42 protein-coding genes, 3 pseudogenes and 4 riboswitches are annotated in these 42,731 nt (G+C 69.1%); of the genes and pseudogenes, 29 read left to right on the top strand and 16 right to left on the bottom strand.

Annotated elements, in window-relative coordinates; all coding sequences use genetic code 11:
• Window positions 1-153: 153 nt before the first annotated feature.
• Window positions 154-786, bottom strand: coding sequence for a TetR/AcrR family transcriptional regulator (locus BJF79_RS41400; protein WP_075905637.1), 633 nt, complete (start codon window positions 784-786; stop codon window positions 154-156).
• A 163-nt stretch (window positions 787-949) separates the two neighbouring features.
• Here BJF79_RS41400 and BJF79_RS41395 point away from each other — a divergent pair, with 163 nt between their 5' ends.
• Entirely contained in the window at window positions 950-2,512 is a 1,563-nt protein-coding gene (locus BJF79_RS41395) for an MFS transporter (RefSeq protein ID WP_075905635.1), read from the top strand.
• 296 nt (window positions 2,513-2,808) lie between these two features.
• On the opposite strand, the pseudogene BJF79_RS64140 reads toward BJF79_RS41395, so the two are convergent.
• From BJF79_RS64140 to BJF79_RS41370, 5 genes and pseudogenes are all read right to left on the bottom strand, one after another.
• Window positions 2,809-3,161: pseudogene (locus tag BJF79_RS64140) on the bottom strand (helix-turn-helix domain-containing protein); the annotation flags it as partial.
• Between the two features lie 45 nt (window positions 3,162-3,206).
• The gene (locus BJF79_RS41385; RefSeq protein WP_075905633.1) at window positions 3,207-3,647 is read right to left on the bottom strand and encodes a transposase; all 441 of its coding nucleotides are present in this window, start codon (window positions 3,645-3,647) and stop codon (window positions 3,207-3,209) included.
• Window positions 3,605-4,168, bottom strand: a complete 564-nt coding sequence (locus tag BJF79_RS41380; RefSeq protein WP_262403358.1) for a transposase domain-containing protein — start codon at window positions 4,166-4,168, stop codon at window positions 3,605-3,607. The genes BJF79_RS41385 and BJF79_RS41380 overlap by 43 nt, the downstream gene beginning before the upstream one ends.
• 628 nt (window positions 4,169-4,796) lie before the next feature.
• Window positions 4,797-5,147, bottom strand: a complete 351-nt coding sequence (locus BJF79_RS41375; RefSeq protein ID WP_075905649.1) for a DUF6632 domain-containing protein — start codon at window positions 5,145-5,147, stop codon at window positions 4,797-4,799.
• A 34-nt stretch (window positions 5,148-5,181) separates the two neighbouring features.
• A complete protein-coding gene (locus BJF79_RS41370) occupies window positions 5,182-5,607 on the bottom strand; it encodes a carboxymuconolactone decarboxylase family protein (protein WP_083734628.1) in 426 nt (141 codons plus the stop codon).
• A 309-nt stretch (window positions 5,608-5,916) separates the two neighbouring features.
• A riboswitch (cyclic di-AMP (ydaO/yuaA leader) is annotated at window positions 5,917-6,054 on the top strand.
• Window positions 6,055-6,106: 52 nt separating this feature from the next.
• Between BJF79_RS41370 and BJF79_RS66115 the strand changes: the two genes are divergently transcribed.
• Window positions 6,107-6,565 (top strand): C40 family peptidase, encoded by a 459-nt coding sequence (locus tag BJF79_RS66115; RefSeq protein WP_316043547.1) that lies wholly within the window; start codon window positions 6,107-6,109, stop codon window positions 6,563-6,565.
• A gap of 37 nt (window positions 6,566-6,602) precedes the next feature.
• Here the strand turns inward: BJF79_RS66115 and BJF79_RS41360 are convergent, their stop codons facing one another.
• Complete coding sequence (locus tag BJF79_RS41360) at window positions 6,603-7,862, bottom strand: NAD(P)/FAD-dependent oxidoreductase (RefSeq protein WP_262403356.1); 1,260 nt, start codon at window positions 7,860-7,862, stop codon at window positions 6,603-6,605.
• Between the two features lie 172 nt (window positions 7,863-8,034).
• On the opposite strand from BJF79_RS41360, the gene BJF79_RS41355 reads away from it, so the two are divergent.
• The 20 genes and pseudogenes from BJF79_RS41355 to BJF79_RS41265 all read left to right on the top strand — a co-directional run bounded on the left by BJF79_RS41355 (window position 8,035) and on the right by BJF79_RS41265 (window position 29,991).
• Window positions 8,035-8,241: a heavy-metal-associated domain-containing protein gene (locus tag BJF79_RS41355; RefSeq protein WP_075905625.1), complete on the top strand. Its 207-nt coding sequence runs from the start codon at window positions 8,035-8,037 to the stop codon at window positions 8,239-8,241.
• Window position 8,242: 1 nt separating this feature from the next.
• On the top strand, window positions 8,243-9,184 hold the full coding sequence (locus BJF79_RS41350) for a hypothetical protein (protein WP_075905623.1): 942 nt from the start codon (window positions 8,243-8,245) through the stop codon (window positions 9,182-9,184).
• A 31-nt stretch (window positions 9,185-9,215) separates the two neighbouring features.
• Window positions 9,216-11,538: pseudogene (locus tag BJF79_RS41345) on the top strand (heavy metal translocating P-type ATPase).
• A 716-nt stretch (window positions 11,539-12,254) separates the two neighbouring features.
• The gene (locus BJF79_RS41340) at window positions 12,255-12,854 is read left to right on the top strand and encodes a DUF305 domain-containing protein (protein ID WP_075905621.1); all 600 of its coding nucleotides are present in this window, start codon (window positions 12,255-12,257) and stop codon (window positions 12,852-12,854) included.
• A gap of 250 nt (window positions 12,855-13,104) precedes the next feature.
• Window positions 13,105-13,434 (top strand): hypothetical protein, encoded by a 330-nt coding sequence (locus BJF79_RS54635; RefSeq protein WP_143220848.1) that lies wholly within the window; start codon window positions 13,105-13,107, stop codon window positions 13,432-13,434.
• Window positions 13,435-13,657: 223 nt separating this feature from the next.
• Entirely contained in the window at window positions 13,658-14,707 is a 1,050-nt protein-coding gene (locus tag BJF79_RS41330; protein ID WP_262403355.1) for a PLP-dependent cysteine synthase family protein, read from the top strand.
• Window positions 14,704-16,026 (top strand): MFS transporter, encoded by a 1,323-nt coding sequence (locus BJF79_RS41325; protein ID WP_075905615.1) that lies wholly within the window; start codon window positions 14,704-14,706, stop codon window positions 16,024-16,026. Before BJF79_RS41330 ends, BJF79_RS41325 begins: the two co-directional genes overlap by 4 nt.
• Before the next feature lie 111 nt (window positions 16,027-16,137).
• Window positions 16,138-16,935 carry a cytochrome c biogenesis CcdA family protein gene (locus BJF79_RS41320; protein WP_075905613.1) on the top strand — a complete coding sequence of 266 codons (798 nt, stop codon included), beginning with the start codon at window positions 16,138-16,140 and terminating at the stop codon, window positions 16,933-16,935.
• 130 nt (window positions 16,936-17,065) lie between these two features.
• Window positions 17,066-17,413 (top strand): NADH-quinone oxidoreductase subunit A, encoded by a 348-nt coding sequence (locus BJF79_RS41315; RefSeq protein ID WP_075905611.1) that lies wholly within the window; start codon window positions 17,066-17,068, stop codon window positions 17,411-17,413.
• A complete protein-coding gene (locus tag BJF79_RS41310) occupies window positions 17,404-18,717 on the top strand; it encodes a hypothetical protein (RefSeq protein WP_075905609.1) in 1,314 nt (437 codons plus the stop codon). The genes BJF79_RS41315 and BJF79_RS41310 overlap by 10 nt, the downstream gene beginning before the upstream one ends.
• A complete protein-coding gene (locus BJF79_RS41305) occupies window positions 18,710-19,612 on the top strand; it encodes a complex I subunit 1 family protein (RefSeq protein WP_075905607.1) in 903 nt (300 codons plus the stop codon). Before BJF79_RS41310 ends, BJF79_RS41305 begins: the two co-directional genes overlap by 8 nt.
• Before the next feature lie 13 nt (window positions 19,613-19,625).
• Window positions 19,626-20,165 (top strand): NADH-quinone oxidoreductase subunit J, encoded by a 540-nt coding sequence (locus BJF79_RS41300; RefSeq protein ID WP_075905647.1) that lies wholly within the window; start codon window positions 19,626-19,628, stop codon window positions 20,163-20,165.
• Window positions 20,162-20,467 carry an NADH-quinone oxidoreductase subunit NuoK gene (nuoK, locus tag BJF79_RS41295; RefSeq protein WP_075905605.1) on the top strand — a complete coding sequence of 102 codons (306 nt, stop codon included), beginning with the start codon at window positions 20,162-20,164 and terminating at the stop codon, window positions 20,465-20,467. The genes BJF79_RS41300 and nuoK overlap by 4 nt, the downstream gene beginning before the upstream one ends.
• Window positions 20,464-21,594, top strand: a pseudogene (locus BJF79_RS66110) (proton-conducting transporter membrane subunit); the annotation flags it as partial. The gene nuoK and the pseudogene BJF79_RS66110, both read left to right, overlap by 4 nt.
• Before the next feature lie 365 nt (window positions 21,595-21,959).
• Window positions 21,960-22,337, top strand: a complete 378-nt coding sequence (locus BJF79_RS64125; protein ID WP_262403354.1) for a hypothetical protein — start codon at window positions 21,960-21,962, stop codon at window positions 22,335-22,337.
• A 14-nt stretch (window positions 22,338-22,351) separates the two neighbouring features.
• Window positions 22,352-23,833, top strand: coding sequence for a NuoM family protein (locus BJF79_RS41285; protein WP_262403353.1), 1,482 nt, complete (start codon window positions 22,352-22,354; stop codon window positions 23,831-23,833).
• Complete coding sequence (locus BJF79_RS41280) at window positions 23,830-25,215, top strand: NADH-quinone oxidoreductase subunit N (protein WP_262403352.1); 1,386 nt, start codon at window positions 23,830-23,832, stop codon at window positions 25,213-25,215. The genes BJF79_RS41285 and BJF79_RS41280 overlap by 4 nt, the downstream gene beginning before the upstream one ends.
• A 443-nt stretch (window positions 25,216-25,658) precedes the next feature.
• A riboswitch (cyclic di-AMP (ydaO/yuaA leader) is annotated at window positions 25,659-25,809 on the top strand.
• A gap of 52 nt (window positions 25,810-25,861) precedes the next feature.
• Window positions 25,862-26,665 carry a CHAP domain-containing protein gene (locus BJF79_RS41275; protein WP_075905601.1) on the top strand — a complete coding sequence of 268 codons (804 nt, stop codon included), beginning with the start codon at window positions 25,862-25,864 and terminating at the stop codon, window positions 26,663-26,665.
• Window positions 26,666-27,045: 380 nt separating this feature from the next.
• Entirely contained in the window at window positions 27,046-28,680 is a 1,635-nt protein-coding gene (locus tag BJF79_RS41270; protein ID WP_075905599.1) for a VanW family protein, read from the top strand.
• Window positions 28,681-28,801: 121 nt separating this feature from the next.
• Window positions 28,802-28,950: riboswitch (cyclic di-AMP (ydaO/yuaA leader) on the top strand.
• Window positions 28,951-28,953: 3 nt separating this feature from the next.
• On the top strand, window positions 28,954-29,991 hold the full coding sequence (locus tag BJF79_RS41265) for a C40 family peptidase (RefSeq protein WP_083734625.1): 1,038 nt from the start codon (window positions 28,954-28,956) through the stop codon (window positions 29,989-29,991).
• Window positions 29,992-30,141: 150 nt separating this feature from the next.
• Here BJF79_RS41265 and BJF79_RS41260 read toward each other — a convergent pair whose 3' ends face one another.
• From BJF79_RS41260 to BJF79_RS41245, 4 genes are all read right to left on the bottom strand, one after another.
• A complete protein-coding gene (locus BJF79_RS41260; RefSeq protein ID WP_075905597.1) occupies window positions 30,142-31,092 on the bottom strand; it encodes a M56 family metallopeptidase in 951 nt (316 codons plus the stop codon).
• Entirely contained in the window at window positions 31,089-31,463 is a 375-nt protein-coding gene (locus tag BJF79_RS41255) for a BlaI/MecI/CopY family transcriptional regulator (protein WP_075905595.1), read from the bottom strand. Before BJF79_RS41255 ends, BJF79_RS41260 begins: the two co-directional genes overlap by 4 nt.
• Window positions 31,464-31,545: 82 nt before the next feature.
• Window positions 31,546-32,232 carry a class I SAM-dependent methyltransferase gene (locus BJF79_RS41250; RefSeq protein WP_075905593.1) on the bottom strand — a complete coding sequence of 229 codons (687 nt, stop codon included), beginning with the start codon at window positions 32,230-32,232 and terminating at the stop codon, window positions 31,546-31,548.
• Window positions 32,233-32,321: 89 nt separating this feature from the next.
• Window positions 32,322-32,915 (bottom strand): hypothetical protein, encoded by a 594-nt coding sequence (locus BJF79_RS41245; RefSeq protein WP_075905591.1) that lies wholly within the window; start codon window positions 32,913-32,915, stop codon window positions 32,322-32,324.
• 426 nt (window positions 32,916-33,341) lie between these two features.
• Between BJF79_RS41245 and BJF79_RS54630 the strand changes: the two genes are divergently transcribed.
• The 4 genes from BJF79_RS54630 (at window position 33,342) to BJF79_RS41235 (ending at window position 35,523) form a co-directional block, all read left to right on the top strand.
• Window positions 33,342-33,929: a multicopper oxidase domain-containing protein gene (locus BJF79_RS54630; protein ID WP_316043546.1), complete on the top strand. Its 588-nt coding sequence runs from the start codon at window positions 33,342-33,344 to the stop codon at window positions 33,927-33,929.
• Entirely contained in the window at window positions 33,926-33,994 is a 69-nt protein-coding gene (locus BJF79_RS64120) for a hypothetical protein (protein WP_262403357.1), read from the top strand. Before BJF79_RS54630 ends, BJF79_RS64120 begins: the two co-directional genes overlap by 4 nt.
• Window positions 33,995-34,154: 160 nt before the next feature.
• On the top strand, window positions 34,155-34,901 hold the full coding sequence (locus BJF79_RS41240; RefSeq protein WP_143220847.1) for a F510_1955 family glycosylhydrolase: 747 nt from the start codon (window positions 34,155-34,157) through the stop codon (window positions 34,899-34,901).
• 199 nt (window positions 34,902-35,100) lie between these two features.
• On the top strand, window positions 35,101-35,523 hold the full coding sequence (locus tag BJF79_RS41235) for a hypothetical protein (protein ID WP_143220846.1): 423 nt from the start codon (window positions 35,101-35,103) through the stop codon (window positions 35,521-35,523).
• 76 nt (window positions 35,524-35,599) lie between these two features.
• Here the strand turns inward: BJF79_RS41235 and BJF79_RS41230 are convergent, their stop codons facing one another.
• Window positions 35,600-36,238: a TetR/AcrR family transcriptional regulator gene (locus tag BJF79_RS41230; protein ID WP_075905585.1), complete on the bottom strand. Its 639-nt coding sequence runs from the start codon at window positions 36,236-36,238 to the stop codon at window positions 35,600-35,602.
• Between the two features lie 91 nt (window positions 36,239-36,329).
• On the opposite strand from BJF79_RS41230, the gene BJF79_RS41225 reads away from it, so the two are divergent.
• Window positions 36,330-37,871 carry an MFS transporter gene (locus BJF79_RS41225; protein ID WP_075905583.1) on the top strand — a complete coding sequence of 514 codons (1,542 nt, stop codon included), beginning with the start codon at window positions 36,330-36,332 and terminating at the stop codon, window positions 37,869-37,871.
• Window positions 37,872-37,985: 114 nt separating this feature from the next.
• Here the strand turns inward: BJF79_RS41225 and BJF79_RS41220 are convergent, their stop codons facing one another.
• A complete protein-coding gene (locus BJF79_RS41220; protein WP_075905581.1) occupies window positions 37,986-38,756 on the bottom strand; it encodes an alpha/beta fold hydrolase in 771 nt (256 codons plus the stop codon).
• Between the two features lie 108 nt (window positions 38,757-38,864).
• On the opposite strand from BJF79_RS41220, the gene BJF79_RS41215 reads away from it, so the two are divergent.
• Both BJF79_RS41215 and BJF79_RS41210 read left to right on the top strand, forming a co-directional pair.
• Window positions 38,865-39,248 carry a BlaI/MecI/CopY family transcriptional regulator gene (locus BJF79_RS41215; protein WP_158079449.1) on the top strand — a complete coding sequence of 128 codons (384 nt, stop codon included), beginning with the start codon at window positions 38,865-38,867 and terminating at the stop codon, window positions 39,246-39,248.
• Window positions 39,245-40,039, top strand: coding sequence for a M56 family metallopeptidase (locus BJF79_RS41210; RefSeq protein ID WP_075905579.1), 795 nt, complete (start codon window positions 39,245-39,247; stop codon window positions 40,037-40,039). Before BJF79_RS41215 ends, BJF79_RS41210 begins: the two co-directional genes overlap by 4 nt.
• A 57-nt stretch (window positions 40,040-40,096) precedes the next feature.
• On the opposite strand, the gene BJF79_RS41205 is transcribed toward BJF79_RS41210, so the two are convergent.
• From BJF79_RS41205 to BJF79_RS41195, 3 genes are all read right to left on the bottom strand, one after another.
• A complete protein-coding gene (locus BJF79_RS41205) occupies window positions 40,097-40,876 on the bottom strand; it encodes a peptidoglycan recognition family protein (protein ID WP_143220845.1) in 780 nt (259 codons plus the stop codon).
• A gap of 382 nt (window positions 40,877-41,258) precedes the next feature.
• Window positions 41,259-41,407, bottom strand: a riboswitch (cyclic di-AMP (ydaO/yuaA leader).
• 204 nt (window positions 41,408-41,611) lie between these two features.
• Window positions 41,612-42,136 carry a carboxymuconolactone decarboxylase family protein gene (locus BJF79_RS41200; RefSeq protein ID WP_075905639.1) on the bottom strand — a complete coding sequence of 175 codons (525 nt, stop codon included), beginning with the start codon at window positions 42,134-42,136 and terminating at the stop codon, window positions 41,612-41,614.
• A 58-nt stretch (window positions 42,137-42,194) separates the two neighbouring features.
• A partial coding sequence (locus BJF79_RS41195; RefSeq protein ID WP_143220844.1) for an MFS transporter occupies window positions 42,195-42,731 on the bottom strand: 537 nt, incomplete at its 5' end.

The raw sequence follows: 42,731 nt of genomic DNA, 5'->3' as shown, positions 1-42,731 counted from the left end.
TGGATCGGCAGCAAGCAGCGTAGATCTGCCCGCAGATCACCCATGAAGAAGCTGTCCGGAAAACGCGTGGCCCCTCACTATGGACGTGTTGCGCGAGCTTCCCGGCCGACGCTCATGGTCCCGTCCGGACGGCAGACCTGTCGGGGGTACGCATCAGGCCTTCGGTGCGGCGAATGCGGACTGCAGGGTCGTGACTATGACGCGGGCCGCGTCATCGCTCTCGAGCCGGCCGGCGGTGACCTCTTCGGCCGCAGCGTTCATCGTCAGGTGGGTGACCGCCAGGAGCCAGGCAACGGACAGATCGGCGCGAAAGACGCCTTCGCGCTGGCCGCGCTCGACCAGGCCCCGCATCCGAGCTTCGGCCTTCTCGTGCATCTCCCGGATCCGGACCGGCTGCAGGACGCGCTGAGCGACGACGAGCACGGCGCGGAGACGCTCAAGGAGCATCCAACTCGAGGTGATCAGAGCCTCGAACGCCTCGGCGGGATCCCCGTCGAGGGGGACGTCGGCCAAGACTGCCTCGGCCTGTTCGAGGCTGTCGGCGAGCGTAGCGTCAACGAGTTCGGCACGCGTCTTGAAGTGCCCGTAGAGGGTCATCCGACCGACGCCCGCTTGGGCCGCGATGTCGGCGACGGAGGCGTCGGGGTTCGCTCGGAGCGCGGTCGGAGCCGCCGCGAGGATCTTCGCCCGATTGCGCTGGGCATCCGCGCGCTGGTTGGCCGCGCGCGGAGTCGCCGTCGGAGCCCGGCGCGTACCCCGTGTCCCCTGCGCCTTCCTGTTCGGCATCGTCCACCTCACAACTCGTATGGGAATGTATGAGATAGTGTAGCCGTTTCAATCCGTACACCATTGATTGAGTTACGGTGCCGTCGTCCGCACTGGGCGATGCCGACAGAGGAAGGAGCGGCTGGACCATGAGACCGACACGCGCGAGAACCGGGGGCGCACCATGACTGGCACGAGCACCCCGGCCCTTAAGACGGGGGCGAAGCAGTGGTGGGGCCTGGCGGTCCTCGTGATCCCCTCGACCCTGCTGTTCATGATGCTCACGATCTTGTTCCTGGCCGCGCCGAACATGGCTGCCGACCTGAACCCGACGAGTGCCCAACTGCTGTGGATCCTCGACATCTACGGCTTCGTGATGGCAGGCTTCCTGGTCGCGATGGGGGTCCTCGGCGACAGGATCGGCAAGCGACTCCTCATGGTGATCGGCGCAGTCCTGTTCGGGCTGGTATCGGTCGCCGCCTCCTTGACCACCGTCCCCGAGCTGATGATCGCCTGGCGCGCCGTCCTCGGCGTGGGGGGAGCCATGATGCTCCCGTCCACATTGGGCCTGATATTCGTGCTGTTCGCCGACCCCAAGGCCCGCGGGGTCGCGATCGGCGTGTGGGCGGGAGGGATCTCCGCCGGCGTCGCCCTCGGCCCGCTGCTGTCCGGCCTGCTGCTGGAGGTGTTCGGCTGGCAGGCCACCTTCCTGGTCGCCGTCCCGGTGATGGCCCTGGTCGCCATCGGCGCGCCGCTGCTTCTTCCCGAGCACAAGGACCCGAATGCGAAGATCGAGATGTTCAGCGCGGTGCTCCTCGTCGCCGCGCTGCTCGCGATCATCTACGGCGTCAAGCGATTCGCCACCCAGGAGCCCATCGGCCCATCGATCGGCCTGCTGGTCGCCGGGGCACTGGTCGGGCTGTGGTTCGTGCTCCGCCAGCTGCGCGCGCAGCAGCCACTGCTGGACGTGCGCCTGTTCGCCAACCGCACCGTCAGCGGAGCACTCGCAGTGTTCCTCCTGTCGGCTGCTGCGCTGGGCGGGGTGTACTCGCTGTTCACCCAGTACCTGCAGCAGGTGCAAGGACTTTCGCCGATGCAGGCCGGGCTATCGATCCTGCCCGCCGCGGCAGTCCTCATCGTCGTGTCGACCCTCTCTCCGGCGCTCGCCCGGAGGTTCCGGCCGGGCAACGTGATCGCAGTCGGCCTGCTTACCCAGGTCGTCGGCTACATCCTGTTCACCCAGCTCGACGCCGGCACCGGTTTGGCGTTGGTGATCGCGAGTTTCGTGGTCACCTATCCGGGGGTCGCGCCGGCCATGGCACTGACCACGGACCTGGTGGTGAGCTCGGTGCCGCCGACGAAGGCAGGTGGTGCCTCTGGGCTCGCGACGACTGTCAACGATCTGGGCATCTCGCTCGGCGTCGCGGTTATCGGCAGCGTCGGGATCGCCGCCTACCGCGGCCAGATCGCGGAATCCCTGCCCGATGGGTTGCCTGCGGAGGCAGCGGCTTCTGCAGAGACCGGCATCGAAGGAGCCCTCGCCGTGGCCACCGAGTTGCCCGAGGCGATCGGCGGTGCCCTGACGACTGCAGCGCAGCAGGCCTTCACGAGCGGGCTCAATGCCGCTGCGTTCGCTTCAGCGGTCATCGCCGCCGTCGCCGCGGTTACCGCTGCGACCCGGCTGCGCCACATCAGGCCCACCGCCCAGGCGCAGGAGGAGCGGGAGAGCACAGTCCAGGAGTCGTGAAGATGAGTCACGTCCGCGCCCGACCGGATCGTCGGGCGCGGACGTGGTGACGTCCACCGAGGTCGCATGGCACCTCAGCGAGCCCAAGCGACGTCGGGCGGCAGTGTCTCCAATCACCAGCGCGGTATCACCAGAAGGCATCGATGCAGCGGTTCTCGGTCTTGGACGATCCGCCGAGGGCCGGTCGCATCCGGTCACGTCCATTGGAGTGGTCACTAGGGCACCATGGCTCTCGCCGGGCACCGCTGGTGCTTGGTGAAGAGACTCGGCGGGACCGAGGTGACGGCCTGGACGGGCCGCGCGATCTCCCGTACGCCCACCTGCTGAGCACGCAACAGCGCGATCTCTTCTCGCTCCGCGAACGACAGATAACGGCCCGACACCGTCGGGGCAAGACAGGGTCCCACCCCGCCAGCCTGGCGAAACCAGCGTGTCCCCACCGCCTGCGACACGCCGATCTCGACCGCGGCATCCTCCGACCTCGCCCCCGTGCGATGGCCCGCCAGAACCGAACACGGTCCTCACGCCACGCGACAGTCGGCCGCCCCGGCGAGGGAATCTCCCCGCGATACAAACGGACAGCCTCCTGGATGGTGAAACTGCAACGGTCCGGGTCGGTCCCGGGGCGGGACTGCGCGGCATCCACCATGGCGGTCCGCAGCAGCTGGTAGAGCGTGAGCAGCGCCCACATCTCCTACTGGAGACCGGCGGGATCGCCGGACCTCAGCACGCGACCGCGCAGGATCGTGTGCCGGAGCGCGTAGTAGGCCGACTCGTGTTCCCATCGTTGGTGATACAACGCGACCAGCGCAGCGGCGGGATGACGGCGGGCATCGGTCAGCGTGGTGACCAGCCGGTAAGAGGCGTCGAAGACCGTACCGTCCGCGCAGGTCACCGTGATGTTCGCGTCCACGATCCGCACTCGGACCGATCCGATCACCGACAGGTAGGAGCCATCGCCCGGACGCGAGAGGACCGGGACACGGCGGTTGCTGCGCAGACGGCCCAGCACCTGGGCACCGGTGTCGGCCGCCGCGGCCAGGAAGTCGTTGCCGTCGAACCCCTTGTCCCACAGCACCGGCATGTCCGGGGTCAAAAGATGCAGGAGCCGCTGCGCGTATGCGGTCTCGCCCACGGCCGTGGGCCGAACACCGCGCCGACCAGGGCACGGGTGCCCGTCTCCACCAGGGTCATAACCCCCAGCTGGGGGTAGCCGCCATGCGCCGGCCGGTCGAGCCAGACCCGATTCTGGTCGGTATCGGGGGCCTTCAGCGAGCTGCACCCATCGAAGGAGACCGTTCGGTAGCGGCCGAACCGCACCCCAGGCGTCACCGGCCGCGCCAGCGGTCCCGACACCACCTCGAACAGTGCCCGCACCGGCGCGTCGCCCACCCGGCGGCGCAGGTCGCGCAGCGCCTTCGCGGTCGGTCCGACAGCGGACCGCCCGGCCAGGGACGCGGTCATTTTGCCCCACACCAGCCGATAGCCGACCTCCGGGAACATGCACATCGCGAGCACGAAATAGACCCCGACCCGCAGGGGAAGCTTCCGGAGACGGCGCTGCACCCGCACCCGGCCCGTTTCCGCCAGCACCGCGTCCACCAGCTCGAACGGCACGACCTGCGTAAGCTCTCCCAGATGCCCGGGCCCGAACACCCCCGCGGCCACCCGCACCACCCGGGAAATGACAGACTGACCCCGCAACGGGACTCCACTCTTCAGATGATCTTCGCCGACATCTGATCTACCGGAGTCCCGTTGCCCGTCTCAGCCGTTTGACAAGAGCCGAATCCCCTTAACTACCTGGCCTTGGGGGAACCCCCGGCGTCGCGGAGGAGGAGATTGACCTCGCCCATCAGAACCGCTCTCCGAGTCTCCTGACCATACTCGCGAGATTCGCAGAGAGCGTGCCCCGGATGACGTCCGCCACATGCTGTAGGCCCTGCACCGACGCACGTTGGCAAGCAGAAAGCGTGGCGGCGTGATCTATCTTGTGATCGGCCTGGTCTCGTCGGCGGTCCTGCTCGGCCGCATGGCGAGCCCCGCTCTCGATCGGCTCCGGCGCCACGCCGGGCATTCGGGGATCGCCATCGCCTGCTGGGGCGCGGCTCTGACCGGCACCTTCATCGCCGATATCGGCAAGCGGCGGGCCCGCGCCGCGTCGTCCAGGCCGCCGCCGCGGTCTTCCTCACGGCCGCCGTTGCCACTCCCCTCCTGGCCGCCGCCGCGACGATCGCCGAACTGTCCGAGATCTGCTGAGGCCGACCGCCTTACACCGGCGTGCTCATGGAGAGGGCGATCGGCGGGGACTGAGCACGGCAAGGACCACGGCCACGATCACCAGCGCGGGGACGTCGCCGACCAGATGGCCCCATTCACTGAGGTCCATCGCGGCGTGCACAGCCATGACGGCGGCGTGGGCGAGGCTGGACCACACGGTGAACCAGATCAGAGACAGATGGTCGAGCGGGTCGCGCGCGGCTCGGATCAGGAAGATCCCGAGCACGGTGTAGATCACCGCGATCATCTGCTCGTACTCGGGCTGCTCAGGTCCCCAGCGAAAACCGGCCTGCCATAGGTTGATCAGTGGGTACACCCCGACGGCAAAGCCGATCCCCACCACGAGCAGGGCCATCCGAAGGCGGCGTTCCTGGATGCTCCGCACGGCGTCAGCAGTCCTCTGGTTTGAGGCTGGCGACGAGGTTGAAGGCGCCGGTGAGCAGGTTGAGGGTAACCAGGCCGACGATCTCGGCGATGACCCGTTCACTCCAGCCCTGTGCGCGCAGCGCGGTGACGTCTGCATCGGTGAGGGACGCCGGTTCGGTCAGAGTGCGGACCGCGAAGGCCACCAGCGCCGCCTCCCGGGTGTCGGTCGCGGTGCCCTGCCGAGCAAAGTCGATGTCGGTGTCGGTCAGTCCCGCCGCACGACCGGCTTCGGTGTGGGCGGCCAGGCACAGGCCGCAACCGATCCGGCCCTGTACCGCCAAGGAGGTCTTCTCGCTCAGCCGGCGGGGGATCTTGACGCGTCTCATCGCCCGGGACAAATCAAGGTAGCCCTGCAGAAGCGCAAGCGAATGCGCCATGGTGGCGACCATGTCGCCGACCGAGCCATGACGGCCGACGATGTCTTCGAGGATGTCGCGGGACTTGCCAGGGCCTCGTGAGGGGCGAGTGCGGACAGGTTCGGCATGGAGTCCTCTCGTGACTTGGAGGTTGACCTCATTGTCGCTACCCCCCGGGGGTATTCAAGTCCAACTTACGCCGAGGACGTCTTCACGGCAAGTCATGCACCTCCAGGGGTCCCTGAGACTGGGGGCATTTGTTGCAATTGGCTACTTGGGTAGCGAATGAGGCCAACTCTCCTACGCTCCGCAGGAGAGATTGCTCGCCGTCCCCGCCGGGCCGCGATGGCCACGCCGAATCCTGCGGACCCGCGAGGTTCGGGGAACCGGGAACCATCTTCTCCACTGGGGTGAATCCGCTTGCCCCGAGTGGTAGGGCGAACCCGGCAGCTCACCCTGTAGGCGGCACAGGCTGGGCTTGGCCCGAGCGCCCGCACCGGCGCGGGACCCGCACCGAACGCGGACCCCGGAGGTGCCTCGGCGAAGCGATGGGCGTGGTCAGGGCGGCCCTGAGCCAGCGCGGCGTTCCGTGCTCGTGGGGCGACAGCAACGCCTCTGGACCGTCCTATGGAACCGCGCAGGGCGCCAACATCAAGGGTTCGACTGCTCTGGGCTGACGCTGTACGCCTACGCCCAGGTCGGCACCAGCCTCCCCCACTACACCGGCGCCCAGTACAACGATGGAACCCGCGTCTCCCGGAGCCAGCTCGGCAGACCGACGCCTACGCGAACTATGATCAGGGCTGCTCCCACCCTCCCCGGCACCACCCGGATCAGGCTGCCCTCAGCTCCACCGACCTGCTACGACAGGCCGAAGGTGAAGGTCTCCCACCTCCACTCAAATCACAGCGCCTCACGGCGCACGCCGTTAACCTGGACAGACCCTCCGTGGACGCAACCCTGTGTTTGCGAAGGAGCCGGTCGGGCGTAGGTGCGATTCAGAAGATGGTGGCCGGATCGCCTCGGCCTCAGATTGCAGGGATGCCGACGGCCGGAGCACCTGGCGGGGCGCTCCGGCCTAGTGGCAAGGTGTGGGTCAGGCCGCGGTTGCAGTGGCCAGCGGTTGACGTGCGGCGATGGCGCGGCGCAGTCTGATGAGTTCCTTGGGCCAGTTGACCGCGACGGCGCGACGAGCTTCCCGCCTCGTCCGAAGCCGACGGAGAACTTCTCCTCTTCAACGGAACCTGAGATCGCCACCATCTCGTCGGCGGTTCTGGGAAGGCCGGCCCACTGGATGCGGGTGCCGTGCACGCGTGTGCCCAGGGAATGCACCTCGGTGAACGGCTCGGCGTCCTGCGGGCCGCGGAGGAGGTTGCGGGCGGCGACGGCGCCTGCTCGTTGGCGTTGGCCCAGTGCTCGATGCGCACGTACTCGTCGTCGAAGACGCCGTGCGGCCAGCGGGCGACGTCTCCCGCCGCCACGATGTTCGCGTGCCCTCGAGCGAAGAGCGCGGAATCGGTGAGCACGCCGTCGTCGAGATGCAGCCCGCTGCCGTCCAGCCATTCCGTGTTGGGGAGGACGCCCAAGCCGACGATGACCAGGTCGGCCGGGAGGGAACGTCCGTCGCTCAGCCGGACGGCGCTCACGTGGCCGTCCCCCTTGAGCGACTCCACGCGCACCCCGGAGACGAGTTCGACCCCGTTCCGCGTGTGGTGTTCGGCGAGCCACTCGCCGACGGTCTCGCCGAGCGGACCGGCCATGGGCGCCGGAGCCGCGTCGATCAAGACGACTTCGATTCCCAGCGCACGGAGCGTCGAACTGACCTCGCCGCCGATGATGCCGCCGCCGATGACGGCGACGCGCCGCGGACCTTCTCGCAGCGCCTTGCGCAGGTTCATCGCGTCGTCGAAGGTGCGGAGCAGGTGGACTCCGGTGAGGGACATGTCTGAGTCGTCGAGCCGACGCGGGCGAGCTCCGGTCGTGATCACCAATCCGTCGTAAGGGACCTGCGCGCCGTCGTCGAGTGTGATGGCCTGACGTGCGGTGTCCAGCCCCACGGCGTTCCGGCCGATCAGCCAGCGTGCGTCCAGCTGATCGCTGCCGGGTAGCGCGACGTCGTCGTCGCCGGTCAGGAGGCTCTTGGACAGGGGTGGGCGGTTGTAGGGGAGATGGGGCTCGGCGCCGACCAAGGTGAGGTCCCCTGTGTACCCCTCGTCCCGGAGCGTCTGCGCGGCGCGTAGGCCGGCCAGCGATGCGCCGACCACCACGAGCCGATCGAGCTTCCTCATGTCATGCCTCCGTGCACGTTGTGATTGGACGATGGCATACCTTACCCCCGAGGGGTATAAGTGCAAGACACTCTCGGAGAGATACGGCTAGGGGGTAGGGGTTGCGGTCTCCTGGTCCGCGTGGCAGCATGAACGCCGAATCAATACCCCCCCGGGGTACGAGGAGGAGAAGATGAGCACCGCTACTTACACCGTCACCGGCATGACCTGCGGCGGCTGCGCCGGCACCGTCAAGCAGGAGGTGGAACGGGTCGCCGGGGTGACCGCCGTGGACGTGGATCTGACCGGCGCCAAGGTGACCGTGACCAGCGACGCCCCCATCGACGAGGCCCAGATCCGGGCCGCCGTCGAGGAGGCCGGATACGAGCTGAAGGCATGAGATGAACACAGCGAGCAAGCTGGGCGCGTACGCGCTGGGCCTTGCCGCCGTGTTCGGTGGCGCGGTGGGCGTCGGCGACATCGCCGGCCCCGCCGTCGCCACCGTCCAGGCGGAGAAGGCGCACGGGGGTGGGCACGGCACGGCCGACACCAAGGAGCCGGTCGTCCCCGGTGGTCTCCAGGTCTCCCAGGGCGGGTACACGCTGGTGCCGGAGGCGACGGTGGTCGAACCCGGTGAAGAGACCGACTTCCGCTTCACCGTGAACGGCCCGGACGGCAAGCCAGTGACGCGATACCAGCCGCTGCACGGCAAGGAGCTGCACCTGATCGTGGCGCGGCGGGACCTGTCGGGCTTCCAGCATCTGCACCCGACGCAGGCCGGCGGGGGCGTCTGGACGATCCCGCTGACGCTGCCGGACGCGGGGACGTACCGCTTCTTCACCGACGTCCAGCCGGAAGGAGCCAAAGAACAGTTGACGCTGGGCACCGACGTCACCGCTCCCGGGGACTTCCGGCCGCTCGCCCTGCCGAAGTCCGAGCCGGTCGCGACGGTCGACGGCTACGAAGTCGAACTGAACGGCACCCTGACCCCCGGCACCACCAGCAAGCTGGTCCTGACGGTGCGGAAGGACGGGAAGCCGGTCACCGATCTGGAGCCGTACCTCGAGGCGTACGGCCATCTGGTCGCACTGCGCGACCGTGACCTGGCCTACCTGCACGTCCACCCGGACGGGGAACCGGGCGACGGGAAGACCCGCCCCGGCCCCGAGATCACCTTCTACGCCGAGGTGCCCAGCTCCGGCGCGTATCGCCTCTACCTGGACTTCCAGCATGACGGCGAGGTCCGTACCGCGGAATTCACCGCACGGGCCGGCGACGCCGACCGGCCGGCCGAACGACCCGCCGAGACCGACGACGGTCACGGCGACCACGAGCACGGCTGACATCCCGCATGACGGTCACGAAGGAGGAGCGATGACTTCCGGCAATGCACCCGAACGGGTCGAGCTGGCGATCGGCGGGATGACGTGCGCCTCGTGCGCCGCTCGTATCGAGAAGCGGCTCAACAAGATGGAGGGCGTGACCGCGACGGTCAACTACGCCACCGAGAAGGCGCGGGTGGAGTACCCCGAGGGCGTCAGCGTCGACGAACTGGTCGCGCAGGTGGAGAAGGCCGGTTACACGGCGGAGCCACCCCGGTCGGCCGAGCCCGAGACCGGGGAGGGGGCTGAAGGCTCCGGTCGGACCGAGGACGACGGGCTGCGGTCGTTGCGCCAGCGCCTGTTCACCGCGGTGGTGCTGGCGGTGCCGGTGATCGCGATGGCGATGGTCCCGGCGCTGCAGTTCGAGTACTGGCAGTGGCTGTCGCTGACGCTCGCCGCGCCGGTCGTGGTGTACGCGGGGTGGCCGTTCCACCGGGCCGCGTGGACGAACCTGCGGCACGGCGCGACGACGATGGACACGCTCGTCTCGGTCGGGACGCTCGCCGCGTTCGGCTGGTCGCTGTGGGCGCTGTTCTTCGGGACGGCCGGCGAACCGGGAATGAAGCACGGATTCGAGTTCTCGATGACGCGCTCGGACGGCTCGATGAACATCTACCTGGAGGCGGCGGCGGGCGTCATCGCGTTCGTCCTCGCGGGCCGGTATTTCGAGGCGCGGTCCAAGCGGCGGGCGGGTGCGGCGCTGCGGGCGCTGCTGGAGCTCGGCGCGAAGGAGGTGTCGGTCGTCCGGGACGGCCGCGAGGAGCGCATCGGCGTCGACCAGCTCGTGGCGGACGACGTGTTCGTCGTCCGCCCCGGTGAGAAGATCGCCACCGACGGCGTCATCGTGGAGGGCTCGTCGGCGGTGGACGCGTCGCTGCTGACCGGGGAGTCGGTGCCGGTGGAGGTCGCACCGGGCGACACGGTCACCGGCGCCACCGTCAACGCCGGCGGTCGTCTCCTGGTCCGTGCCACGCGGGTCGGTTCCGACACCAAGCTGGCCCAAATGGCTCGCCTCGTCGAAGACGCCCAGAACGGCAAGGCCCAGGTACAGCGGCTCGCCGACCGGATCTCCGGCATCTTCGTCCCGATCGTGATCGTGATCGCGATCGCCACTCTCGGCTTCTGGATCGGATCCGGCGTCGGCCTGGCAGCCGCGTTCACCGCCGCGGTCGCCGTGCTGATCATCGCCTGCCCGTGCGCATTGGGCCTGGCCACCCCGACCGCTCTCATGGTCGGAACGGGACGCGGCGCCCAGTTCGGCATCCTGATCAAGGGTCCGGAGGTCCTGGAGTCCACCCGCCGGATCGACACCGTCGTCCTCGACAAGACCGGCACCGTCACCACGGGGAAGATGGCACTGGTCGACGTGGTCACCGCCGACGGCGCCGATGCCGAGCAGGTGCTCCGGCTCGCGGGCGCTGGAGAACGCCTCCGAGCACCCGATCGCCCAGGCCATCGCCGCCGGCGCCGCCGAGCGCGTCGGCGAACTCGGCACCGTCGAGGACTTCGCGAACGTCGAGGGGCTGGGCGTCCAGGGCATGGTGGACGGACACGGGGTGCTCGTCGGCCGCCCTCGGCTCCTGGCCGAGTGGTCGCAGCACCTGACGCCCGAGCTGGAGCGGGCGATGACCGACGCCCAGGCACGCGGCCACACCTCGGTCGCGGTCGGCATCGACGGGAGCGCGCAGGCAGTGATCACGGTCGCCGACCAGATCAAGCCGACCTCCGGCGAGGCGATCGAACGGCTTCGCGCACTGGGACTGCGCCCCGTCCTGCTCACCGGCGACAACGAGGCCGTCGCCCGTACGGTCGCCGACACGGTCGGGATCGACGAGGTCATCGCCGAGGTCCTGCCCGCCGACAAGGTCGACGTGGTCAGGAAGCTGCAGGACGAAGGCCGGACGGTGGCGATGGTCGGGGACGGCGTCAACGACGCCGCCGCGCTCGCCCAGGCCGACCTGGGCCTGGCCATGGGCACCGGCACCGACGCCGCCATCGAGGCGTCCGATCTGACGCTGGTCAGTGGAGATCTGCGGGCCGCGGCCGACGCAATCCGGCTGTCCCGCCGTACGCTCCGCACGATCAAGGGCAACCTGTTCTGGGCGTTCGCCTACAACGTCGCCGCCCTCCCGCTGGCGGCCGCCGGGCTGCTGAACCCGATGATCGCCGGCGGGGCGATGGCCTTCTCGTCCGTCTTCGTCGTCAGCAACAGCCTCCGCCTCCGCGGCTTCAAGCCTCTGAAGGGCGAGGGCACCGACGTCGCCGGTACAAGGGAGTCTCGGAGTTCTCGGGAGGTGCAGGCTGCCACACCGTGATCTTTGCTTCGAGGGGAGCCGTCAGGGACGGCTAACGGGCCCGGCGTCCTATCCCGACGCCGGGTCCGTTGCGTGCGACAGGGCGAGCCGGACGTCCTCGCCGCGATGGTGTCGGGTCGATCACGCACTGTTGCCTTTATGCTTGTCCGAGGAAGTCCGCAAGCCCAACGGAAGGCGGATGCTGTTCCGCTCGGGCTGCGGTCGGCGGTGAAGGGCAGGTGGGAAGGCTGACCCGGCGATCGGAAGCGCTTCGGCGCGCGAGCGGTGCCAAGCCGTGGTTCGTGCTGCTGCTGCTCTCCTGCGTGCTCGCCATGCACGGCGTTCAAGCCTCCCCGAGTCCGGTCGAGACGCACGGTATCCCGCTGAGCGTGACGGACGTCCAACGACACCACTCGGAGACGAAGACGTCCGCAGGGCACCATTCGTCGACCGGTGACCAACAGGACGACCATCGTCAGGACCACCCCGGCGGCAGATGTGTCTCGCGATGCTGACGATGCTCGTCCTCGCATGGGCGTTGCTCGTTCTTCGGCGACGCATGCGCAGCGTCTTGGCCGCGCGGCCGCTGATCCGGCCGTCCATCGTGCCGGTCGGACGGCCGCCGCCGGGGCCGTCCCTGTACGGATTGAGGGTGTTGAGGCTGTGACAGACCGAAGGCGCGGACTGCGCCCCAGGTCCTCGAATCACAGAACTCGATACGAAAGGTTCACCGAACCATGAAGCGCGTACTCGCACTCGTCGCCGTGCCGGCCCTGGCGGTGTCTCTAGCCGCCTGTGGTGGGGGCGGCGACGACTCCGGCGGCTCGATGCCGGGTCACTCGATGTCCACCAGTTCGTCCCCGTCCGCTGGAGGCGCCCAGGCGCAGCCGCATAACCAGCAGGACGTCATGTTCGCGCAGATGATGATCCCGCATCACCAGCAGGCGGTCGAGATGGCGGACCTCGCCGCGACCCGTGCCTCGTCCCCCGAGGTCAAGGCGTTGGCCGCAGAGATCAAGAAGGCCCAGGGTCCCGAGATCGCGCAGTTGACCGGCTGGCTGAAGACATGGGGCGTCTCGGCTCCTTCCCCCGGTATGGACCACGGGGGCATGGACGGCATGATGAGCGAGCAGGACATGCAGGAGCTCGAGCAGGCGCAGGGCGAGGCCTTCGATCGGGCGTTCCTCACGATGATGATCGAACATCACGAGGGCGCCGTCGAGATGGCCAAGACCGAGCAGGCGTCCGGGCAGTTCCCTCCGGCCAAGGAGATGGCCGGCAGCATCGTCACGTCGCAGTCGGCTGAGATCGCCAAGATGCGAGAACTGCTGAACTAGGACGTCGGGACGACATGAACGGGCGGAGCCTGCGGGCTCCGCCCGTTCCATCGTTCCTGGCCTCCTCAACTCACAGCGGGGTTGTGCACCAAAGGCCCTGCTCCGTATCACTGGGGAATCAATCAGACACGAAGAGTGATGTAGGGTCTCCGATGTGCCTTCGCAGCGTTCATCCCGACGGCGAGCCTTCCTGGCCGCCTTGGGGGGAGCGCTGGCTGTGGTCGGTTTGGGATACTTCCTCCTCTGTCCCTTGGACGACGTCGGGCACAGCGGTGTGTCGCATGCCGCTCATCATGAGCATTCCGGCGAACGGCAGTGCGTCCTGGAGGAGACCGCCGCCCGGTTCGGCGCCCCGGGAACGCCGGAGCACGGTCACTCGGGATGCCTGCACGCCGCCACGCAGGTCGACCGGGCATCCCAGGCCGAAGTGCAGCAGAAGATCGGGCCTGTGATGGAGGTCCTGCATCACGGCGTCCGCGATGGCGTGCCGGTACGAATCGGCGATCGTCCGAACCTTGCCCTGGCCGGACCGCCTGATCGTGGCGGCGGCCTCAGCTCACTCGGCATCCTGCGCATGTAGGCGGCCCGGCATGCGCCGGTGCCGTTTCTCGCCGTAGGCCCCTGGGAGCTCTGCGTCCTGCGAAAGCGCATCGGCCCATGCCCGCATGGCCGTAAATCCATGAGGATCGTGCGCTTGGGGGAACAAGATGAAGGCCGTAGGTCTTCGCGGTACCGAGGAAATCGTCGAGAATTCTGGAGATCGCAGGTCGCGGGCCGGGGCGGCGTGCAGGTCTCCGCTCGGGTTGGTCGGCAACACGCCCGTGCTGTGGGTGCCGGACCTGCTGTCCCGAAGCGGGGCCGGGTTCTGGGCCAAGCTGGAGGGCTGCAATCCCGGGGGGATCAAGGACAGGACGGCGCTCTTCATGGTCGAGCGCGCCAGATCGAGGGGCGAGCTGGCGTCCGGCGCGCCGATCATCGAGTCGACCAGCGGGACACTCGGCCTGGGCCTCGCCCTGGCCGGGCTGATCCATCGTCACCCGGTCACCTTGGTGACCGACCCGGGGATGGAGCCGCTCATGCGGCGCCTGCTGGCCGCGCACGGTGCGCGTGTCGACATGGTCCACGAGCCGCACCTGGAAGGCGGGTGGCAGGAGGCGCGCCGTCGACGGGTGCGGGAGCTCGTGGCCGCCCGGCCCGGTGCGTTCTGCCCGGACCAGTACAACAACCCCGATAATGTCGACGCCTACGAAGGGCTGGCGCTCGAGCTCGCAGCGCAACTGCGGGACGTCGATGTGCTGGTCTGCAGCGTGGGCACCGGCGGCCACAGTGCAGGAGTCTCCCGAGTGCTGCGTCGGTTCTTCCCCGAGTTGCGGCTGGTGGGCGTCGACACGATCGGCTCCACGATCTTCGGGCAGCCCGCGCGGGCGCGGCTGATGCGAGGGCTGGGCAGCAGCATCCACCCTCGCAACGTCGACTACGCGGCCTTCGACGAGGTGCATTGGGTAGCGCCCGGGGAGGCGGTGTGGGCGTGCCGCCGGCTCGCCGCCGAGCGGTACGCCACGGGCGGCTGGAGCGTGGGTGCCGTCGCGCTCGCGGCGTCGTGGATCGCGCGCACCCGTAGTGCGGACGCCGGGATCGTCGCGGTCTTCCCGGACGGACCGCAGCGGTACTTCGACACCGTCTACAACGATGCGTACTGCGCGGAGCACGGGCTCCTCGGCGTGGTGCCGGCCGAAGAGCCGGACGAGCTCTCCGACCCGGCCGAGCGGGAGGTCGTTCGCTGGACGCGGTGCGCCACGGTGGTCGACCCGCTGAACGGCGATGTCCATGGCGGAAAGGAGAACCGCAGGTGATCGGGACCGCCGCGCAGGCGCATTCGTTCAGCAGACCGATCCGGCTGCTGCTGATCAACCAGCTGACGATCAACATCGGCTTCTACATGCTGATGCCGTATCTGGCCAACCATCTGGCCGGGGACATCGGCCTCGCGATGTGGGTCGTCGGCCTCATCCTGGGTGTGCGGAACCTCAGTCAACAGGGCATGTTCCTCGTAGGCGGCAGCCTGGCCGACCGGATCGGATACAAGCCGATGATCCTGGCGGGGCTCGCCCTGCGGACCGTCGGATTCGCCATGCTGGGGCTGGCCGGCAGCCTGCCCTGGCTCATCGTCGCCTCGGCGCTCACCGGCCTGGCGGGTGCCCTGTTCAATCCAGCCGTGCGCGCGTATCTGGCCCAGGAGGCGGGAGAGCGCAAGGTCGAGGCGTTCGCGGTGTTCAACGTCTTCTACCAGCTCGGCATCCTCATCGGACCGCTGATCGGACTGCTGCTCGGCGGGGTGGCGTTCCGGCTCACCTGCCTGGTCGCGGCCGCGGTCTTCGCCGTGCTCGGCTTCGCTCAAGCGCGTTGCCTGCCGTCTCGGCGCGGGAGCCGGACGGACGCGGACGGCGGTCTGCTGCGGGATTGGCGGCAGGCCTTCGCCAACCGGGTCTTCCTGCTGTTCTCGCTGGCGATGATCGGCTCGTACGTCCTGAACTTCCAGGTCTACCTGGGGTTGCCGATCGAGATGCGCCGCCTCACCGGGGGAGAACTGGGCGTCACGCTGATGTTCGCCCTGTCCGGCGCGATGGCGATCGCCGGGCAGCTTCGCGTCACGGCGTGGGCGAAGGCCCGCTGGGAGCCCGCGCAGGCGATCGTCCGGGGCTTGCTCCTCATGGGCCTGTCGTTCGTGCCGATCGCCCTGTGCGCCGGAGTCGTGCCCCTCTCGAGCGGGAACGGAACCGTTCTCGACCATCTCGTGGTGATGTTCCCGCTTCTGCTGACGACGGCGCTGCTCACGCTCGCCACGATGATCGTCTACCCGTTCGAGATGGCCACCGTCGCGTCCCTTGGCGACACGCGCATGGTGGGTACCTATTACGGTCTCTACAACACCCTGTCCGGAATCGGGATCACGGTGGGCAACCTGCTGTCGGGCGCCGCGATCGACGCAGGCCGCCGCGTCGGTCTGCCAGGCCTCCCTTGGTGGTCGCTCGCGGCCGTCGGACTCGGTTGCGCGATGTGCGTCCGGCTTCTCGCGCGTTCCAGCAGGTGGACGGACGATCCAGGAGTACACCCGGCGGCGGATCGACGCCGGGCGCTCAGCGGCGCGGAACGCGTGCAAGGCAGGTCGTGAAGCGCCGAACGCGACCGAGGAGCCCAACGGAGGGCCGGGCCCGCCGCACCGCCGCGCGGGTCCGGCTGTAGCCTCTCTTCTACTAAGCAACTTAGTAGAATGGAGCTGGGTATGGACGGGATCGGCGGAATCGTCGCGGACGGGCCGCTCCTCGTCGCGGCGCTCGTGGCCGCCGCGGCGGGAGTCGTGTCCTTCCTCTCTCCCTGCTGCCTGCCGCTCGTGCCCGGCTACCTTTCGTACGTCACCGGGATGGCGGGTGCGGACGCACAGCGCGCCGTCGATGAGACCGGGACGTCCGGCGGCCGCCGTCGCCGGTCTTCGGGACGAGTGCGCACGGTCGTGGGAACGGCTCTGTTCGCCCTCGGATTCTCCGCGGTGTTCGCGGCCTACGGGGCCCTGTTCGGCGGCCTCGGCGCGGTGCTGGTCACCTATCAGTCGGTGCTCACCCGGGTGCTGGGCGCGTTGGTGATCACCCTCGGCCTGGCGTTCATGGGCGTCCTCGACCGAATTCCGCTGCTGGCCCGTTCGGTGCGCCCCTCCTGGCGGCCGCGGGCCGGCCTGGCGGGCGCGCCGCTGCTCGGCGTGGTGTTCGGCCTCGGGTGGACTCCCTGCATCGGCCCGACGCTCGCGGCGGTGCTCAGCCTCTCGGCCACCACAGGGACCGCCGGTCGCGGTGCGATCCTGTCGCTGGTGTACGGCCTGGGGTTGGGCGTCCCGTTCTTGCTGGCGGCTCTCGGTGTCTCGTGGGTGATGCGGGCGTTCGACGTGGCCCGCACGCGTGCTCGTGCGCTCACCACGGCCGGCGGTGCCATGCTCGTTGTCGTCGGTGTTCTGCAGGTCACCGGCGTGTGGGGTCGCCTCATCGCCCTCATGCAGGGATGGGTCCAGGATTACGCCGTTCCGCTGTGACGGGCACGTCCTGCAACTGCCTACTAGCCATCATAGTAGGTAGGGGTGAGTAGTCCTCCGTTGGTTGGGTAGTCGCCACGATGCAAGATCTCCTACCCCGCGTAGGGCGAAGTCGAATCAAAGGCCTGGAATGCAGACTTACCTGGCGGTACTCGCTCTCCTGGGGGCGCTGGGAGCGGCGGTCGCGGCCGTCTACGCGTTGTCGGTGGTCTTGGCGCCGCCGGGCATCGTCGGCACAGGTCCGTTCCTGTCCGGGATGCGGCCTCAGGAACACGCACTGTCCCGCTACCACGTGCGTTGGTACGTGGTGACGATGGTCTTCCTGGCCTTCGACATGGAGATGGTCTTCATGTACCCGTGGGCCGTGATCGTCGCCTCTGTCGGGGCCAAGGCCGTCGTGGAGATGTTCCTGTTCCTCGGTCTCCTCGTGGTCGGCGTCGTCTACGCATGGCGCGAGGGGGCGTTCCGGTGGACCTGAGGGCCCGGCTCCTCGGCTTCGCGACCGCGCGACCGCGTGCATTCGTCATCACGTCGCCCGGTGCGACGCGGACCCGGCTGCTGGTCGAGGACGGCCTGCGGCGGCGCGGCGGCCGGACGGTCACGGCTCCTGCGGCGGCGACCATACTGATCCTTTGCGGCACTCCCGGCGAGGAGCTGGCGTCGGCGGTGGACGTGACATGGGCCGATGTGCCCGGACCGAGGGCCTTCATCCGGCTGGACGAGACGGTGTCGGCGGAGGAGGTCGCCACGGCGCTGGACCGGGCGGTTCGAGAACTGGCCGACACCGCGGTCCAGTGGGCTGATGCCGCCGCCCGCCGGGCTTGGACCCCGGAGGACGACCAAGATGCCGAGCACGAACAAGATGACGAAGCCGACCACGAGGGTGGCCACGAAGCCTCTCCGCCCCACGACGAGCACGAGGAGCACCAGGAGCACGGCGGACATGAGGAGCATGGCGGGCATGCGGGTCATGGGGGCGGACACGACGGTCATGAGCACCACATGGGGGCGCCGATGGGGCTGCCCATGGCCGGACGGGCGGACGACCGCGACGGGCTGAAGCTCGACGTCCTGCATGTTCCGCTCGGTCCGGCTCTCCATGACTGGCCCGCGGGCCTCGTTCTCCACCTGACGCTGCAGGGCGACGTCGTCCAAGCGGTGAGAGTCGGTGTGGCGGACGGCGGGGAGAGCAGGTCGTCCTTCTGGGACGAGCCGTGGTTGCGGGCCACCGCGGGGCAGCGGGTGTCGGTGGGAGAGGCCGAACGGCGCCGAGCCGCCGCACATCTCGACAGCGTCGGGCGGCTGCTCGCGGTGGCCGGTTGGACGAACGCCGCCGAGCGGGCCCGGGTGCTGCGCGACGACGCCGTCGCCGACGCGTCCGGGGACCGACTGGCGGTGCGGTTCGCCGGGTTCTCGCGCCGTATCCGGAGGTCGTGGATACTGTGCTGGATGCTCCGCGACGTTGGCGTCATCGGGCGGGCGGCGGTAGATCGGCATGGGTTGAGCGGTCCATCCGCTCGTCATCTCGGAGACGTGTTCGCTCGTCTGCGGGGATGGCTGGACGAGGCCGGTGCGGCGATCGGGCGGATCGGCGACCGTGAGCAGCTGGACGGGAGTGACGGGCCGCGTGGGCCGATCGAGCGGCGTCCGTCCGCGGCGATGCTGAACCTCCTGCCAGTGTTACTGGAGGGAGCCGAACTCTCGGCGGCACGGCTGATCGTCGCGAGCCTGGATCCCGACCTGGCGCAGCCCGCCGTGCCTGCGGAGGTGGCAGGTGGGTGAGGCGACGCCCGTCTGGGCCGTTGTGGCGGTTCCGTTGCTGCTGGCCGGGCTGACCTACTCGGCCGCCGCCATGGATTCGGTTTTCCGCACGGGAGACGGCCTGGAGGCGCCGCTGCGCGAGGGCGTCCGGCTCCTCGGGCAGCAGCGGCGGAGACCGTTCGCGCCCGACATCCTGCTGGTTCGGATCGGCGTGGTCGGCCTTCCGGCGGCGGCGCTTCTGGCGGCGACGGTGATCCCGCTCGGCGCGACGAGCGTCTGGGACCTGCCGGTGAGCATCGTGTGGTTCAACGCGATGGAGGTCTTTGCGTGGGCCTCGCTGTGGCTCACCGGATGGGGTGTCAACTCGGCGTTCCCGCTGATCGGGGGCTACCGCTTCCTGGCCCAGGGGCTGGCGTACGAGCTGCCGCACATGTTCGTCCTGGCCACGGTCGCGCTGGGGGCGGGGTCGCTCGACTTCGGGGACGTGGCCGCCGCCCAGGACGGGTTGTGGTTCGTGGTCTGGATGCCGGTCGCGTTCGCGGTCTATCTCCTGTCGGCGCTCGCGATGGCCTTCTGGGGGCCGATGGGTCACCCGCTGGGGATCGACATCGCGGGTGGAGTCCCGGCGGAGCTGTCGGGTCCGGACAGGTTGCTTTTCCACACCGGCCGCCTCGCCCTTCTGGCGGTCGCCGCGGCGGCGGCCGTGCCGCTGTTCCTCGGCGGCGGCGCGGGGCCGTGGCTCCCCGGCTGGGCATGGTCACTGATCAAGACGGTCGCGGTGCTGGCCCTGCTGGTCTGGATGCGGGGTCGGCTGCCGGCGATCAGGATGGACCGCTTTATGGCGGCGGCCTGGATGATCTTGATTCCGGCCACGCTGCTGCAGGCGCTGGCCGTCGGGATCTTGATCGTGACCTGAGGAGGTGAGCGAGATGCAGACCATCGTGTCCTGGATCCTGGCCGTGGGCGCGGTCGGGTTCGGGGTGGCCGTCTTCGTCGTGGACTCGATGGCTCGGGCCACGTTCGCGCTGCTCGCCTCGTTCCTGTGCGTCGGGGGAGAGTTGCTGCTGCTCGACCTCGACTATCTCGGCGTGCTGATCGTACTCATGATGATCATGGAAATGCTGATCATGGCGGTCTTCATGATCATGTACATGATGAACCCCGGCGGGCTCATGCCGATGGTGATGGTGCACAACCAGCGCGGCGCCCTCGCCATCTCGATCGCGACGTTCGCGGCGATGGCGGCCGGCGTCTTCCTCGTCCGGTGGCCGGACCGGCGCGGGATGCCGCCGCCGGACCCGACCTTCTCGCTGGGCGAGGCGATCATGGAGTCGAAAATGCTGGTGATGATGGTGATCGGGATCGCCATCCTCGCCACGATGATCTCCGCGGTCGTGCTGGCGACCGACCGGGGTCGCTACGACCGTCCGTCCGCCGCGCCCACCGAGCGCGACGGCGGCGCGCCATGAACCTCGAGTCCTTCCTCCTGCTCGCCGCCGCGCTGTTCTCGGTGGGCCTGTACGGCGCGCTGTCCCAGCAGTCGATCGTCATGCTCATGATGGGACTCGAGCTGATGATCAACGCGGTCCTGGTCGCGGGCGCCGCGTTCTGGTTCTACGTCGCCCCGGGAACGGCGGACGGGCAGGTCCTGGTCCTCGTGGCCGTGACGGTGATGGCGCTCGAAATGGCGATGGGCTTCGCCGTGCTGACCGCCCTGTTCCGTGCTCGCGACGTGGACGTCACCGACAGCGCCGAGGACCTCAGGGGATGAACGCCGTCGGCTGGCTCCTACCGGTGGCCCCGATCGCGACCGGTGCGTCCCTGCTGGCCGGACGGTACGCGGTCGGGCGTCGGCTGGACCGTCCGGCTCCGATGATCGCCGTGGGCGCCATGCTCGCCACCCTGGGGCTCGCCGTCGCGGCGGCGTTCGCCCGGCCGTCGGCGCGGTTCCCGCTCTTCGACCGGCTGCCCGGAGGCCTGGCGGTGGACGGGCTGTCCGCGGTCCTCGTCGTCACCGTCGCGGCGGTGAGCCTCGCCGTCGTCACGTTCGCCGCGAGCGAGTCCGCGCCGGACGAGTCGCGGGCGCGCTTCTTCGGGCAGCTGCTGGTCTTCACCGGGGCCATGCTCGTGACGGTCACCGCGACCGACCTCGCCGTCCTGCTGATGGCGTGGGAGGTCATGGGCGCGATGTCGTACGCGCTCATCGGCTTCTGGTGGTGCGATCCCGGACGGGTCGGTTCCGCGGACGTCGCGTTCATCACCACCCGCGCGGGCGACCTGGGCCTCTACTTCGCCGCCGGTGCCGCCGTCGCCGGGACGGGCTCGTTGAACATCGACGAGCTCGCGACCGCCGACGGGCACTGGCGCGACCTGATCGCCGCCGGTGTCGTCCTGGCCGCCCTGGGCAAATCGGCGCAGCTTCCCTTCTCCTTCTGGCTGTCCCGGGCGATGGCGGGCCCGAGCACCGTCTCCGCGCTGCTGCACTCGGCCACCATGGTCGCCGCCGGTGCCTACCTGCTGCTGCGTCTGCAGCCTCTGCTGGCCGCGACCGGCTGGGCGGCGACGCTCGTCGCGTGGGCGGGCGCGCTCACCGCGCTCCTCCTGGGCGCGGTCGCCCTGGCGCAGCGCGACCTGAAACAACTGCTCGCGGCGTCGACGTGCGCGCAGATCGGCTTCATGGTCCTCGGCGCCGGAGCGGGTGGAGTCGCGGGCGGCACCGCCCAGCTGGTCGCGCACGCCGCGGTGAAGAGCCTGCTGTTCCTTGGCGCCGGCGCGTGGCTGGCCGCCCTCGGGACCAAGGACCTCGACGAGCTGCACGGCGCGGCCCGCCGGTACCGGCTGGTCGGAATCACCTTCGGGGCCGGGACGCTCGCCCTCGCCGGCGTGCCGCCGCTGTCGCTGTGGGCGACCAAGGACGCGGTGCTCGCGGCGGCGCTGGAGCAGTCGTACGCCCTGTACACCGTCGGGCTCGCCGCCGGGTTGCTGTCGACGGGCTATGCGGTCCGCGCGCTGGTCGCGGTGAGCCGTCCGGCGGACGCGTTGACGCGTACGGACACCGAGGAGACCGGGACACGACACGTCGGTCTTCTCGAACGCCTGCCGTTGCCGGTCCTCGCCCTGGCCGCCGCGGTTCTGGCGTTCCTCGAGATGCCTCCGGTGGCCGCGGAGTGGAAAGAGCTGCTCGGCACCGGCTCCGAACCGCTTCCCGGGCTCGCCGAACTCGTGCTCTCCGGCAGTCTCGCGCTCTTGGTCCTCGCGGTGACATGGGTTCTCGTGCGCCGTCCCCGACGAACCCGCCGGCGTGGCCGTCGCCCGTCCTGCACTGGCTTCACCTCGAACGCCTCGCGGACGTCCTCGTCGCTCGCCCGGTCTTCGCGCTCGCCCGGACGCTCGCGCGGTTCGACGACCGGGTTGTGGACGGCGGCGTGCGAGCGGTCGCCGCTGTGGGGCAGGGCACCGCGACGTTCGTCGCCCGCGGGGCCGAGATACGGGTCGACGGACTGGTCGACGCCATCGGAGGAACGATCCGCCGGCTCGGCGGACTGGCGCGCCGCCCGCAGACCGGACAGGTGCACACGTACTACGCGCAGGCCGCCGTTCTCTTCGCCGTGCTCATCGCCATCGTCCTCCTGGTCAGGTGAACGTGCTCTCCGTTGTGATCTTCCTTCCGCTCGCCGTCGCCCTCGGGCTCTACGCCGTCCCCAGAACCGGCGACCGGACGGTGATCTGGACTTGGATCACCGCGTGCGTCACCGACTTCGCCCTGGTCGTCGTCCTGTGGATCGGCCATGGAAACAGCGGCGGCGTCTCCTACGAGACCAACGCCCGCTGGATCCCGTCGGTGAACGCCGGCTACCACATCGGAGTCGACGGGCTGTCGCTGCCGCTCCTGGCGCTCACCTCACTGCTGTTCCTGGTCTGCGCGATCTACTCGCTGCGCCAGACCGAGCAGGTAAGGGCCTTCGTGGCGCTCTTCCTGTTCCTGCAGACGGTCTCACTGGGACTGTTCGCGGCCCTCGACCTACTGCTGTTCTTCGTCTTCTTCGACCTGTCCATCGTCGGCATGTACTTCGTCATCGCTGGATGGGGGCACGGCGACAGGAGACGGTCGGCGCTGAAGTTCTTCCTCTACACGTTCCTCGGCTCGCTCGCGCTGCTGCTCGGCTTCATCGGCCTCTACCTGGGCGCGGAACCGCACACCTTCGACATGGTCGAGCTCACCCGTACGCCCCCGCTGTCCGGAACGCCGGGGCTCGCGGCGCTCGTCCTGCTCGCGATCGGCATCGGCCTCGCGATCAAGACGCCGACCGTGCCGTTCCACACCTGGCTGCCGCCCGCGCACACCGACGCGCCCGCCGCCGGATCGGCGATCCTCGCCGGAATCCTGCTGAAGATGGGCACCTACGGGTTCGTCCGCATCGCGATGCCGATGCTGCCGGACGCCTGGCGGCGGTACGCCTGGGCGATCATCATCGTCGGCCTGATCAGCGTCCTGTACGGGGCGCTGGTGGCGTTCGCCCAGCAGAACCTCAAACGCCTGATCGCCTACACGTCGGTCAACCACATGGGCTACATCATCGTGGCCTTGGGCGCCGCCGGTGCCGTCGGAGACGAGGCCGCGCGTCGGCTGGCGGTGACCGGGGCCGTCACGCAGATGGTGAGCCACGGCCTGGTCACCGGAGCCCTGTTCCTCTTGGCCGGCGTGCTCTACGACCGAACGCACAGCTATGACATGGGACGGTTCGGCGGCATCGCCGCGGTGGCCCCGATCTTCTCCGGACTCGTGGCCATCGGCGCGTTCGCCTCCCTGGGACTGCCCGGACTCTCGGGCTTCATCGCCGAGTTCCAGATCTTCACCGGAGTGATCGGCAGCGGCGGCACCGCGATCGTCGTGGTCGGCGCCCTGGCGATCCTCGGCATCCTCATCACGGCGGCGCTGTTCCTGCGTCTCCTGCACCGCACCGTTCTCGGGGGACCCGGTGAGCTCACCGCACAGGTCGTCGACGCGCGCCGGAGCGAGATCGCGGCGATCGCGCCCCCGCTGGCGTTGTCGGTGCTCATCGGCGTGGCGCCCCGGTTCCTGCTGGACGTCATCGAACCGTTCTCGGCCGTCGTGATCTCCCTGGTGGCCCGATGATGAGGGAGAATCCCGCAGACCTCCTGCCCGAGCTGTGCCTGCTCGGCGGGGTCGTGATCGGCCTGCTGACCGGGTCGTTCCTGCCGCGGGCCCGCCAGTGGATCGTGGCGGTCCTGTGCACGGCCGCGCTGGCGGCCGGGCTCGTGGCGGCCGCCCTCGCCGCCCGGCGGGCCGACACGATGACGTTCGGCGCGTTCATGCTCGATCCCGTCACGCACGTGACGCGGATCGTCGTACTCGCGTCGGCGCTCCTCGTGCTCGTCCTCGCGTTGGTCCCGATGCGCGGCCACCGCAGGGAGAGCGAGTTCTACGTGCTCGTCCTGCTGGCCGCACTCGGCACGATCACGCTCGGAGCCGCGTCCGACCTCCTGGTGCTGGTCGCCGCGTACCTGCTCGCCGGCATCCCCGGGTACGCCCTCGCCGGCTTCGGGAAGGACGCGCGGGGCACCGAGGCGGCACTCAAGTACTTTCTCATGGGCGCATTCCTGGGCATCCTCATGCTGGTCGGCGTCACGCTCCTGTACGGGCTCGGCCGCGGCACGGGCTACGGGATGCTGCGGACGGAACTCGGCGCGGCACAGGGCGGCGCGGTCATGGTCGGAGTGGTGCTCCTGCTCGCGGGCCTGCTGTTCAAGGCGGGCGCCGTCCCGGCGCACTTCTGGATCCCGGACGTCACCGAGGGGGCGCCCCCGGTCGTCGCGGCGTTCGTCACGACCGTCCCGAAGATCGGAGCGTTCGCCGCGCTCTACCGCTTCGCCGTCGAGGCGCTCGCCCCCGACATGGACGACTGGTCGCTGCTCGCCGCGATCATCGCCGCCGCGACCATGACGCTGGGCAACCTCGCGGCCTTCATGCAGAACAACGTCCGGCGTCTGCTCGCGTACTCGACCATCAGCCAGGCCGGGTATCTGCTCGTTCCGGTCGCGGTGGCCGGACGCACCGACCTGGCCGAGCCCACGCTGCTGTTCTTCCTCGCCGCGTACGCGATCACCAACCTCGGTGCATTCGCAGTGGTCATCGCCGTCGGCCGGGACGACCTCGCGGCCTACGCGGCGCTGGCGCGCCGTTCCCGGCTCCTGGCCGCGTCGCTCGTCGTCTGCCTGTTGGGACTGGTCGGCACCCCACCGACCGCCGTGTTCGTCGGAAAGTTGCTGATGTTCGGTGCGGCGTTGGACGGCGGTCACCCGTGGCTCGCGGTGGTCGCCGCGGTCAACTCTGTCGCGAGCGTCTTCTACTACCTGCGCTGGATCGTTCCGGTGTTCTCGCGAGCCGCCACATGGGAGGGCACCCTGGACCGCCCGGCCCAATGGACGGCCTACCTGGCAGCGGCCGGTTCTCTGGTCCTCGGCATCGGAAGCGGCGTCGCGCTCACCATGGGTTGACCGAGGCGACGGACTGTTCCGGCTCGTGCCGGCGAGTGACTTGGGTCTCACTCCAAAGATCCGTCGTGGACGACATCCGGCGCAGCTAGGCGGGTCGCAGCGGCTCGCCGATCACGAGTCTCCCGTCGTGGGAACTGGACGCGAACCCGTGCGCGGGCGGCGATCCGGGGCGGCGGTAGGGGCGTCGGGAAGAACCTCCCGGGGTGGGGTTGGCGACTTCTTGGAAGGTGCTTGACCAGGGGAAAGATCCATTTTGGGGCGGTTTGCTTCCCTTGGGATTGTTGGTACCTTCAACCCCATCTCGCAGCGCGATCCACGCGTTGCGGCCGGCCGTGCCAGGAGCATGGCCGACGGTCGCGGAGCGGACCACGCACGCGACGCGCGCCATGTACGCGCCCTTTCGAGAGTCGCTCAGAGAAATCCGACAAGTCAGCGCCGCCTGCGCGGCGTGAAGGCCGAGTCCGCACAGGTCCGTCGGGACCGAGCGGAGCCGGGGACCCAGGTTCCACGGGGTGAATCGGCGCGCGAGCGCCGTAGGGCTCTTCCATGCCCGAATCCGACAGCTAACCCGGTAGGCGTCATGGAAGACGAGGAGATTCCCTGTATGACCAGTCGTTTCGAACGACTTACGCAATCCGTCAAGCGAATGAACCCCAGGGCCACGATCAAGGGCCCGCAGGGCGCCATCAAGCGAATCGCCCCCGAACTCGCGGTCAAGCGCCTGAACCCCGAAGAGCGAGCCGCCGGTGTCGCCGTCGGCGCGGTGCTGGCCGGGGCCGTGGGCCTGGCCGTCTTCAACCCGCTCGGCGGTGCGAACGCGTCCACCGAGGACCTCGCGGACCAGGTGAACGTCAAGCACGCCGCGGCGGTGTCCCAGATCTCCGAGAAGTCGGCGTCGACGGGAATGACGCTGGCCGAGGCGCGGGAACAGGGCTGGAAGGTGCAGCCGCAGGCCGTCGAGGCCTCCGAGGTGATCGACCTGGCCAAGGAGCAGGTCGGCATCAAGGAGGAGGGGCCTGGCAACATGACCAAGTTCCATGACTGGTACGTCTCCACCCCGCACGCCGAGGCGACGGCGACCCGAGACGGCGGTTTCTCGACCGCCGCCTACAACGGGGCTCCGTGGTGCGACATGTTCGTCTCCTGGCTCGGCTCGCAGACCGGCGTAAAGAACATGGGCTGGGACGCCTACACCCCCCAGCACGCCACCTGGTTCAAGGACACCGGACGCTGGGGCACCGAGCCGAAGCCCGGCGCGCTCGCCTTCTACGACTGGGGCGACGGCTCGAACGGCAGCATCGGCGACATCGACCACGTCGGCCTGGTCGTCGAGGACAACGGGGACGGGACCATCACCAGCATCGGCGGCAACGTTGACAACGAGGTGAAGGAGAAGGTCCGCGACAAGGGGCAGGTCGTCGGGTACGGCTACCCCGACTACGCCGCCTGATCAACGACGGCGCACGCTGAAGGCGTCCGGCTCACCCGCCGGGCGCCTTCGGGGGCTTTGGGGGAGAGGCGAGTGGTCGGGGAGTAGTTACTAAGTTCCTTAGCAGATGATCGCGTTACCCTTCGGGCGACGAGTGGGCTCATGAGCGGTCGAGGTGGAGCCGGTCCCCCGTTGAAGAGGGCGTGACCTTGAGACTTATCTACTATCCTCCTTAGTTGTAGCGCCCCGATCTGCGAGGTGCCCGTACGGCGAGTGAGGTGGCATTGCACAGCACTGGTCCGTCCTCCACGGAACAGGGGAGAGCGCGGCGCGGTGCGCGGCTGCTCCTCGGCGTCAAGACTCGGCCCCGGCGTGCCGCCGCCCTGGCCGTCACGACGATCGTGCTGCTCGTGGTCGTCGCATACGGAGCCGCCGCGGCGTACAGCGGTGCCCAGGTGCCGCGAGGGACGCGCGTGCTGGGCATCGACCTCGGCGGACTCGACGAGCGATCCGCGGTCGAGCGGCTCGGGAAGCTCGCCGCCGAACGGGCGGCGCAGCCCCTCCGCATCCGTGCGGGCGGTCGCGAGGTGTCGCTCAACCCCGAGGAAGCGGGCCTTTCTCTGGACGTCCGCGCGACGATGGAGTCCGCGATGGAGAACAGTTTCGGGTTCTTCTCCGTCTTTGATGCCGTCCTGGGCGGACGTGACGTGGATCCACGCGTTCGGGTCGACGAGTCCGAACTGGCTGAAGCACTCCGCAAGGTGAACGCCCAGATCGGCACTCCGGTTCAACCGGGAACCGTACGGTTCCATGGCACCACTCCAGAAGTCGTTCTCCCCCGGGCCGGCGTCGGCCTGGACGCGCGGCAGGTTGCGGCACCGATTCGTGCGGCCTATCTGAGGGTCCTCGCGGGGAAACCGACGCCGCTCGACCTCGAGACCGGGCCGTTGCAGCCGAAGGTCGGCGCGGACGCCGTCCGCCGGACGGCGGAGGGACCTGCACGAGTCGCCGTCTCCGAGCCTGTCACCCTGCTGTTCGGGGGAGACCGGCTCGCCGTGGAGGCCGAGGAGTTCGCCCCGTTCCTGACGTTCGAGCCCGATGGCGCCGGAGCCATGCAACCGCAGATTGACGGTGAGAAGCTGGCGCGGGCTCTGAAGCCGCGGTTGCGCCGAGTCGAAAGTCCCGCCCGGGACGCCACGTTCGAGATCGAAGCGGATGGACCACGGCTCGTCCCCTCGGCGGCGGGGCGAGAAGCCGAACCGAAGGCGCTCGCCGATGCGGTGCTCTCGGCGGCCGTGCGCGCACAGGGGCGGGAGGCGAACGTTCCGTTGACCGCCACCGAGCCCCGGCTGACCACCGAGGCGGCCCGCAAGCTCGGTGTCCGCGAGAAGATCAGCACTTTCACGACTCGCCACACCTGCTGCGCGCCGCGGGTCACGAACATCCACACGATCGCCGACATCCTCGACGGCCACATCGTCCGTCCCGGTGAGACCTTTTCGCTCAACGGCGTCGTGGGGAAGCGCGACAGGGCGCGCGGATTCGTGCCCGCGCCGATGATCCTGAACGGGCGCTATGTGGACGACGTGGGCGGGGGCATCTCGCAGTTCGCGACCACGATGTTCAACGCGGTCTTCTTCGGCGGGCTGGAAGACGTGCAGCACATGCCGCACAGCTTCTACATCTCCAGGTATCCGGCCGGGCGTGAGTCGACCGTTTCCTTCCCGCAGCCGGACTTCCGCTGGCGCAACGACTCTCCGTACGGCGTCCTGGTCGACACCTCGTACACCGACACGTCCGTCACGGTGACCTTCTGGAGCACCAAGCGGTACGACATCGAGTCGAAGAGTTCCGAGCGGTACGCGATCCGAGGGTTCGAGAGCAAGACCGACTCGGGGCCGAACTGCATTCCGATGCCGGGAGCAGAAGGTTTCAAGATCGACGTCTGGCGGATCTTCAAGCAGGACGGGCAAGTGCTGCGGCGCCAGAAGTTCCACACGACCTACCTTCCTGAGCCTCGGATCACCTGCGCATAGGACGGGCCGAAGCCGCTGGGGCCGCTGAGGTGATTCGTCCGATCGGCCACTTGGGTGGCGAATGAGGGCACTATCTCCTACGCTCCGTAGGAGCCATGGCTGGACGTCCCCACCGGGGACGGCGATGGCCGCGCCGAACCCCGCGGACCCCCCGTCCCGGGAACCGGGGCCCGATCTCTGCCGCGGGAGTCTTCGTCCCCGGCATGGACGGAAGGGCGACTCCGGCCCGAACCCGGCAGCTCACCCGGTAGGCGGCAGAGGAGAGGACAGTGCATGCAGCGACGAGCTGCCGAAGGACGAGCGACGGCCCGCCGCCGGATCACCCTCAGCGCGGCATGGACGGCTTCCATCGCCCTCACCACGGGGCTCTTGGTACCCGCCACCGCGTGGGCGGAACCTGAACCCTCCCGCAAGGAGCTGACCGAACAGCAGGAGAAGCTCGCGAACGAGGCGGAGCAGGCCAGCGAGCAGTACAACGGCCTGCGGGTACGTCTCGACCAGGCGAAGAAGGCCGCCAAGGCGGCCAAGGAGAACGCCGCGCGGAACAAGGAGGCGCTGGAGGAGGCCCGCAAGAAGGTCGCCGAGGTCGCGGCCACCAGCTACAAGAACGGCACGGTGGATCCGGCGGTCGAGCTCACGAGCTCCGCCGATCCCCAAGCGGTGCTGGACCGGTCGGCCACCCTCAACTACTTCGCGCGCCAGAACAGCACCCGCGTCACCCAGTTGCTGCAGACGATGCAGGCCGCCGAGCGCTCCCGCAAGATGGCCGACATGCGTGCCGAAGAGGTGCAGCAGGTCACCGCCAAGTCGAAGAAGAAGTACCAGGAACTCCAGAAGAAACTGCAGAAGGTCGAGCGTCGGCTGAGCGCCGCCTCCGGTACCAACGTCGGACCCGCCCCGAACGTGGACCCCGGCGGAGCTTCCGCGAAGGCCATGGGGGCAGTCAGGGCGGCCCTGAGCAAGCGCGGTGTCCCGTACTCGTGGGGCGGTGGCAACGCGTCCGGCCCGTCCTACGGCACCGCCCAAGGCGCGAACATCAAGGGATTCGATTGCTCTGGGTTGACGCTCTACGCGTACGCGCAGGTCGGCATCACCCTTCCCCACTACACCGGCAGCCAGTTCACCGCCGGGACGCGGGTGTCCCAGTCGCAGCTCAAGCCGGGGGACCTGGTCTTCTTCTACAGCGACCTGCACCACATGGGGCTCTACATCGGGAACGGGAACATGGTGCACGCTCCGCAGACCGGCGACGTCGTCAAGATCAGCCCGATCGCCGGCCGTCCGTTCGTGGGCGGAGTCCGAGTCGCCTGACCACCGCTTCGTCGAGCCGCGTCCCCGTCACTGCCCCCTGTGACGGGGACGCTCCCGTTCGGACAGCCGCCCAAAGGGTGTCTCTTGCTAGGGAGCCTTCGCTGGAAGAACGTCGGACGGAGTCGCGCCTGCCGAGGCCGTTCGTCCGCGTCAGCCGGGGAAGTGGCAGTGGCGTTCGAGGAGGGCGGTGATCGCGGGGTTGGCGGCGAGCGCGAGCGGAAGGGCGGCGAGCAGCGCGATGCCCACGCCGCCGGTGAGGCGTCCCGTCCGGGACAAGGGGTCGTGCGGAGCGAGCAGACGACGTACGCGCAGCAGCGCGGCGCCTCCGCCCGCGCCCAGCGTCATCGCGGGCGCCCGGCCGTTGGCGACGGTCACCAGCGCCGCCGCCAGGGTGACCCGGTCGTGCTCGCGTGCCGCCACGTCGTCGGCGAGGAGTTCCAGCAGCCGGGGGACTTCCGTGCGCGCCGCCCGCAGCAGCGGGACACCGGGGAACGCCCGGCCGAACGCCATGGCCGTGTTGATCGCGAGGTGATGGCGGCCGGCCAGGTGCGCGTGCTCGTGCGCGAGCACCGCCGACAACTGCTCCTCGTCGAGGTGCTCGAGGGCGCCCGTGCTCAGCACGACGCAGCGGTGGCGGCCCGGCACGCAGTAGGCGAGCGGCTGGTCGTACTCGACGACGAGGGCGTTCAGATCACCGTGCCGCCGGGCCACGATCGCGAGCGTGCGGGCATGCCGACGTCGCTGGCGCGCGGCGGAGCCCAACGCGAAGAGGACGTGCCCGGCCGTCCAGAGCAAGAGCGCGCCGGACACGAGGAGCCCCGCGTACCCGGCGATCGGCTGAGGAGCGCTTTCGTAATGCACGCGGAGCATCAGGCGGCACGCTGCGAGCAGATCGGACAAGGCGTGCGGCGCCTCGACGATCGGTACCGCCAGCATCAGCCCCGCGAGGATCACGGCGCCCAGAACGGAGGCCCCGGCCGTCTGCCACGCGAGAGCGCCCAGCCGCGGGGCCCGTTCGGCCCAGCCGCGGGCGCGGAGCAGACGTGGCCCGAAAACGCCCAGCAGGAGCGCGTAGCCGAGCAATGCCGTGACCGCGGTCACTCGTCGTCCCGGGGCCGTACGACCTTCAGTGCCGCCCGTAGGGCTTCGCTCTCCCCGGGGGACAGGTCGGACAGGAAATGCACCAGCGCCGCGGCCTGGTTGTTGCTCGTCGCGAGCGCCTCTCGCATCAACTTGGCCGTGTAGCCCTCGCGTGAGGCGACGGCCTCGTAGACGTAGGCGCGTCCCGCTCGCTTCCGGCGCAGCCACCCCTTCTTCCGAAGGTTGTCCATCACGGTCATCACCGTGGTGTAGGCGATCGTCCGCTCCTTCTGGAGGTCCTCGAGGACCTCGCGGACGTTGGCCGGCCGGGCGTACGACCACATCCTGTCCATGATCGCGGCCTCCAGGTCGCCGAAGCGCTGCCCGGCCATGACGCACCGCCTTCCGACATCCGTGGGCTGACCGCCCGCATACTACAGTCGATAGAATTTGTCTTCGTTGGGTGAAGCCTGATCAGAGGGCGTCCACGACTCCCCACACCACTCCGATACCCGGCGAAAGCTGCCGATGGCCCACGCTCCGGTAACCCGCGTCCTGGAGGGCCTCGATCCAGAAGTCTCCCGTGGCCGGTGATTCGCGCAGTGCATGGAGCGCCGTGGGGAAGAACCGTCCGGCGCTCCGGTCGATCCGCCCTCTGCCGCCGCGTTCCACCCCACCTGTACGCAAGCGCCGCGAACCGGACTCCTCCTGCCGGTGACGCATCATGTCTCCGATCACCAGCCTTCCCCCGGGACGAAGCCAGCGGCGGATCCGGGAGACGAGGGCGCGCTTGTCGGCGTTCATGCAGTGGTGGAGGGCGAACCCGGACACCACCAGGTCGCAACTCCCCCGGGGCATGACGAGTTCGATGATCGGGACGGCCTCGACCCTGATGCGCGGAGGGTCGAGCTCCTCCGCCCGGGCCGCGAGCACGGCCCGCAGCCCCTTGGACGATTCTATCGCGATGACCTCCGCGACTTCGGCCGACAGCGGAACGGCGAGCGCCCCGGCACCCGCACCGAGGTCGATACAGCGGTCCTGTGGGCGTGGCGCGGCCCTGAGCCGGATCTCCGTGCTCAGCGCGGCCGTGACACGAGCGGCGAGTACATGGTGATGCCATTGTCCGGCGGAGCCGGGAGCAAGTTCGGCGTCCGTGGCCATCGCACGACCTCCAGCCATTACTAGTGTGCCTCGTAGGTGACGCCGATGACCGTTCTTCGACAGTTCGATCGAGACGTCCACCGGGAGTTTCAGAGCACCGAGATGTGCGGATGGTCCATGTGGTTCTGGGTGATGCCGCCGCGATCCTCCATCTGGCGCCAGCCGCTCCCGCTACGGGCGTCCCAGATGCGCTGCCGCCAGATCACGTACTTGATGCCGAGACGCCCGGCATTGTCGACCGCGTAACGGGCGACCGAGTCACCGTGCGCGGTGGCGGACGCCGTGGGCATCTGACCGGCCGTGCTCTCCATGAAGTCGCAGGCACGTCCCGACCCGTGGTCCTGCGGGTCTCCCGGGCGGTAACAGCCGATCATGGGGAACGGACCGAACTTCTGGTCGATCTCGAGCATGACCGCGCGCATTCGCGGGGTCATGTAGGTCCCTACCAGGGGCGACTTCGCCTTTCCCGAGACGCCGTCCGGACGGCCGCGGGACGGGTTCTCGGCACGGAACTTGGCGAGCAGCTTCCGTACCTTGCTCCGCTTGCCCTCCAGTTCGGCGATCTCGCGGCGGACTGCCTCCACCTTCTTCTCAGCGGTTCGGCGGGACTTTTCGGCCTCGAGGGCCAGCCCCGTGACGGTCTGGATGCGGCGGCCGCCGTCGCGGGCGAGGTACTCGAGCACGACGCACCGCGGAGAGCCGCTCCGTCACCGGCGAGCAGGGTCGGCAGCGAGTCGCGAGCGCCGGTCATGTAACTGCCCGCCGCCAGTGAGCGAACCTGGGCGCGAGCCGTTTTCGATTCGCGGTCGAGCCGAGCTGCTCTACTTGTGGCCCTCGCGGCGCCGTCCTGTAGGTCTTCCAGGGTCTCGATACGCCCCCGGTAGTCCTTCTCCAAGGCTTTCTTGCGCTTCTCGAGCTCGGCCAGTTGCTCGGCCGGGTCCTTCTTGGGCCGGGTGGCCACCGCTCGCGCCGAGGCCGGTTGCGCCATCGCCACGCAGACCAGCGCCATCAGGAACGCTACGCAGCGGCTCGCCGCCCGCGAGCGGCGATCCTCCGAGAACGACGACCTAGACCGCGCCATCAATGCGCCCTCCAGTAATCTACTATGAATGATAGTAGATTACTGGAGGTGTGGAATGCGGGCCATAGGCGCTATGTGGGCTGACCGTGGCATGGAGATCGTGGCCATCTACTATCGTTCAAGGCGATGTACGAGCTGGGGAGCGCCGGTCGCCCCCGTTCGGCCGACGGCGGCCGGGCACGGGGCCCGCAGCGTGTCCTGGCGCCGTTGCTTCTCTGCTGCGCGGTCATCCTCGGCATGTCAGCGATGCTCCTGCGGTGGACGTCCGTACCCGCGAGTTGCATCGCGAGATCGTCGGGTACGACGGCCTGCGTCCGGCCGAAGCGGTGCGGCTCAAGGAACGGCGCCCGGATCGGACGGTGCGCCTCGGGCTGATCGGCGGGATGATGAAGTACGACTGGGCGATCAACGAGCGCAAGTACGACCCGAACACCTGTACCCGGTGCGTTCAGGGGTGCGGGTGCGGCTGTCCTTCGTCAACCGGACGACGATGCGGCATCCCCTGCACGGGCACACCTTCGCCATGGTGCCGACCGGAGTGCGACACCGTGATCGTCCTGCCGAATCGCACGCTGCACGTCGACTTCGACGCCGACAATCCCGGCCAACTGGATGATCCACTGCCACAACGTCTACCGCGCCGATTCGGGGATGATGACCCTGCTCGGCCACCGGGCATGAGAGGGGTCTCCCCATGAATCCGCGTTCTCCGGCAAGACGGCCCCTCTTCGCGGTGGCCGTGGTCATGGTCTCGACCGTCCTCGCGGCGTGCGGCACCAGTACGGGAGATGGTGCCGCAGACTCGCATGCCGGGAACGGCACCGGCACCGGGACCGGGCACGTGCACGCCGTCGCCGTGGACCCGGCCGACGAGTCGATCTACGTGGCGGCCCACAACGGACTGTTCAAGATCGAATCACCGGATCGCGCGATGCGGGTCGCGGACAATCGCCAGGACACGATGGGTTTCACCGTCATCGGGCCGCGGACGTTCCTCGCCAGCGGTCACCCGGCGCCGGCTGATGCGGCCAAGGGCGCCCCGCCCCACCTCGGCCTTATGCGTTCGACCGACGCGGGACGAACTTGGACATCGGTATCCGAGGCCGGCGAAGCCGACTTCCACTCCCTCCAGCAGGCCGGATCGACCCTGTACGGCTACGACAGCCAGACCGCGAGCGTCCGGCGCAGCGAAGACAGTGGCCGCACATGGACCGACGGAGCCCGGGTCGAGGCGAACGACCTGGCCGCGCACGAGCGGGAGCCGGAACGGCTCTACGCGGCCACCTCGCAGGGCGTCCAGGTGAGCGAGGATTCGGGGGCGACCTTCGAGATCCTGCGGGAAGCACCCGACCTGACACATCTGGACGTGCTGGACGACGGGACCCTCATCGGCGTCGCTCCCGACGGACGGATCCAGATCGGCGCGGAAGAAGAAGCGTGGCGAAGCCCCGGCCAGATCGCCGACGGACAGGTCTCCGCCTTCACGGCAGTCGATGGAAAGCACTTCCTTGTCGCGGGGCAGGACGGCACGGTCCATGAGTCCCGCGACGGCGGACGCACCTTCGACATCGCCTACCGCGCGGAGTGACCACGGCGCGCGTGCTCTACCGAGCCGGCGCCGACGATGACCGCCTCTCCAGCCGATCTGCTTAGGAATCTCAGAGCAGACCGGCCAGAGAGGCGGGTTCATCGGGATTGATCGGGGTTCTTCTTGCGCACTGCCCCTCCACGGCACGGTCGCTGATCTACTATTTAGCTTAGTAGTAGTTCTCGATGAGGGGGCGGCGGTGCGGATTCCCAAGCGAGTCGATGCTTCGTTGGGCTGGCTGGAGAAGCATCGGGGCGCCCTCGCGGCCACGGTGGCTCTCGTCGCCACGGCGGCCTCCGTCATGTGGTGGCCGCCCCTCGCCGGCTTCGTCCTCGGAATCGCCGCCGGGGGCTTCGGCGTCCATCTGCGCAGGGCGAACCGACTGGCGAAGGCCAAGAGGGAGGTCGACAACCTGTTGCGGGAGAACGGAGCCCTCCGTCATCGCAACACCGTCCTCAGCAGTGGTGTCATTGCCCAGGGGACGCAGGTGACCCACAAGTTGATGCCTATCGTCGATGAAGTGGGCGGTCGTGACGAGCCGGACGGCACCCGGCCGTTGCCGGAAGCGGACGACGAGCCGGCGGATGCGGGAGCGCCGGAGTCACGGACCGAACCGAAATGACGATCACTTGCGGTGCCGCGTATTCAGGCGTCGTCGGGGCGACGCCGCGAGAACGGTGGAAGGCGCCTCGTCGCGGTCAGCGTGTGACCGTTGAGGGGGCGAGGAACGTCGAGGTGATCATGGTCACCAGCCATTCGGTGACCTGCGTCCGCTCGGCGGGCGGCGCCGGCCGGGACGCCAGGTCGGCGAGAGTGCCGGTCTGGTGGAGGGCGAGCAGTCCGACCATCGCGCGGTAGCGAAATGCCACCTCGTCCTCGATGAGGTGGGGAAGAGCCTTTGCCAGCGCCGACAGGTAGAGGCCCTCCACAGGGTCGACCTGCTCCGCGAACAAGCGGCGGATTTCACCCTCGGGCTCGAACACGACCCGGCCGATGAACCGCGCGACGTGCGGGCCGCGTTCGCCGTGCCGGTGCACCAGTTCCGCACTGGGGACGACGAAGGCCCGGACCAGCGACGCGACGTCCGCGTCACCCCCGGTCGCCCGCATTTCCCGCAGCGCTTCCAGCCGCTCCTCGTTGACGGGGGCCATCGCACGGTCGGCCACGGCCCGCAGCAGCCCTTCCTTGCCGCCGAAGTGGTAGCGGACCGCCGCCACGTTCGCTGCCGCGGCCGCGGTGACGGCGCGCAGGGAGGTGCCGGCGAAGCCGCGTTCGCCGAACAGTTCCTCGGCCGCGTCCAGGATCCGGCTTTTGGTGGCGTCACCGGCTGTACTCACGGGGCCAAGCTTAAACGATCGTTTGACTTTGCGGGGACCGACGTGCTTGATTTAAACGATCGTTTGAATCTCTGGGAAGGGTGTGGTGTCCATGACGTTCGCCGAGACCGAGCCTCGGCGCGATCCGCCGAGCGCGGGACGCGACCGCCGGCTCGTCGTGCTCGCGGTGATGTGCGTGGCGCTCACCGCGGTGGTCGGTATGCTCGTCTCGCTGGCGGTGGCCCTGCCCGGCCTGGGGCGGGATGTCGGTGCGACCGAGGCGCAACTGCAGTGGGTGATGAACTCCTACGGTGTCGCCTTCGCGGGGCTGCTTCTCCCCGCGGGCGCGCTGGGCGACCGGTACGGACGCAAGGGGGCGCTGCTCGCCGGTCTGCTCGTCTTCGCGGGCGCCTCACTGGCCGTGCTGTGGGTGGACGACACCGGCCTGCTCATCGCATTGCGCGTGGTCGCCGGTGTGGGTGCGGCGCTCATCATGCCGATGACGCTGTCGATCATCACCAACGCGTTCCCGCCGGAAGAGCGTGGTCGCGCCGTCGGCGTCTGGTCCGGGGTGTTCGGCGGCGGAGGGTTGGTCGGCATTCTCGTCGCGGGCGGACTGCTCGAGGCGTTCTCGTGGCGGTCGCTGTTCGTGTTCAACGCGGCGTTGGCCGCCGTGGCACTCGTCGCCACGGCGTTTTTCGTCCGGACATCGCGGGACCCTGGCGCCACGCCCCTCGACCCGCCCGGTGCGGCCCTCTCGGTGACCGGTGTGGCCGCTCTCGTCTTCTCGATCGTGGAGGGGCCCGAGCGAGGATGGACGGACCCCGTCGTCATCGCGGGTTTCGCGGTGGCCGCGGCCGGGTCCGTGCTCTTCGCCTGGTGGGAACTGCGCGCCCGACACCCCATGCTCGATCTGCGAGTCTTCCGCCTGGGCGGTGTGTCCGGTGGGTCGTTGGTCATCGTGGTCGAGTCGTTGGTGACGTTCGGCCTGTTCTTCCTCATCCTGCAGTTCCTGCAGCAGATCCTCGGCTACTCGGCGTTCGAGGCTGGCCTGGGCCTGCTCCCGCTGGCCGTCGCGATGATCGTGATCTCGCCGACGGCGCCCCGGCTCGGGCACCGGTACGGCCTCGTGCCGGTCATCGGCCTGGGAATGGTGATCATCGCAGGTGGGCTGGTCGTCCTGTCTCTCATCGACGCGGGCTCAGGGTTCTGGCCGGTCGCCGTGGGCGGCGCACTGATCGGGGCCGGAGTCGCCTACGCGGCCACGCCCGCGACGGACGCGATCGTGGCCGCGCTCCCGCCCGCTCGGCAGGGCGTGGCCGCGGCCCTGAACGACGTCACCCGCGAGCTCGGGGCGGTGCTCGGCATCGCGATCCTGGGCAGCATCTTCAACAGTGGCTACCGCACCGGGGTGACCTCGGCGAACGCTCTTCCGGCTCCTCTCCGCGACATGGCCGCGGACTCGCTCGCCGGTGCGCTCCTCGTCGCCGAAAGGATCGGCGGACGGCGGGGAGCCCGGCTCGAGGACGCCGCGAGGGACGCCTTCGCCTCCGGCATGAGCACCGCCCTGCTGGCCGGTGTGGTGATCGTCGTTCTGGGAGGGGCCTGTTCTCTGCTTCTGCTGTGGCTGGGCACCAAGCGGTCGGATGCCTGACGATGCCGATCGGCCTCGTTCGCAAGACGCTGGGTCGCCTCGTCGACCTGCTATGCATCGCCGAACTCGGCCACATGGAATCGTCCGGCCCCCGCGCCCAAGTCGTCCTGGGCTCTATCCGGCTGCGACGTCGCGCAGTGACGCCGTGAACCGGGCGATGTCCATGAGGTGCGGGAAATGGCCCTCCACGTTGTAGACCTCGCAACGGGCCTGGGGCATCAGCTTCCGCAGCCACGAGTCGTGGCCGGGCCAGGGCTCGCGGCTGAAGACGGCCAGATAAGGGGCGGTGATGCTGCGGGCGCTCGTCTCGATCCAGGTCTGGAGGCCCTCCGGGGTGGTGGCGAGCATCTCCTGCTGCCAGCCCCGGACGACGTCCGGCGTCGGCTGGGGTGAGACGAGAGCTCGGTGGGGTTCCGGGATGGAGTCGAGACTCATGCTCGCGATGAGCAGTTCGGTGAGCTGGACGAGCTGTTCATCGTCGAGTGCCCCCGCCGCTCCCAGACGTTCGGCGAGTTCGGCCACGGCCAAGGGCTGATCGACGTTGACCACGGCGCGGACCGGGTGGCGGGCCGCGTATCTGGTGGCGAGGAGGGCGGCGGCAGAGTGGCCGACGATGACCGGGTCGCCGACCCGGAGATCGCGGACAAGAGCGTCGAGGTCGGTCGCGACCTCGTCGTAGGCGTACCGGCGGCGCGGCGAGGAGGCGCCATGGCCGGGGAGGTCGAGCGACACGACGATGTGGTCCCGGGCGAGATTCTCGGCGACCGGCCGCCACATCGCGCGATCGAACATCATGCCGTGCAGCAGGACGATTCCGGGACCTGAGGCTCCGCGGCGTTCGTACGCCCACGTGCCCTCGGGACCCGTCCAGACATCTTCGACCATCGCTCGCGCTCCCCTTCGTCCAGAACTACTATCGGGCAATAGTACGAGTGAGCATAGTAGAAGATCCCGATTGCTACTATCGGTCGGTAATAGTGGAGGTGTGGAGAGGTGACCGATCTTGATCGGGCCGTTGGCCTGCTCGGCCCGCTCGAGGCCAAGATCATGCGGGCGGTGTGGAACGGGCGGGTCGGTGACGTCTTCGTGGTGGGCGACGTCCATGCGCTGATACCCGACCTCGCGTACACCACGGTCATGACGACTGTGCGCAGGCTCACGGAGAAGGGTTTGCTGGTGGCACGGGCGGAACCCGGGCGCCGTGCCCACGAGTACCGAGCCGCCGAGAGCCCCGAAGGATTTCTCGCGCGAGGCAGTCGCGCTGAGGCGGCCGATGTGCTCGCTCGTTACGGCGATGCCGCGCTGGCGGCGTTCGCCGCGAGCCTGGCCGACCTGACCCCGGAGCAGCGGCACCGGCTGGAGGAGCTACGGGAGTGATCGTCTGGATTCGGCGCCACCCGATCGCCGCAGCCGTGTTCGTCGCGCTGATCGCGGCCCGTCCGGTCCGGTACCGCGGAGCACCTTCGCACCCAGAGGGCGACATGATCGAGTGCATCGCCGCGGCGGCTCTGATCATGCTGGGGTGTGGGCTCGTCGCTGTGACGGTGCGAGCCGTTCACGTTGCCGTCGGTGCCGCACGTGCCGTCGCCGCCCTACCGAGGACGCCCGTCCCGGACGAAGTGAACCGGCTTGCTCGCGCGGCGGGCGTCCGCTCACTTCGATGCGTCGGCGGCGAAGAGGTGACGGCGTTCTGCGCGGGATCGGCTCGACCGCGTGTCTACGTCACGACCGCGGCGATCGAGGCCTTCGACGAAGCGGAGCTTGCCGCCGTCCTCGCGCACGAGGCCGCGCACGCCAGGCGACGCGACCCGCTACGCCGATTGCTGGCCGGTGCGGTGGCGGACGTGTTCTTCTACGTTCCGCTCGCACGTTGGTGGCTCGAACGCCACGTGCGCATGGCGGAGGTCGGTGCCGACAGAGCGGCCATCGTCCACGCGGGCCGAGCCGCCGTCGCGAGTGCTCTGCTCGCGGCCGGAGACGCGACAGCAAGCGTTCCGCGCGCGTCCTTCACCGGTGCCACGCAGGCGCGCGTGGCACAGCTCCTGGGTGACCGGCCCCCCGCGATGAGGCCGGACCGCAGCCAGGTGATGCTCTCGTTCCTAGGCCTCTACGGAGCGATCGTTCTCGTGATGTGCACGGCACCGATCATCTCGAGCATGAGTTCCTGACTGCGGGACGTTGGCCATGCAAGGCCTCACGACAGTCGGTAGGTGATTCGCCTTGCCTCAGCGGAGTCGGCCTGGCGAAAGGATGGATTCGACGTAGTCGCGGAGACTCGGAAGAGTCGGGGCGAACTTGTCCCCGCAGCAGTCGGTGTCGTTGAACTTCTTGTGCGGCACGATGGCGTCCTGCGGGTCCAGGTCGTACTGCTCGCACAACCAGGCGCAGAGTTGCACCAGGGAGTCGCGCAGGCGACGTGGTGGCAGGACGTCGTTGTAGGTGCCCTCGCACTCGATGCCCACCGTGAACTCGTTGGCGCCCGCCACGTGCGTGCCCTGCACCATCTCGCCGCGTTCGGCCGCGGCGAGGCTGCCCGTTCGCCCTTCCATGATGTGACCGCCGCGGCTGATGGTGAACTGCTGACCGGTGTCGCCCCACCCCCGGTCCTTGTGCGCGTTCTGGATGGCGCGGGCGAGGTACCGGGCCCGCGTTATCGAGTCGTCGTCGACGTTTTCGGTCGACGTGTGATGGACGACCACGTACCTGGGCGGCCGCGACAGCACGGACGCCTCCCGATCGGGGTCGTCCGCTCCCCATTGGGCGGTGGGATGAACGAACGGCACGGTGGCCGAGGCTCTACGCGCGTTGCCGGGGGCGCGCGACCGGCGTTGCTCGGGCACCGCCTCGCCGGCGCCGGTGGCTGCTCGCCCGGCGGGTGAGCGTGTGAGCTCCTGGACGCCGACCGCGGCTCCGGCCGCGAGGAGGCCGCCCAGCAGAAAGGTGCGCCGAGGGGCGACACCGCTCATCAGGCTGCGGGGAGAACGATGTTTGCCGTCGTAAGACATCGGGGTGTTCCTTCGAAGAAGTCATCCCGTAATGCCGCCGATAGAGAAAAACGGCAGGCTGATAAACAGGCGTGGGTCATCGCCTGTGAAGAGATGAGGGGGTGTCGAAAAACGGGGTGTTAATCCGCCAGCCCTGGCTCAAGCCGGGCGCGGGCGAAAGGGGGAACGGGCCGACCGGGTAGAAACGAGCTCGCTCGTGCATGCCTCGTGGGGCGTGCGCAGAGTTCAGGGGCGATCGTGCATGAACGGACGTCGCCGAACGATCGGCCGTCGTTTCTCGCTATCGGTCTCGGCCCGGTGGAGGCGGCAAGGGGTGCGCGCTCGCCGGAGTCCCTGGGGCGCGATGGGCCCCTGCCAGGGAAGTGTCCTGCTCGTACAACGTTTCTCCTCTCCTTGACTGCCTACCGGGTTAGCTGACGGATTCGGACCAGGAGCAGGCCCTACCGCGACGGGAATCGCGGATTCACCCCAAAGACGGTGGGTCCCCGGCTTCCAGACGTCGGACGTCTTGGAATTAGGCGTTCGGCCGGTCGTCTTTCGATGGACGCCGACCGAGTACTAAGGAAGATAGAACATGGAAGGCCGTGCTTCCAACTCGGCCAAGGTAAAATCAAATGTTGATCTACTGGATGGCGACGCGTAGCCGCCCTCCGTATTGAGGTCCATGCCCCGGCCGGTTGCGGGGCCGGGGCGCGGGCGGACCCGGTGCCGGTTTCGGCGGTCTTTCGCCGATGCTCATCCGCCGGAGGACGGCTGGTTGCCGGCGACCAGGTTGAACGACCCGGTGAGCATGTTGAGGGTGACGAGGCCGACGACCTCACTGATGACCCGGTCGTCCCAGCCGTGCTCGCGCAGAGCGGTCACGTCGTCGGAGGTGAGCGAGGACGGCTCGGTCAGGACCCGCAGGGCGAAGTCGACCAGCGCGGCCTCGCGGGCGTCGGCCGAGGTGCCCTGCCGGGCGAGGGCGATGTCGGTCTCGGTGAGCCCCGCGGCCCGGCCCGCCTCGATGTGCGCCGCCATGCAGGTACCGCAGCCGATCCACTCCTGGAGGGCCAGCGAGACCTTCTCGCTCAGCGGGCGGGGGATCTTGATCCTTTTCATCGCCCGGGAGAGCTCTAGATAACCCTGGAGAAGGGCGGGCGAGTGGGCCATGGTACTCACCATGTCGCCGGCCGAGCCGTGGCGGTCGACGATGCGGGCGAGAAGGTCGCGGGACTTGGCGGGCGCCTCGTCGGGGGTGAGCGGTGGCAGGTTGCGCACGATCGTCTCCATCCGTGTCGGAGGGGGCCGCCGGACGCGGCCCCCTCGGTTCGTTCGGTCAGCGGGTGGTCTTCGCGCGCGGCGTCGCGGCCGCGGCCTCCGACTCCGGGCGCGGGGTCCGCAGGGTGATGGCGGCCAGTCCGGCACCGGCGAGCGCGATCAGGCCCGCGCCGATGAAGGCGGCCGAGAACCCGTCGGTGAGCGCGGGAACGTTTTCCAGTTCGTTTGCGCCGAAGGAGGCGGCGATGGCGGTCATCGCTGCCAGCCCCAGGGCCGAACCGACCTGGTAGCTGGTGTTCACGATTCCGGACGCCAGCCCGCCTTCCTCGGGCTTGGCCGCCGACATCGCGGTGCCCAGCGAAGGGATGAAGGCCAGGGACATGCCGAGCGCCGCGACGAGCGAGGCCGGGAGCACGTCCACCCAGTACGACCCATCCGGACGGACCAGCGACAGCCAGCCCATGCCCGCCGCCAGCACCAGCAGTCCGGCGACGGTGATCACCTTCGGGCCGAAGCGTCCGATGGCCCGCGGGGCCAGCACGATCATCCCGATCATGATCAGCACGGTCATCGGGACGAGCGCCGCGCCCGAGGG

It is taken from the genome of Actinomadura sp. CNU-125 (assembly GCF_001942465.1).
Classification (GTDB): domain Bacteria; phylum Actinomycetota; class Actinomycetes; order Streptosporangiales; family Streptosporangiaceae; genus Spirillospora.
The sequence above is the reverse complement of the archived record's forward strand: the minus strand, read 5'-3'. Positions and strand labels throughout refer to the sequence as shown.

Excerpts from the sequence above, each read along its gene's own strand:
- BJF79_RS41400 (WP_075905637.1), bottom strand. The coding sequence starts at position 786 with ATGCCGAACAGGAAGGCGCAGGGGACACGGGGTACGCGCCGGGCTCCG.
- BJF79_RS41395 (WP_075905635.1), top strand. The coding sequence starts at position 950 with ATGACTGGCACGAGCACCCCGGCCCTTAAGACGGGGGCGAAGCAGTGG.
- BJF79_RS41375 (WP_075905649.1), bottom strand. The coding sequence starts at position 5,147 with ATGGCCCTGCTCGTGGTGGGGATCGGCTTTGCCGTCGGGGTGTACCCA.
- BJF79_RS41370 (WP_083734628.1), bottom strand. The coding sequence starts at position 5,607 with ATGGTCGCCACCATGGCGCATTCGCTTGCGCTTCTGCAGGGCTACCTT.
- BJF79_RS41360 (WP_262403356.1), bottom strand. The coding sequence starts at position 7,862 with ATGAGGAAGCTCGATCGGCTCGTGGTGGTCGGCGCATCGCTGGCCGGC.
- BJF79_RS41355 (WP_075905625.1), top strand. The coding sequence starts at position 8,035 with ATGAGCACCGCTACTTACACCGTCACCGGCATGACCTGCGGCGGCTGC.
- BJF79_RS41350 (WP_075905623.1), top strand. The coding sequence starts at position 8,243 with ATGAACACAGCGAGCAAGCTGGGCGCGTACGCGCTGGGCCTTGCCGCC.
- BJF79_RS41340 (WP_075905621.1), top strand. The coding sequence starts at position 12,255 with ATGAAGCGCGTACTCGCACTCGTCGCCGTGCCGGCCCTGGCGGTGTCT.
- BJF79_RS41320 (WP_075905613.1), top strand. The coding sequence starts at position 16,138 with ATGGACGGGATCGGCGGAATCGTCGCGGACGGGCCGCTCCTCGTCGCG.
- BJF79_RS41315 (WP_075905611.1), top strand. The coding sequence starts at position 17,066 with ATGCAGACTTACCTGGCGGTACTCGCTCTCCTGGGGGCGCTGGGAGCG.
- BJF79_RS41300 (WP_075905647.1), top strand. The coding sequence starts at position 19,626 with ATGCAGACCATCGTGTCCTGGATCCTGGCCGTGGGCGCGGTCGGGTTC.
- nuoK (WP_075905605.1), top strand. The coding sequence starts at position 20,162 with ATGAACCTCGAGTCCTTCCTCCTGCTCGCCGCCGCGCTGTTCTCGGTG.
- BJF79_RS64125 (WP_262403354.1), top strand. The coding sequence starts at position 21,960 with ATGGGTTCTCGTGCGCCGTCCCCGACGAACCCGCCGGCGTGGCCGTCG.
- BJF79_RS41280 (WP_262403352.1), top strand. The coding sequence starts at position 23,830 with ATGATGAGGGAGAATCCCGCAGACCTCCTGCCCGAGCTGTGCCTGCTC.
- BJF79_RS41275 (WP_075905601.1), top strand. The coding sequence starts at position 25,862 with ATGAACCCCAGGGCCACGATCAAGGGCCCGCAGGGCGCCATCAAGCGA.
- BJF79_RS41265 (WP_083734625.1), top strand. The coding sequence starts at position 28,954 with ATGCAGCGACGAGCTGCCGAAGGACGAGCGACGGCCCGCCGCCGGATC.
- BJF79_RS41255 (WP_075905595.1), bottom strand. The coding sequence starts at position 31,463 with ATGGCCGGGCAGCGCTTCGGCGACCTGGAGGCCGCGATCATGGACAGG.
- BJF79_RS41250 (WP_075905593.1), bottom strand. The coding sequence starts at position 32,232 with ATGGCCACGGACGCCGAACTTGCTCCCGGCTCCGCCGGACAATGGCAT.
- BJF79_RS54630 (WP_316043546.1), top strand. The coding sequence starts at position 33,342 with ATGATAGTAGATTACTGGAGGTGTGGAATGCGGGCCATAGGCGCTATG.
- BJF79_RS41225 (WP_075905583.1), top strand. The coding sequence starts at position 36,330 with ATGACGTTCGCCGAGACCGAGCCTCGGCGCGATCCGCCGAGCGCGGGA.
- BJF79_RS41220 (WP_075905581.1), bottom strand. The coding sequence starts at position 38,756 with ATGGTCGAAGATGTCTGGACGGGTCCCGAGGGCACGTGGGCGTACGAA.
- BJF79_RS41205 (WP_143220845.1), bottom strand. The coding sequence starts at position 40,876 with ATGTCTTACGACGGCAAACATCGTTCTCCCCGCAGCCTGATGAGCGGT.